59 protein-coding genes (1 of these 59 running past the window's edge) are annotated in these 56,168 nt (G+C 62.1%); 34 read left to right on the top strand and 25 right to left on the bottom strand.

Annotated features, from left to right (window positions below; genetic code table 11):
* Window positions 1-152: 152 nt before the first annotated feature.
* Complete coding sequence (locus tag KBZ19_RS02490; protein ID WP_255099651.1) at window positions 153-734, top strand: hypothetical protein; 582 nt, start codon at window positions 153-155, stop codon at window positions 732-734.
* 58 nt (window positions 735-792) lie between these two features.
* Here KBZ19_RS02490 and KBZ19_RS02485 read toward each other — a convergent pair whose 3' ends face one another.
* A complete protein-coding gene (locus KBZ19_RS02485) occupies window positions 793-1,251 on the bottom strand; it encodes a hypothetical protein (RefSeq protein ID WP_255099650.1) in 459 nt (152 codons plus the stop codon).
* Between the two features lie 525 nt (window positions 1,252-1,776).
* On the opposite strand from KBZ19_RS02485, the gene KBZ19_RS02480 reads away from it, so the two are divergent.
* Entirely contained in the window at window positions 1,777-2,253 is a 477-nt protein-coding gene (locus tag KBZ19_RS02480; protein WP_255099649.1) for a hypothetical protein, read from the top strand.
* Window positions 2,250-2,702: a hypothetical protein gene (locus tag KBZ19_RS02475; RefSeq protein ID WP_255099648.1), complete on the top strand. Its 453-nt coding sequence runs from the start codon at window positions 2,250-2,252 to the stop codon at window positions 2,700-2,702. Before KBZ19_RS02480 ends, KBZ19_RS02475 begins: the two co-directional genes overlap by 4 nt.
* On the opposite strand, the gene KBZ19_RS15090 is transcribed toward KBZ19_RS02475, so the two are convergent.
* The 5 genes from KBZ19_RS15090 to KBZ19_RS02450 all read right to left on the bottom strand — a co-directional run bounded on the left by KBZ19_RS15090 (window position 2,608) and on the right by KBZ19_RS02450 (window position 7,251).
* Window positions 2,608-4,305, bottom strand: a complete 1,698-nt coding sequence (locus KBZ19_RS15090; protein ID WP_255099647.1) for a mechanosensitive ion channel family protein — start codon at window positions 4,303-4,305, stop codon at window positions 2,608-2,610. The two genes, KBZ19_RS02475 and KBZ19_RS15090, sit on opposite strands and share 95 nt — an antisense overlap.
* A 61-nt stretch (window positions 4,306-4,366) precedes the next feature.
* Window positions 4,367-5,146, bottom strand: coding sequence for a sulfite exporter TauE/SafE family protein (locus KBZ19_RS02465; RefSeq protein ID WP_255099646.1), 780 nt, complete (start codon window positions 5,144-5,146; stop codon window positions 4,367-4,369).
* 7 nt (window positions 5,147-5,153) lie between these two features.
* A complete protein-coding gene (locus KBZ19_RS02460; RefSeq protein ID WP_255099645.1) occupies window positions 5,154-5,837 on the bottom strand; it encodes a Coq4 family protein in 684 nt (227 codons plus the stop codon).
* Window positions 5,838-5,879: 42 nt separating this feature from the next.
* A complete protein-coding gene (locus KBZ19_RS02455; protein ID WP_255099644.1) occupies window positions 5,880-6,350 on the bottom strand; it encodes a hypothetical protein in 471 nt (156 codons plus the stop codon).
* Window positions 6,351-6,483: 133 nt separating this feature from the next.
* Window positions 6,484-7,251 carry a sulfite exporter TauE/SafE family protein gene (locus tag KBZ19_RS02450; protein ID WP_255099643.1) on the bottom strand — a complete coding sequence of 256 codons (768 nt, stop codon included), beginning with the start codon at window positions 7,249-7,251 and terminating at the stop codon, window positions 6,484-6,486.
* A 35-nt stretch (window positions 7,252-7,286) separates the two neighbouring features.
* Between KBZ19_RS02450 and KBZ19_RS02445 the strand changes: the two genes are divergently transcribed.
* The 5 genes from KBZ19_RS02445 (at window position 7,287) to KBZ19_RS02425 (ending at window position 13,936) form a co-directional block, all read left to right on the top strand.
* Window positions 7,287-9,005 (top strand): SulP family inorganic anion transporter, encoded by a 1,719-nt coding sequence (locus KBZ19_RS02445; RefSeq protein ID WP_255099642.1) that lies wholly within the window; start codon window positions 7,287-7,289, stop codon window positions 9,003-9,005.
* A gap of 1,758 nt (window positions 9,006-10,763) precedes the next feature.
* Window positions 10,764-11,066 (top strand): type II toxin-antitoxin system RelE/ParE family toxin, encoded by a 303-nt coding sequence (locus KBZ19_RS02440; RefSeq protein WP_255099641.1) that lies wholly within the window; start codon window positions 10,764-10,766, stop codon window positions 11,064-11,066.
* A complete protein-coding gene (locus tag KBZ19_RS02435) occupies window positions 11,066-11,374 on the top strand; it encodes an addiction module antidote protein (protein WP_255099640.1) in 309 nt (102 codons plus the stop codon). The genes KBZ19_RS02440 and KBZ19_RS02435 overlap by 1 nt, the downstream gene beginning before the upstream one ends.
* A gap of 418 nt (window positions 11,375-11,792) precedes the next feature.
* Window positions 11,793-12,284 (top strand): hypothetical protein, encoded by a 492-nt coding sequence (locus KBZ19_RS02430; RefSeq protein ID WP_255099639.1) that lies wholly within the window; start codon window positions 11,793-11,795, stop codon window positions 12,282-12,284.
* Window positions 12,285-12,520: 236 nt separating this feature from the next.
* Complete coding sequence (locus KBZ19_RS02425; protein WP_255099638.1) at window positions 12,521-13,936, top strand: alpha/beta fold hydrolase; 1,416 nt, start codon at window positions 12,521-12,523, stop codon at window positions 13,934-13,936.
* 12 nt (window positions 13,937-13,948) lie between these two features.
* Here the strand turns inward: KBZ19_RS02425 and KBZ19_RS02420 are convergent, their stop codons facing one another.
* Window positions 13,949-15,325: a hypothetical protein gene (locus KBZ19_RS02420; RefSeq protein WP_255099637.1), complete on the bottom strand. Its 1,377-nt coding sequence runs from the start codon at window positions 15,323-15,325 to the stop codon at window positions 13,949-13,951.
* 394 nt (window positions 15,326-15,719) lie between these two features.
* Here KBZ19_RS02420 and KBZ19_RS02415 point away from each other — a divergent pair, with 394 nt between their 5' ends.
* From KBZ19_RS02415 to KBZ19_RS02400, 4 genes are all read left to right on the top strand, one after another.
* Entirely contained in the window at window positions 15,720-16,298 is a 579-nt protein-coding gene (locus KBZ19_RS02415; RefSeq protein WP_255099636.1) for a class I SAM-dependent methyltransferase, read from the top strand.
* A gap of 148 nt (window positions 16,299-16,446) precedes the next feature.
* Complete coding sequence (locus KBZ19_RS02410; RefSeq protein ID WP_255099635.1) at window positions 16,447-17,568, top strand: MBL fold metallo-hydrolase; 1,122 nt, start codon at window positions 16,447-16,449, stop codon at window positions 17,566-17,568.
* Between the two features lie 269 nt (window positions 17,569-17,837).
* Window positions 17,838-18,503 (top strand): SAM-dependent methyltransferase, encoded by a 666-nt coding sequence (locus KBZ19_RS02405; RefSeq protein WP_255099634.1) that lies wholly within the window; start codon window positions 17,838-17,840, stop codon window positions 18,501-18,503.
* Between the two features lie 32 nt (window positions 18,504-18,535).
* Window positions 18,536-19,237, top strand: a complete 702-nt coding sequence (locus KBZ19_RS02400) for an SDR family oxidoreductase (protein ID WP_255099633.1) — start codon at window positions 18,536-18,538, stop codon at window positions 19,235-19,237.
* Between the two features lie 101 nt (window positions 19,238-19,338).
* Here KBZ19_RS02400 and KBZ19_RS02395 read toward each other — a convergent pair whose 3' ends face one another.
* The 4 genes from KBZ19_RS02395 to KBZ19_RS02380 form a co-directional block, all read right to left on the bottom strand.
* On the bottom strand, window positions 19,339-20,382 hold the full coding sequence (locus KBZ19_RS02395; RefSeq protein WP_255099632.1) for a hypothetical protein: 1,044 nt from the start codon (window positions 20,380-20,382) through the stop codon (window positions 19,339-19,341).
* Between the two features lie 5 nt (window positions 20,383-20,387).
* The gene (locus tag KBZ19_RS02390; protein ID WP_255099631.1) at window positions 20,388-20,948 is read right to left on the bottom strand and encodes a J domain-containing protein; all 561 of its coding nucleotides are present in this window, start codon (window positions 20,946-20,948) and stop codon (window positions 20,388-20,390) included.
* 108 nt (window positions 20,949-21,056) lie between these two features.
* Entirely contained in the window at window positions 21,057-21,797 is a 741-nt protein-coding gene (locus KBZ19_RS02385) for a YoaK family protein (RefSeq protein WP_255099630.1), read from the bottom strand.
* A gap of 52 nt (window positions 21,798-21,849) precedes the next feature.
* Entirely contained in the window at window positions 21,850-22,125 is a 276-nt protein-coding gene (locus KBZ19_RS02380; RefSeq protein ID WP_255099629.1) for a hypothetical protein, read from the bottom strand.
* A gap of 208 nt (window positions 22,126-22,333) precedes the next feature.
* Between KBZ19_RS02380 and KBZ19_RS02375 the strand changes: the two genes are divergently transcribed.
* From KBZ19_RS02375 to KBZ19_RS02365, 3 genes are all read left to right on the top strand, one after another.
* On the top strand, window positions 22,334-23,185 hold the full coding sequence (locus KBZ19_RS02375) for a dienelactone hydrolase family protein (protein WP_255099628.1): 852 nt from the start codon (window positions 22,334-22,336) through the stop codon (window positions 23,183-23,185).
* 524 nt (window positions 23,186-23,709) lie between these two features.
* The gene (locus KBZ19_RS02370) at window positions 23,710-24,261 is read left to right on the top strand and encodes a hypothetical protein (protein WP_255099627.1); all 552 of its coding nucleotides are present in this window, start codon (window positions 23,710-23,712) and stop codon (window positions 24,259-24,261) included.
* Window positions 24,262-24,299: 38 nt separating this feature from the next.
* The gene (locus KBZ19_RS02365; RefSeq protein ID WP_255099626.1) at window positions 24,300-25,220 is read left to right on the top strand and encodes a DUF1350 family protein; all 921 of its coding nucleotides are present in this window, start codon (window positions 24,300-24,302) and stop codon (window positions 25,218-25,220) included.
* A gap of 319 nt (window positions 25,221-25,539) precedes the next feature.
* Here the strand turns inward: KBZ19_RS02365 and KBZ19_RS02360 are convergent, their stop codons facing one another.
* Complete coding sequence (locus KBZ19_RS02360) at window positions 25,540-25,719, bottom strand: hypothetical protein (RefSeq protein WP_255099625.1); 180 nt, start codon at window positions 25,717-25,719, stop codon at window positions 25,540-25,542.
* Window positions 25,720-25,838: 119 nt separating this feature from the next.
* Between KBZ19_RS02360 and KBZ19_RS02355 the strand changes: the two genes are divergently transcribed.
* The 5 genes from KBZ19_RS02355 to KBZ19_RS15085 all read left to right on the top strand — a co-directional run bounded on the left by KBZ19_RS02355 (window position 25,839) and on the right by KBZ19_RS15085 (window position 31,071).
* On the top strand, window positions 25,839-26,030 hold the full coding sequence (locus tag KBZ19_RS02355; RefSeq protein ID WP_255099624.1) for a hypothetical protein: 192 nt from the start codon (window positions 25,839-25,841) through the stop codon (window positions 26,028-26,030).
* A gap of 380 nt (window positions 26,031-26,410) precedes the next feature.
* On the top strand, window positions 26,411-27,601 hold the full coding sequence (locus tag KBZ19_RS02350; protein WP_255099623.1) for an efflux RND transporter periplasmic adaptor subunit: 1,191 nt from the start codon (window positions 26,411-26,413) through the stop codon (window positions 27,599-27,601).
* Complete coding sequence (locus KBZ19_RS02345; protein WP_255099622.1) at window positions 27,601-28,878, top strand: ABC transporter permease; 1,278 nt, start codon at window positions 27,601-27,603, stop codon at window positions 28,876-28,878. The genes KBZ19_RS02350 and KBZ19_RS02345 overlap by 1 nt, the downstream gene beginning before the upstream one ends.
* Window positions 28,879-28,881: 3 nt before the next feature.
* Window positions 28,882-29,568, top strand: a complete 687-nt coding sequence (locus KBZ19_RS02340) for an ABC transporter ATP-binding protein (RefSeq protein WP_255099621.1) — start codon at window positions 28,882-28,884, stop codon at window positions 29,566-29,568.
* Between the two features lie 441 nt (window positions 29,569-30,009).
* Entirely contained in the window at window positions 30,010-31,071 is a 1,062-nt protein-coding gene (locus KBZ19_RS15085) for a helix-turn-helix domain-containing protein (protein ID WP_255099620.1), read from the top strand.
* 93 nt (window positions 31,072-31,164) lie between these two features.
* Here KBZ19_RS15085 and KBZ19_RS02330 read toward each other — a convergent pair whose 3' ends face one another.
* Entirely contained in the window at window positions 31,165-31,674 is a 510-nt protein-coding gene (locus KBZ19_RS02330) for a type IV pilin-like G/H family protein (RefSeq protein WP_255099619.1), read from the bottom strand.
* A 199-nt stretch (window positions 31,675-31,873) separates the two neighbouring features.
* On the opposite strand from KBZ19_RS02330, the gene KBZ19_RS02325 reads away from it, so the two are divergent.
* From KBZ19_RS02325 to KBZ19_RS02315, 3 genes are all read left to right on the top strand, one after another.
* Window positions 31,874-32,920, top strand: coding sequence for a formylglycine-generating enzyme family protein (locus tag KBZ19_RS02325; protein WP_094511077.1), 1,047 nt, complete (start codon window positions 31,874-31,876; stop codon window positions 32,918-32,920).
* A complete protein-coding gene (locus KBZ19_RS02320; protein WP_255099618.1) occupies window positions 32,913-35,513 on the top strand; it encodes an arylsulfatase in 2,601 nt (866 codons plus the stop codon). Before KBZ19_RS02325 ends, KBZ19_RS02320 begins: the two co-directional genes overlap by 8 nt.
* Before the next feature lie 148 nt (window positions 35,514-35,661).
* Window positions 35,662-37,104, top strand: a complete 1,443-nt coding sequence (locus KBZ19_RS02315) for a mechanosensitive ion channel domain-containing protein (RefSeq protein ID WP_255099617.1) — start codon at window positions 35,662-35,664, stop codon at window positions 37,102-37,104.
* Between the two features lie 144 nt (window positions 37,105-37,248).
* Here KBZ19_RS02315 and KBZ19_RS15080 read toward each other — a convergent pair whose 3' ends face one another.
* The 3 genes from KBZ19_RS15080 to KBZ19_RS02300 are packed head-to-tail and all read right to left on the bottom strand — an operon-like array spanning window position 37,249 to window position 38,060.
* Window positions 37,249-37,695 carry a CsbD family protein gene (locus tag KBZ19_RS15080; RefSeq protein WP_315856312.1) on the bottom strand — a complete coding sequence of 149 codons (447 nt, stop codon included), beginning with the start codon at window positions 37,693-37,695 and terminating at the stop codon, window positions 37,249-37,251.
* Window positions 37,652-37,816, bottom strand: coding sequence for a DUF1328 domain-containing protein (locus tag KBZ19_RS02305; protein WP_094510965.1), 165 nt, complete (start codon window positions 37,814-37,816; stop codon window positions 37,652-37,654). Before KBZ19_RS02305 ends, KBZ19_RS15080 begins: the two co-directional genes overlap by 44 nt.
* Window positions 37,817-37,826: 10 nt before the next feature.
* Window positions 37,827-38,060, bottom strand: a complete 234-nt coding sequence (locus KBZ19_RS02300) for a CsbD family protein (RefSeq protein ID WP_255099616.1) — start codon at window positions 38,058-38,060, stop codon at window positions 37,827-37,829.
* 770 nt (window positions 38,061-38,830) lie between these two features.
* Here KBZ19_RS02300 and KBZ19_RS02295 point away from each other — a divergent pair.
* A complete protein-coding gene (locus KBZ19_RS02295) occupies window positions 38,831-39,091 on the top strand; it encodes a hypothetical protein (RefSeq protein WP_094510963.1) in 261 nt (86 codons plus the stop codon).
* 34 nt (window positions 39,092-39,125) lie between these two features.
* On the opposite strand, the gene KBZ19_RS02290 is transcribed toward KBZ19_RS02295, so the two are convergent.
* Window positions 39,126-39,857 (bottom strand): response regulator transcription factor, encoded by a 732-nt coding sequence (locus KBZ19_RS02290; protein ID WP_255099615.1) that lies wholly within the window; start codon window positions 39,855-39,857, stop codon window positions 39,126-39,128.
* Window positions 39,858-40,137: 280 nt separating this feature from the next.
* Between KBZ19_RS02290 and KBZ19_RS02285 the strand changes: the two genes are divergently transcribed.
* The 5 genes from KBZ19_RS02285 to KBZ19_RS02265 all read left to right on the top strand — a co-directional run bounded on the left by KBZ19_RS02285 (window position 40,138) and on the right by KBZ19_RS02265 (window position 44,552).
* On the top strand, window positions 40,138-40,314 hold the full coding sequence (locus KBZ19_RS02285; protein ID WP_399220075.1) for a tyrosine-type recombinase/integrase: 177 nt from the start codon (window positions 40,138-40,140) through the stop codon (window positions 40,312-40,314).
* A 202-nt stretch (window positions 40,315-40,516) separates the two neighbouring features.
* Window positions 40,517-41,008: an N-acetyltransferase gene (locus tag KBZ19_RS02280; RefSeq protein WP_255099614.1), complete on the top strand. Its 492-nt coding sequence runs from the start codon at window positions 40,517-40,519 to the stop codon at window positions 41,006-41,008.
* Between the two features lie 60 nt (window positions 41,009-41,068).
* A complete protein-coding gene (locus KBZ19_RS02275) occupies window positions 41,069-41,422 on the top strand; it encodes a cupin domain-containing protein (RefSeq protein WP_399220093.1) in 354 nt (117 codons plus the stop codon).
* Window positions 41,423-41,639: 217 nt separating this feature from the next.
* Window positions 41,640-43,052: a DUF1254 domain-containing protein gene (locus tag KBZ19_RS02270; protein ID WP_255099612.1), complete on the top strand. Its 1,413-nt coding sequence runs from the start codon at window positions 41,640-41,642 to the stop codon at window positions 43,050-43,052.
* Between the two features lie 90 nt (window positions 43,053-43,142).
* Window positions 43,143-44,552, top strand: a complete 1,410-nt coding sequence (locus KBZ19_RS02265; RefSeq protein WP_255099611.1) for a DUF1254 domain-containing protein — start codon at window positions 43,143-43,145, stop codon at window positions 44,550-44,552.
* Window positions 44,553-44,853: 301 nt separating this feature from the next.
* Here KBZ19_RS02265 and KBZ19_RS02260 read toward each other — a convergent pair whose 3' ends face one another.
* Window positions 44,854-45,213, bottom strand: coding sequence for a hypothetical protein (locus KBZ19_RS02260; protein ID WP_255099610.1), 360 nt, complete (start codon window positions 45,211-45,213; stop codon window positions 44,854-44,856).
* A gap of 835 nt (window positions 45,214-46,048) precedes the next feature.
* Between KBZ19_RS02260 and KBZ19_RS02255 the strand changes: the two genes are divergently transcribed.
* The 4 genes from KBZ19_RS02255 (at window position 46,049) to KBZ19_RS02240 (ending at window position 49,120) form a co-directional block, all read left to right on the top strand.
* On the top strand, window positions 46,049-46,387 hold the full coding sequence (locus KBZ19_RS02255) for a hypothetical protein (RefSeq protein ID WP_255099609.1): 339 nt from the start codon (window positions 46,049-46,051) through the stop codon (window positions 46,385-46,387).
* A 208-nt stretch (window positions 46,388-46,595) separates the two neighbouring features.
* Complete coding sequence (locus tag KBZ19_RS02250; RefSeq protein ID WP_255099608.1) at window positions 46,596-46,934, top strand: addiction module antidote protein; 339 nt, start codon at window positions 46,596-46,598, stop codon at window positions 46,932-46,934.
* A gap of 33 nt (window positions 46,935-46,967) precedes the next feature.
* Complete coding sequence (locus KBZ19_RS02245; RefSeq protein WP_255099607.1) at window positions 46,968-47,480, top strand: hypothetical protein; 513 nt, start codon at window positions 46,968-46,970, stop codon at window positions 47,478-47,480.
* A 242-nt stretch (window positions 47,481-47,722) separates the two neighbouring features.
* Complete coding sequence (locus KBZ19_RS02240; RefSeq protein ID WP_255099606.1) at window positions 47,723-49,120, top strand: DUF1254 domain-containing protein; 1,398 nt, start codon at window positions 47,723-47,725, stop codon at window positions 49,118-49,120.
* A gap of 153 nt (window positions 49,121-49,273) precedes the next feature.
* On the opposite strand, the gene KBZ19_RS02235 is transcribed toward KBZ19_RS02240, so the two are convergent.
* Window positions 49,274-50,179 carry a DMT family transporter gene (locus KBZ19_RS02235; protein ID WP_255099605.1) on the bottom strand — a complete coding sequence of 302 codons (906 nt, stop codon included), beginning with the start codon at window positions 50,177-50,179 and terminating at the stop codon, window positions 49,274-49,276.
* Window positions 50,180-50,321: 142 nt separating this feature from the next.
* On the opposite strand from KBZ19_RS02235, the gene KBZ19_RS02230 reads away from it, so the two are divergent.
* Window positions 50,322-50,798 (top strand): DM13 domain-containing protein, encoded by a 477-nt coding sequence (locus tag KBZ19_RS02230; protein WP_255099604.1) that lies wholly within the window; start codon window positions 50,322-50,324, stop codon window positions 50,796-50,798.
* Between the two features lie 263 nt (window positions 50,799-51,061).
* On the opposite strand, the gene KBZ19_RS02225 is transcribed toward KBZ19_RS02230, so the two are convergent.
* From KBZ19_RS02225 to KBZ19_RS02200, 6 genes are all read right to left on the bottom strand, one after another.
* Window positions 51,062-51,682 carry a dihydrofolate reductase family protein gene (locus KBZ19_RS02225; RefSeq protein WP_255099603.1) on the bottom strand — a complete coding sequence of 207 codons (621 nt, stop codon included), beginning with the start codon at window positions 51,680-51,682 and terminating at the stop codon, window positions 51,062-51,064.
* 1,066 nt (window positions 51,683-52,748) lie between these two features.
* A complete protein-coding gene (locus KBZ19_RS02220) occupies window positions 52,749-53,723 on the bottom strand; it encodes a hypothetical protein (RefSeq protein ID WP_255099601.1) in 975 nt (324 codons plus the stop codon).
* 299 nt (window positions 53,724-54,022) lie between these two features.
* The gene (locus KBZ19_RS02215) at window positions 54,023-54,409 is read right to left on the bottom strand and encodes a YidH family protein (RefSeq protein WP_255099600.1); all 387 of its coding nucleotides are present in this window, start codon (window positions 54,407-54,409) and stop codon (window positions 54,023-54,025) included.
* A 28-nt stretch (window positions 54,410-54,437) separates the two neighbouring features.
* Window positions 54,438-54,824, bottom strand: coding sequence for a DUF1622 domain-containing protein (locus KBZ19_RS02210; protein WP_255099599.1), 387 nt, complete (start codon window positions 54,822-54,824; stop codon window positions 54,438-54,440).
* Window positions 54,825-55,703, bottom strand: a complete 879-nt coding sequence (locus KBZ19_RS02205; protein ID WP_255099598.1) for a bile acid:sodium symporter family protein — start codon at window positions 55,701-55,703, stop codon at window positions 54,825-54,827. It lies immediately after the preceding gene.
* A 99-nt stretch (window positions 55,704-55,802) separates the two neighbouring features.
* Window positions 55,803-56,168 carry the 3' portion of a pentapeptide repeat-containing protein gene (locus KBZ19_RS02200; RefSeq protein WP_094511072.1) on the bottom strand. The gene runs 339 nt beyond the window's last position, so 366 of the gene's 705 nt are visible here — the last part of the coding sequence; its start codon lies beyond the right edge, outside the window — the gene reads right to left on this strand; it ends in the stop codon at window positions 55,803-55,805.

Below are 56,168 nucleotides of genomic sequence, written 5' to 3'. Positions count from 1 at the left end.
GGCTGTCTGATCACTGCCGAAGAGTTGGCTCTGGGCCGTCTGTTTGGCCAGTGGCCTGCTGAATCTTCAGGTTTTCTCAGTCTTCGGCTTGTCTTTCTGAGGCATAAGTCGGGTATGGTGAAACAGTCATTGCTGATGTGATTGCTATGCAGGTGAAAGCGCTTCGTGGCTTTGCTGCATCCCTGCTGAGTGTTGCTGCTTTAGCGGTCGCGTCGCCAGCACTGGCAGATACTGTTGATGCCCGCTGCGACGTTTTCCCTGCAGGAGAAGATAAGGCCACCTCTTCTGGGCTGTGCACATTCTCCCAACGGCAAGGCTTCGTTTCTATTCGGCTCAAGGGCGGCCAGACCATTGAGCTCAAGCCCAACGAGAGCATGCCCAATGCGTACTTTGATGAGCGTGGTGAGCCTGCCAAGCGTGAGATCCTCGATGGAAAGCGCGGCCAGGTGTACCGGTTGGAGAAGCAATCCATCTTTGTCTTCTGGGATACGGCCCCCTACACGAAAGGTGCGGCAGGCGGTGCTTCCAGTTCCGGTGGCGGGTCATCCACGGGCAATCCCCCTGAGATCGTTCCCCTGTTGCTTGGCATTCATCAGGTGAAGTTTGAGGGTGGTTGCCGCGTCAACTTCAACAAGGCCGGCAAGCGTTTCAGCAAGACCTCAACCTGTGATGCCGCGCAGGTTGAAGTGGCGGAGGATGCGATCCGCCGCTTTTACCGTGAACAGGGTCTCTGATTGGCTTCGGCGCTGGCGCATGGATAGGCGCTCCAACTGCGAGGCATGAAGCCTTCGTCTATTGACGGCGAATCGGGCCGGTGGTGCGTGCGTCGGAATTGAACCAGCTGCTCTCATGCTGGAGGCGGGGATCACCTTGAATCGTGTAGGTGATCCTGCCTGACGTGAAGACCAAGGCGCCATCGCTGAGCTTGCTCTTCACAGCGCTGCCGTTCACCATGACCTTGTTCTTGCCGTCGATACGGATCTTGGAAACGGTACGACCGTCAATGTTTCTCGCGACCCACTGGCCCGCATAGGGAGACACCACGCTGCTGGCGGCACCAAAGCCAGCTTTTGTATTCTTTTCCCTGCTCTTGTTGATGTCGCAGCCTTTCAGCTCCGTGGCCTGGGTGCACCCGGATTTCTCCAGTTGCTTGCCGTAGGCCGGATCAATGGCATGGGCGGCGAGCGGCAGGGCCATTCCAAATGAGGCCGCTGCGGCCGCTGCGGTGACGATCTGCTTGAGGGTATTCATGCTGAAAGGTGCTTCAAACTGCAGCAATTCACAACAATTCGTTTCAGAAAGTTGCGTTCTGCTCGGCGAATCGCTTGTGGCTAGCTCACGTTAATTTTAGCACGTGATCTTTGGTTTGTATCTCTGCGGCGGCTTGCCAGCTGTGGCTTGGCCATTGCTTCATTGCAGGCATCGCTGAATCATGTTGTGCCCTTGGCCATGATTGTTGCCTTGGTGATGCGTCTGAATCCACATGAATCAAGAGATCGTCTGTTTTCATCGCCATCCGGATGCACCTTGTGAAGGCCTGTGGCCACTCTTTTGCTTGCGGCGATCCTTTTCCGTGAGGCCTCCCCGCTCACTGCAATGTGAACACCCCAGCACCGTTGGCTCGCCGGGTCCCAGGCGGCTCGCAGCTGTGTCTCCCAGCCGATGCACCCATGGGATTCTCCGTGTGAAGTTCCTGGTGGTGTCCCCTGGTGCTGTTTGCCCCATCGACAGCATCACCCTCGGCTGCAGCCTCTCCAGCAGCCTCTCCTGCCACAGTTGCCACGCCCCCTGCTGAATCCTGTGTCGCCGCATCTGTTCCGGCTAGTGCTGACACCGGCTGTCTGGGCCTGGGGACGGTGGCGATTGCCGCGGGCGCTGTTGCTGCTGACGGCGGGCCTCGGTACGTCTGCTGCGCTGGCGATTCCGCCACCGCCGGATTCCTTTGATGGCGAGACGATTCGCTGCCAGGTGGCGGGCAGCGCCGCCACGGTGCTGATCTGCCGGGATGCAGAACTCACGGCCCTCGACCGGCAGCTTCGTCAGGCGTTCCGTGCTGCGCTTGCGGATCCTGCGCTTCAGGAAAGCGGGCGCGCGGCCCTGCTGCGCGAGCAGGAGCAATGGGTGGTCGCCATGGACCAATGCTGGCGCGCAGGGGAGCAGCTGCGGGCCTGTGTGAAGGCCAGCCAGAGCCAACGGCTGCGCCAGTTGCAGGCTCGGCCCGCGACGCGGCAGCCAGCGCCCGTTCAACCTTGAACGGCATCAACACCACGCCACCGCCGCGCGCCACCCTGCTGGTCTGCGCCTGCACTGCTGCTGCCACCGCGGTTCTCCACGCTGCCCGCAGTGGCGGCGCGCGGAGCATGGATCTACCGGTGCTGGCCCTGCTGGTTGCTCCGTATCTGCTGTTGGCGGTGTTGGCGGCCTGTGTGCGGCGACGCAACGGTGAGGCATGGATGCTGCTGATCGCCAGCGTGGTGCTTGGCGTTGGTGGTGTCGCTCTGCTGGCCTTGAGCGCGCCCCACTCCATTTCGACGCCTGAACCTGGACTGGCGCAGGCTGTGGTCACGATCGGCGTGCCCCTGCTCCAGCTGGTTGCCGCGCTCGCCCTCAGCCTGGCCCTGCTTGTGCGCCGCCTTCGAGCCGCTGCACCAGGCGTGAGAGCAGGGCGCGGCGGGCCTCCCCCTGTCGGCCCGCTTCGGTGATCAGCAGGGCGGTGACCTGCAGGCCATCGGCGGTCATGGCATCGACGCCCAGCAGCTGGGGGGGCTGCAGCAGCGTGGCGCTCCAGGCGGGATCGGCCGCGAAGGCGGCCAGCTCGGCGCTGATGGCGGGCAGGGCCACGGCCAGATCGGTGCCATGGGGCAGCAGCAGCGACAGCTCGGCGCCTGAGCGCAGCTTGGTGTGATTCACGCTCTGCTCACAGCCGCTGTTCGGTACCACCACCACCCGCTGGTCGCGGCAGCGCAGCTCGGTGCTCAGCACCCCCACATCGATCACCTCGCCGAGGCGTCCGCCGATCTCCACGGTGTCGCCGATGGCGTAGCGGTCGTCGAAGAGCAGCACCAGCCCGGCCACGAAATCGCGCAGCAAGCCCTGGAACACCAGGGCGAGGGCACCGAGCACGGCTCCACTGGCCAGCAGGGCATTGCTGGAGAGATCGCGCAGCACGGGAATGCCCATCACCGTCCAGGCGCTGAACACCAGCACGCAGGCCAGATCCGCCAGCCGCCTGAGCACGCGCAACAGGCTGCGGTAGCGCTGCTCGCGGCGCGCCTGGAAGGCCGCCGGCACGAACACGTTGCTGGCCCACTGGCTCAGCAGCAACCCCACCAGCGCCCGCAGCAGGGCAGCCGCCAGCAGCATCGCCAGGGCTTTGAACAGCACCACCAGCGGCTGAAACAGCACATCGATCGCCGGTGCCACCTGGCCGGGGGAGGCCAGCAGCAGCACGGCGCCGATCGCTACGCCCAGCACCAGCACCGCCGCCAGCAACAGCCGACTGAGGCTCTGGGCCAGATGGAAGCGGGCAGCGGCGAGCCGGCTGGCGTGCTCGACGCGATGGCGCTGCAGCCGCGGCAACTGGCGTTGCAGGCGACGCCACAGCCACACGGCCAGCACCAGCACCACCGTTAGGCCGGCGACCACCCACGCCGCCATGCTCATCCGCTCGGAGATCTGCTGCTTCCCGTAGATCTGGCGGGCACGGCGCAGCCGCCGCTCCAGCCGGCTGCGCCAGCGCTCCGCCAGCACCGCCTCGCTGGTGCCGTTGAGCTGGGCGTCGGCAGCGGTGACGGTGAGCAGCGGGAACGGCGTGGCGCGGCCAGGCACCACGGCGGCCAGCTGGTTCAGCCCCCCGGCCTGCCGTTGCACCACCACGCGCAAGGCCTGCGGGGCGCCCTGCAGCCCCAGGTGATCCGGGTCGCACACGGCTTCGATGGCGTCCACACCGCCGCGCTCCAGCAGCAGCTCGCCGATCCGCTCCCCCGGCGTGCAGGGCTGGGCGGGCCGGTAGAGCAGATCCAGGTTGCCTTCGACCACCTTCGCCCGCTCGGCGGCGTCGGGGCCGGCCTGATCAGGGCCCGCCACCCGCAACGACGCCACGTTGATCACCGGCACGCCAAGGATGCGCACCTGGGAGAGACGAAAGCTGCCCGCCACCGGCTGGCTGTCCGCCGGCGCGGCGGGGCTGGGTGTTTCCGCCGCCAGGCCCGGCTGGGCCAGGGCCAGCAGCAGCACCAGCACGGCCAGGGCTTTGCCAAGGGCAGCAGAGAAGCCAGCGGTGCGGCTGGTTGTGGAGTGCCCCACGCTGACTGGCCCAGGAACGGCCAGTCTGGGCATCAGGGCGCACGGCAGCTCGCCGCCACCCTCACGTTCTGACGAAATACACCACCGCCACCGCCACTCCGACCACCACGACGATGGCCCGCAGGGTGGCCGGCGGGACGCGGCCCGCCACCTTGCCGCCCAGGGCACCGCCGACGATGGCGCCCACCGCCATCACCGCCGCCAGGCCCCAGGCCACCTGACCGGAGAAGAGGAAGAAGGCGGCGGCGGTGAGGTTGGCGGCGAACGACACGGCCTGCTTGAGGCCGTTGAGGCGGGTGAGGGTGTCATCGAGGCTGAGGGCCAGCACCGCCAGCACGATCACGCTCAGCCCGCCGCCGAAGAAGCCGCCGTAGACGGCCGCCAGGAACACCGGCCCCACGGCCCATCGCTCCGAGGGCTTGCGGCCGTGCCGCTCGGAGCGGCGCTGCAACCAGCGGCGCACGGGCTCCTGCACCGCCAGCAACGCCGAGGCGAACAGGATCAGGAACGGCACCAGCTGCGTGAACAACCGCTCGCCGGTTTTCAGCAGCAGCCAGCCGCCCAGCAGGCCACCGAGGGCGGCGGCCGGCAGCAGCAAGAGCAGGCGCTGGCGCTGGCCCTGGAGTTCGCGGCGCTGGGCCCTGGTTGCCCCCAGGTAGCCCGGCACCAGGGCCACGGTGTTGGTCACGTTGGCCATCACCGCCGGCAGGCCGATGGCGGTGAGGGCGGGAAAGCTCAGCAGTGAGCCGCCGCCGGCCAGGGCATTGATCGCCCCGGCGGCGACGGCTGCCAGGCCCGCCCAGAAGGCCTGAATCTCGAAGGGCAGAGGTGCGTTCACCATCCCAGCGTCAGGGCGGGGTCAGCCCGTAGGGCTCACCGTCCGCTGGCAGGGTGACCCCCAGCCGCTGGCGCCAGGCCGCCACCGGCAGCTCCCAGCCCTCCTCCCAGCGGGCGGTGGCGAAGGCAGAGGCGGTGAAGCCGATGGTGACGCCGTGGCTGATGGCTCGGCTCAGGTTGGCGTAGTCGTCGAGCCAGAAGCGGAAGCCGGCGATCTGGGCGGCATGGGTGAGGCTCACGTAGGCGGGGAAGCCGATCTGGGTGGCGGTGATCGCCAGCACCCCGTTCTCGCCCGCCGGTGAGGTGCCGAAGCCACTCACCACATGGTGCAGGTCGTGGGTGGTGGCGATCCGCTGGGTGAGCCAGCGGCCTTCGGTGTCGATCGGGCGTGGGCGGAAGAAGGAGGGGTCGTAATTGAGGCGCCGGATCAGGGCGGCGTAGGTGTGGCCGAGGCTCCCCGGTGGCAAGGCCGAGAGCCGATCCAGGTCGGGTTGGAGGGGGGGATAGCGGCTGTCCAGCAACTCCGCCCCACCCGGCAGGGCCCGGAAGCGGGCGAGGCAGGCGTCCATCTGGGGCGTGTCCAGGAAGCTGTCCACCAGGTCGGCGATCCTGGCGAGATCCCCCTGACTGCGCCCCACCGCGATCAGCTGACGGGCCTGCCCCAGGGCCTGCAGGGACTGCTGGAAGCGGGTCATGGCCGTCGTGGAGGCGGTGAAGGGAACTTAGGTCCGCCGAGTTCAGCCGCTGGTGCAGGTGGCGTTCCAGCGCTCCTGCAGGGTCTTGGTCTGGACCTCGTCACCGTTCCGTTCGGCTGAGCGCAGGCCCGTCTGGATCTGAGTGCAGGTGGTCTGGCGCGCCAGTCGCTCCCTTTGCACTTTGAGGTCCTGGATCTGGGCCTCCAGCCGCTGGCGTTCCTGTGCCCGTTGCTCCGACGCTGCCTGGCTGGCCTGATCGGCTGCCGCCGAGGCGGCGTTCCCGGCCTGCTCCGCATCCAGCGCCTTGAGTTGCAAGGCAAAGTTCGTTTCCTGCTGACGCAGGCGGGCGGCCTCGTCGCTGCGTTCCTTCAGCTCAGCAGTCAGCTGACTCTGCTGGTCAAGGCTCTCGCGTTGGTCGGAGATCTGGGCGCGTTGGTTGATCACCACGACGGAGGCCACCGCGATCGCCACCACGATGCTTCCTGCAAGCCAGAGCTGAGTATCACGGCGCATGGCAGGCAATCTTCGGTACACCTTCAACGTATGAATCGGTAGCGGCTGTGGCAAAGCCTGGGGCTGATCCGCGGCGTTGCTGCGGCTGGTTCAGGCGCAGATGCAGCAGATCACCTCACCTGGCCCCTTTCGCTTATCCCACCAGCAACTTCAACCCCACCAATGCGATCAAGGCGGCCATCCAGCACTCCAGCACGCGCAGGGACAGCAGACGGCTGCCGAGCCGGGAGCCCAGCCAGCCGGCGATCGCCACGGTGAGCAGCAGGGGCGTGATCCCCGCGGGCAGGTGCCGCTGGCTCACCAGCACACCGCCGAGGGCGGCCAGTGAGTTGCACAGGATGAAGGTGATGGAGGTGGCGGCTACTTCCGGTGCCGAGGCCCAGCCTTTGATCAGCATCAGGGGGGAAAGGATCACACCACCGCCCGTTCCACTCAGGCCACCAACCAGGCCGATCACGGCACCACTGCCGAGCGCGCTGCCGAAGGCAGGTGGTGTGGGGACACGGCCTGGACTGCTGCCGCTCGCCTTGAAGATCAACCGCAGCGAGGAGGCCAGCAGGATCGCTCCGACCAGCAGCTCAAAGGGCCTGGCGTTCAGATGCAGAAAGCCGCCGAAGGCCGCCAGCGGCACCGAGCCGGCCACAAACGGCCACACCCGCCGCCAACGCAGGTGCCCGGCCTGGGCAAATTGCAGCGTGCCGATCGTGGCGACGGCCACGTTGAGCAGCAGCGCCGTGGCCTTGAGATCCTGCGCCGGCAGCGCCGCCACCACCAGCGCCGCCACGTAGCCGCTGGCTCCTGCTTGGCCGACGGCGGAATAGAGAAAGGCAATCACCCCCACGAGCGCGGTGAGCCCAACAGCGCCGGGTTCCATGGCGCCCGTTCCGGCGTTGAAGGCCATTGTGGAGGAAGGCGATGGTGGAGCAGGCCAAGGGAATGTCCGTCTCGCTGTTGCCTGGCCTGAAGCGTCTACGTGCCTACCAACCGTCGTGGCTGCGGGGTGACGTGCTGGCGGGTGTGACCGTGGCCGCCTACCTGGTGCCGCAGTGCATGGCCTACGGGGAGCTGGCCGGCGTGGCGCCGATCGCAGGGCTCTGGGCGATCCTGCCGCCGATGCTGCTGTATGCGCTGATCGGCTCCTCGCCGCAGCTGTCGGTGGGGCCCGAATCCACCACGGCGGTGATGACGGCCGCCGCCATCGCCCCGATCGCCGCCGGCGATCCGCTGGCTTATGCCAGCTTCGCCAGCCTGCTGGCCCTGTTGGTGGGCCTGGTGTGCGTGCTGGGGGGCTGGGCGCGGCTGGGCTTTCTGGCTGATCTGCTCTCGAAGCCAATCCTGGTGGGCTACATGGCTGGGGTGGCGGTGATCATGATCAGCGGCCAGATCGGCAAGATCAGCGGCCTGGAGCTTGAGGCCAAGTCGCTGGCTGGGGAGCTGCTGGAGCTGGCGGGCCGCAGCAGTGAGATCCATCTGCCCACATTGATGCTGGCGATCGGGGTGCTGGTTTTCCTGCTGCTGATCCAGCGGCGGTTCCCCTCGGCGCCCGGACCCTTGCTGGCGGTGCTGCTGGCGGTGGCGGTGGTGTGGTTGTTTCACCTGGATCAGGCGGGAGTGGCGGTGATCGGCGCGATCCCGGCCGGCCTGCCCAGCTTTGCGTTGCCCTTCACGGAGCTGAGCCACCTGGCGCCGCCCGGTGGCCTGGCGCTCGACAAGATCCGGTATCTACTCACGGCGGCGGTGGGCATCGCCCTAGTGGGCTACTCCGACAACGTGCTCACCGCCCGCGCCTTCGCTGCCCGGGGCGGCTACCGCATCGATGCGAACCAGGAGCTGCTGGCGCTGGGGGCCGTGAATCTGGGCAATGGGCTGATGCAGGGCTTTCCGGTAAGCAGCAGCGGCAGCCGCACGGCGATCAGCGAATCGCTGGGCAGCCGTTCGCAGCTGTTTTCGCTGGTGGCGTTCGTGGTGGTGCTGGTGGTGCTGCTGTTCCTGCGGCCGCTGCTGGCGTTGTTCCCGCAGGCGGCGTTGGGGTCGATCGTGATCTATGCCGCCCTGCGCCTGATCGACATCGGCGAGCTCAAGCGGATGCGCCATTTCAAGCGCAGCGAATTCCAGTTGGCACTGATCACCTGCGCTGGTGTGCTGTTCACCGACATCCTGATGGGCGTGGGTCTGGCAGTGGCGCTGTCGGTGATCGATCTGTTCGCGCGCCTGGTGCGCCCTCACGACGCGGTGCTGGGCCAGGTGCCCCAGCTGGGCGGCCTGCACGACGTGGACGACTGGGAGGGGGCCAGCACCATCCCCGGGCTGGTGCTGTACCGCTACGACGCCCCCCTCTGCTTCGCCAATGCGGAAGACTTCCGCCGCCGCGCCCTGGCCGCTGTGGCGGCCGAGGCCACGCCGGTGCGCTGGTTCGTACTGAACGCCGAGGCGATCGTGGAGATCGACATCACCGCCGCCGATGTGCTCCAGGACGTCCAGCGCGAACTCACGGCCAACGGCATCGTCTTCGCCATGGCCCGCACCAAGCAGGACCTCTACCAACAGCTCAGCAGAACCGGCTTCGTCGATCGGGTTGGCCCTGAGCGCTTTTACCCCACGCTGCCTGAGGCGATTGCGGCGTTTCGGGGGGAGGTGGGGGCGCGTGTTGGGTGAGGGGAGCCAGTCGCAGCGAGCGCTTAGTTGTTTACCGCTTTATGCGGCTTGAGAGTGATTGCGGCTTTTGCTGTTGTGGGGATGGGTAACAGCCTCTTCGTTGAGTCTCTCTCCGTGGCTGAGAGCATTTCAGGCCGGACAGTGGTTTGCGGACCTGCAAACAGTGGGATGAGCATCCGCTCGGGCTGCAGCCTCGCTGCAGCAGCTAGGGTTTCTCAGGATTGGGTGAGATGCCGGGCGTGTTTGACAGAAAAGTCACGATGGCAGAATGTGGTTTGCAGAACTTTCGAAGAACAAGTTAGGCGAAACCCAAGGTGGGATGCATAGAGCCAGGATGAGCCGCTATTGTGTGGACAAATCATCAGCTTTATTCAATGAGCACAGAATTGAGGCACATAGATGCGTGTGTTGATTTTGGAAGTAATCGGTGCGGCAGATTACTTAACTGGCAGAACCATGGAGATCCATTTTGGCACTATGGCATTGGAATTTCTGATTCACACGTCTTCGATACTGGCCAAGGATTGCAAGTTTTTGAGCGGACCAGCTGTCGGAATGTGATTGGAGTAGATGGTATTCATTATTCGCCTACAATCACAATTGGCCGATTGAAGCACGCCATAGTTGTATTCGAAGATTGGAAGTACTCGCTTCTTGGTTGGAACTGTGAGCATCTCGCTCGCCTTGTTGCAACCAATCGACCGAGATGCTACCAGAGCAAGTTGGCCTGGTGGATGGCAGGGTTAGATCCAAATGGCGATCACAAGATTGCCAAAAGAGTCTTGGAGGATTATCTTCGCCTAAATGCGCCTGAGTTGCTATGAGGGTTCATGCTGTGCATGCTTATGCCCGCAAGAACCCGTGAGCTCCATCGCTACTAACTCATCATCTCTCTACCATAAAGCGGATTGTTACGTGCTTGTGGTATTGACGATGCACGCAATAGGCTTAGTGCTTAGCCATGCCCGCTTGAAAGAAGTCTTAGCATATCCCGTTTCTCGTTCATGTATTGGCCGATATTGATTGCCTTGCCTGGGCAACCCTGGTCTTGATGTCTCGCCGGGCTCGAGCATCCCTTTCCCTATGAACTTGCCGCCCTACGCCTTTGTCATCTAGATTAGGATGACAAATAAAGTTCGACCTATGCGCTTCTCGGAACAGCTTGTTGTAGGCGATCGAGTCATGCTTACGAAGGAAGGGGCCAAGGCTCATAGGAATCATCAACAAACAGTTGCCGTTGGAGGTGGCGCAGCCGCAGTTGCTGTTGCGCTTCCGGCAGCCCTGCCAGGCGGAATCGCTGCTGGGATTGGGATTGTGTCAGCTGGTACCGGAATTGGAGTAGGAGTAGGTGCTCAGGCAGCGGCAGGGGCCGGCGTAGGAAAAGCAGTCGAAAGCTTCTTTCATTACCCAGAAGCCAGCGAAATTTGAAAGATTGTAGAGAAGAAAGAGCGCTGGTGGGGGGCAGTCTGGGGTTTACTATCTTGTTGAGTGGGATGACAACGGGAAACGCTCTTGTCATCTGTCTAAGCACCTACGAAAGATGCTCCCTGAGCAACACTTGTAGTCGTCATGCTGCCGATTCGCCTAACAAGGCAATTCACCTGACCCGAACCAACCTGTCCATTTAGCATGTGGGGATGCTTGAGGCAATATCTCTCGCGGGCAGGTGATTGCCAGCGTTCGAAGGATCGCGACTTCGTTTCGAGGATGGCGTTCCGGGCCCTTGCAGGGCCGTAGCCACGGGGCTACACTGTCGAAGTGCTTGAAGTCCGCCGTACAGAGGAGTTCGCTCGATGGCTTAGGGGTCTTCGTGATCTGAGGGCCAAGGCGAAGGTTCAGGCCAGGGTTGAGCGCCTCATTGGCGGCAATCCTGGTGATGTCCGGCCTGTAGGGGCAGGCGTGTCGGAGTTGCGGATCGACCATGGCCCTGGTTACAGAATCTACTACCAGCAGAAAGGATCGTTTTTGCTCATTCTTCTTGCCTGTGGTGACAAAAGTACCCAAGCAATGGATATCGAATCAGCTATTGCCCTCGCTCACACCTTCAAAGAGGATGAATGATGCAGACCACAACAGCCCCATATGATGTTGCAGAGTTCCTCGAAACCCCTGAGGAGATGGCTGCCTATCTTGAGGCTTGCATTGAGGAGTCGGAGGCTGATGCTGCCTTCATCGCCAAGGCACTTGGGGATATTGCTCGTGCCAAAGGAATGACACAGATTGCGCGAGAGACTGGTCTCTCCCGTGAAAGTCTGTACAAGGCACTTTCTGGAGATCGAAGCCCTAGTTTTGATACTATCCTCAAGGTGGTTGCTGCTTTAGGCCTCAAGTTCAGCGCGAGTGTTAAGCAGGAAGCAGAGGTTGTATGAATGCTGCTTGAGAAGCGGAAGTCCGCAGAGGTGGGCAGTTGAGAGGCGACTCTTCGAACACACCCCTCGAGTGGACAGGCCACCACAAACTCTCTGCTCACGCCTCCATACACTTCCTGCCTGCCACTCATGGGCAGCGTTCGATTCAGGGCTACTGCCTCCGATTATAAAGGAAAGCAGACTTTCAGCTACCCGTCTTCCTTTAGCTCTTTCAGGATCAACCCACGCGTGTATATGTGGAGCGTGTTACGCAAATCACGCCCTCGCAGTTTGGACTGAACGCCTAGGTACGTGCTTGAAGTGGACATTTCGCTCTACTGACCCCCGCAACCCGTGAGCCCCCCGCCCAGCAGAATCTGACCCCATGAGGCCACTCCTGCTCCCCGTGCTGCTCTCCTCTTTCGCCCTTGCGGGCTGCATGGCGCCTGAGACAGACGAGCAGGTGATTCGCCGCCAGTACGGCATTCCAGCGGCGGCCAGGGTCTTGGCGGCTCAGGTCTCGCCGGAGGAGGCGGGCTGGTTCGGGCGCGAAGGGCTCAAGGTCACGATGGTATTTGGGCTCAGCGAGGGCGACTTCGAAGCGTTGACGCGCCGGCTGAAGGCCAGCAGCCAGTGGCAGCCCCTGCCGATTCCTGAGACGACCTTGGCGCACCTCGCCGGTATTCGTAGGGCCCGAGCGGCGGGGGGCGTGGGCAACTCCACTGATCAGCAGCTGCTGGCGCAGTTCCGTCAGACGATGCCTCCCCATCCGCCCAACGGGTGGTACCAGATCAGAACCGCAGGCACCAACATCCTGCACGCGCCCAAGACCGTGCGAGACACGCTCGACACGGACGTGAACGACTTCATGCTCGCCGTGCTTGATCCTCAGCAGCACACAGTGATGGTGAGAGTGAGCACCAACTACTGACTCACAACGGTTCTTTGCTTGAATTCAGCAGAACGTTGGTCCTGATGCAGCTTCGTCCTTCCCGCCTTCCGGCACGCACCGTTCGCCTGGCGCAGAGGACGCTGGCTCGGTTTGGCCCCTTCACGCTCCTTGCCGTGGCGTGTGTGGCCGCTGGGAGTGGTGGGGTGAGCCATGCGGCTGCCGATCGGGCCCGGTTTGGCGCGGCATGGACCCGTGTCGACTGCACAACCTTTGCTGTGCCTGCCGCGATCGCCCCCCGCTCGGATTGTGGCTACGTGACCGTGCCGGAGCAGCACGCGCAACCCCAGGGCCGCACGATCCAGCTCGGTGTGGTTCGCACCCGCAGCAGCGGCGGTGCCCCTGCTGCTGATCCCCTGGTGGTGGAGCAGGGCGGCCCGGGGGATTCCACGATTGGCGACATTGTTAATGGTGCCCTACCGAAGTTTCCGGAACTCCCGGCGTTGTTGAAGGGCCGTGATCTGATCTTCGTGGAGGAGCGTGGCACGCGGTTTGCCAAACCGTTCCTCTTCTGCCCGGAGCACCATGCGCACAACATTGCGGTGGCGAAGGGGGAGATCCCCTATACCGATGCCAGCTGGATCCAGGCCTGCAATCAGCGCCTCAAGGCACAGGGCATCAACCCCAGTGCCTTCAACACCCGCGAAAATGCCGCCGATATCTATGCGGTGGTGGAGACGCTGGGCTATCCGCAGTTCAACTACTACGGCGTTTCCTATGGCACCTTGCTGGGGCAGTATGTGATCGCCCAGGCGGATCAGCACAAGGCCAAGCTCCGCAGCGTGATCCTTGATGGCGTGGTGCGGCCTGATGTGGATTTCAATCTGGCCTCCAGCCACACGTTCAGCTACGCCCTGCGCAACGTGTTCCAGGCCTGCGCCCAGGATCCCGCCTGCAACGCCGCCTATCCCAAGCTTGAGCAGACGTTTCTCGCCATCGTTGATGAGCTCAACCGCAAGCCTCTGCCCCTCACGCTGACCATCCCCTCCAGCAAGCAGCCATTCGTCACCAAGCTCGATGGCAATGCCTTCGTGACGGCCATGGTTCCCTATCTGGCGCGCCCCTATTCCGGTGAGTCCACCCGCGGCAGTTCCTTGCCCCGGTTCATTCAGGCGGCCAGCCGGGGCAACTTCGCCTGGGTGGCTGAGGCGCTCTCCGATCTGGAGCCCCCTGGCGCGAAGGAGATGTATCACACCGTTCTTTGCGCGCGGGCGCGATCGATTCAGGTGGATCCGGCCCAGGTGCTGCCGCCCGCCTATCCACAGCTGCTTCCCCTCGGCCTCCGCGAAGCCGAAGCTGTGAACCGGGCCTGCGAGGTGCTGCAGGTGGAGCAGAAGCCGCCCTTCGTCTACAGAAACCGCCAGATCCCCACCCTCGTGCTCAACGGCAGCTACGACCCCGTCACGCCTGCTCCCTACGGCGAAGCTGTGGCGAAGAATCTCACCACCGCCACTGTGGTCACCTTCCCGGGTGTGGGTCATGGGGCGTTGTTCGCGCCGGGGGGCACGCCGGCCGCAGCCTGCGTCACCCAGATCGCCGCAGATTTTCTGGCACGCCCCGCCACCACTCCCGACAGCCGCTGTGTCGATCAGGTGAAGCCTGCGTTTGTTGTGGAGTTGGGGCACCGTCCCTGAATGGGGCTCCCATCAGACCTGCGCCCGGAGCTGGAGATCCAGAGGCGACGGGGTCTTGAAGGCCGTCATCAGCTCCCAATAGCGGCGCGCGTCAGCGTGGCGGTGGGCGCCGGCGAGGGCGGTGAGGTAGGCGAGGCGGAACAGATCGTCCTGGGCGTCGCTTCCGCCGACGGCGGTCACCGCCGGCATCACGGGATCGAGCAGCGCCGCGGTGGTGGCGTCGTCACCGACGCCGTGGGCAATGCTGGCCTCGACCACCGCCTGTCCGACCGGTTGCCAGACCCGCGTCGACTCGCCGTCACCGCGATCGGTGCGGGCCTGCACTGACTCCCGCAGCCTCGCCAGAGCATCGCCGCGCCCGGCGCGGGCCAGGGCGTAGCCGTGATGGGCGCTGAGGAACGGGAAAACACACTCGTGAACGCGGGCCTCCACGTGGTCGGCCACATCGGCCCAGGTCGCGTCGGGCACGGCCGCGCCGGCCATCTCGGCGCGCCACAGGTAGGAGATGGCGTCGATCTGCTCGCCGGGGCTGTCAGGGGTGAGGCCCCAGATGTGGTCGCGGAACACGGCGTCGGCGCCGTCACGGTCGAGCTGGTCGAGATGCGCCACCGCGAGGTGCCAGGCGTTGTGGCAGTAGATGAGCCTGCTGCTGGTTTGCCAGACGGGGAGGAAGCCGGCCAGGCGGTCGATGGCGCCGGGCGGGTCGCCGTGGGTGATGAACACATGGGCGAGCGTGTGTTGAGCCCATGGGGTGTGAGCGTCAAGGGCGAGGGCCTGCTCAGCCAGCTCAGCTGCGGCCTCGGCGTTGCCGGCGAGTTCGGTGGCGAAGGACCACACGGCTAGGAAGTCCGGGTCGTCGCGATTGGGTTCGGCGATGCGCTCGATCTGGTCGAGGAACCGTGGCCCCATGTGCTGCTGGCCGAGCAAGTAGTAAAGGAACTCGAGGGCCTTGACCGCCAGCAGATCGGTGGGCCAGCGTGTGACCAGCGCCTCAAGCAGCTCGACCGCGAGCAGGAAATCGCCGTTGTCCCATCGCCGCAGCGCCGCAAGGGTGGCGGCCTCCCGTTCGTTCAGCGCGGATTCGAGCGTTGCCAGCCGAGCGAGGTGGCCGGCGGCCAGCGCGGAGGCCTCAGTGGTCTGGCCGTAGAGACCGACCATCGCTGCGCCGAGCTGCAGGCTGGCCACGTCGGCGAACGTGGCGGCGGCGTCGAGCACGCTCTCGGCACCGAGGTCAAGACCGCAGAGGCGGTCGGTGAAGGTGTCGATGGCGGTGATGGCGCCTTCGTCGTCGGTGCTGACGTCGAGCCCGCGTCGTGTCGTGCCCATGCGTCCAACCGTCCCGAACTGGTCGATCGCTAGCCAGGCCGATCCTAGGCGGCTGCTGAACAACAAACCGAGCCGCTGGAGATGTGTCCAACGGCACTCAGCGGCAGCGCGGCCAGCAGGAACGGACCGGCCCTCTGCTCGCTTCCGTCTCTACCGAGGACCCAATCCCCAAGGTCGGCAGGCCATCCATACCCTCTCAGCAGCGACACGCTCAGCTGCAGGCAGGAACAACCTGGTGGGTAATCACAGCGAAGACCATCACAATCGCCGATGTGTTCACCTTCCTGGGTGTCGGCCATGGGGCGCTGTTCGCGCCTGAAGGGAGGCCTGCCACACCCGACAGCCGCAGTCTCACCGAGCCCAAGCGTGCGTTTGTTGTGGAGTAGGGGCAGCGTTCGTCCTGATCGCCGTTGGCTGAGGATGGACGGGGCCAGGCCATTGTCAGCGGAGGCGGTGGGTGCAGGTTGATCGATCCAATGGCTGGGAAGCCGTAGCGGCCCGTTTTGTGGCCGAGCGCTCCTCGATTGGTGCCGCCACCGTGCGCAGCTGGTGCCGGGCCTTGCCGGCAGGTGCTTCGGTTCTTGATCTGGGCTGCGGTTGTGGCGTGCCGATTTCTGCTGCCCTGCTGGCCGAAGGCTGCAACGTGTCAGCCGTGGATGCCTCTCCCACCATGGTGGCTGCGTTTCGGCAGCGCTTTCCCCAGGCGAGGGTGGCGTGCGAGCCCGTGGAAGATTCCAGTTTCTTCAACAACACATTCCACGGAGTTGTGGCCGTTGGCCTGTTGTTTCTGCTGCCAGCTGATGGGCAGCGCTCACTGATCCGTCGCGTCTCTGCTGCTCTGCGGCCTGGTGGCCGCTTTCTGTTCACCGCTCCTGTGCAGGCGGTGGCCTGGACAGACACGATGATGGGCGGTCACTGCGTCTCCCTCGGGGATGAGGCGTACCGTCGCGCCCTTGCCGCCGCTGGCCTGCAGGTTGTTGGTGAGTTTGTGGATGAAGGAGAGAACCACCACTACGACGTCTGCCGCATCAGCTGATCGCCAGGGTTGCTCCTGCGCCACCCCTTGTACCGCTGAAGACTCTCTTTCTCCTTCACCCTGGCGCGGTTTCTGGGGAGCACGTCAGGCGGCTACCCACCAGCAGTTCCCTGCTGTCGCTTCTGTGCTTATGGTCCAACAGTCTTCGATGACCGCCTTGATTGGGCTTTCCTTTCCCCTGGCGGCCGCCGCCGGCGGTGCGCCGCTGCTGCTGCGGCAGCTGTTTGATGCCGAGACGGGCACCTTCACCTATCTGCTGGCGGAGGTGGCCTCCCGGCAGGGGGTGCTGATCGATTCGGTGTATGAGCAGCACCCCCGCGATCTTTCGTTGATCCGCGAACTGGGGATCGATCTGGTCGCCAGCCTCGACACCCACGTGCACGCCGACCACGTGACCGGCAGCTGGCGGCTGCAGCGGGCCACCGGCTGCGCTATCGCCCTGGCCGCCGTCGCCGGGGCTGAGAACGTGACCCTGCCCCTGCGCCACGGTGATTTGGTGAGCTTCGGCGGCCGCCACCTGGAGGTGCGCGCCACCCCCGGCCACACCGATGGCTGCCTCAGCTTCGTGCTCGATGACCACAGCCTGGCCTTCACCGGCGATGCCCTGCTGGTGCGCGGCTGCGGCCGCTGCGACTTTCAGCAGGGAGATGCCTCCACCCTCTACCACTCGATCACCGAGCAACTCCTCTCCCTGCCCGACCACTGCCTGCTCTATCCGGCCCACGATTACAGCGGCCGGGCGGTGAGTTCGGTGGCCGAGGAGAAGGCCTACAACGCCCGGCTCGGTGGTGAGGCCGACGAGCGTGACTTCGTGGGCTACATGGAGAACCTGCACCTCCCCCACCCCAACCGAATCGCCGTGGCCCTGCCGGCCAACCTCCGCTGCGGCAGGCCCGCGGACGGTGGCCTGGAGGAAGCGGAGGACTGGGCACCGATTGAGCGCAGCTATGCCGGCCTGCCGGAGCTCACGGCCGGCTGGGTGGCCGAACACCGCCAGACCTTGACGCTGGTGGATGTGCGTTCCGAAGCGGAGGTGCAGGGCCCGGACGGTCGCATCCCAGGCAGCCTGCTGATTCCCCTGCCCGACTTGCAGACGCGAGCTGACGAGATTCCCGCGGATCGCCCCACGGTGCTGCTCTGCCACTCCGGCAGCCGCTCCGCCCTGGCCACTCAACAGCTGCTGAAGAATGGGCTCACACGCGTGGCCAACCTGCACGGCGGCCTGCGGGCCTGGAAGGCGCAGGGGTTGCCGTTGGAGCATCCCGCTTGAATCACAGCGTGGCGCTCTGTTGTAGCCGTGAACTCAAGTGGTTCACGGACCCGTTAACCACGGCTGGCGTTGGGGTTCCTGCTTAGAGTGCTGTTGCGGGGTAAGGATTTAAGCGACTGAATTGCAGTGAACTCAGTTGCCTTCTCAGGAAAGGGCCTGCCGTCGGGGGGCGGAACCGCCTAAGCACAAGTTAGCCATTCACCAAAGTAGTCATGTTCACGCTAGATCAGGTTGTTCCCTGGGGTCGTTCGTTCAAGGAGTACTCTGCCATGTTCTCACTGGCCGGGTCTGATATGGCAGGCCGAATCCTTGGCTGTGGAGATGGACCAGCAAGCTTCAATGCAGAAGCCACCAAAAGAGGAACACAGGTTATTTCATGCGATCCTATCTATGCATTCAGCAAGGAAGATATCGAAGCTCGAATTGCAGCAACCTATGAGCAAGTGATTGATCAGACCAGGCAGAACCAGAATGAGTTCGTTTGGGAGGTGATCACATCGGTCGAGGAGCTCGGCAAGGCCCGCATGGCCACAATGCAAGCTTTCTTGGATGACTATCCAGCTGGCCTAGTTGAGGAACGATACTTGAACTCGGAATTGCCAACTCTTCCTTTTCCTGACGCTTCATTCGACTTGGCTCTCTGCTCGCATCTTCTCTTCTTGTATAGCCAACAGTTGGATGAAGGGTTTCACCATTCTTCGCTGCTGGAGCTATGCCGAGTTGCCAAAGAGGTCAGGGTGTTTCCGCTTCTTGCATTCGGTGGTGCAATGTCGCCCCATCTTGAAGGGAGTATCGAGATGCTGCGTTCAGCTGGTCACCAAGTGACGATTCAGCGGGTGAGCTACGAGTTCCAGCGAGGCGCATGCGAAATGCTGAAGATTCAACGTACGGATGGCTACCATCAAGATTCCGCGGACGGGTGCAATGGTGATTGATGAGTTAAAAGGGCTACTGCCCGCTGCCGATCATGAGCGTTAGCCCAAAGACAATGAAGTTCTTTCTCGTTGTTGGAGCCAGTCGTGGAATCGGTGCGTCAGTGACTCAGCATCTGATTGAACAAGGCCACTCAGTGGTTGGAGTTTCTCGCACGAAGCCTCCTTTTGGAGAGTGGATTCAAGCAGATGTATCTACCCACGACGGAATCAGCATGGTCTGCGAAGCCATCGGTGATCGCCCGCTGGATGGATTTCTTTATCTGGGCGGCGTGTGGGAAGAGGGCGCTTTCGCAGATGCCTTTTCTTTCGAGAACAGTTCTGATGCGGAAACGCGACTTGTCCTCAGTGTCAATTTAATTGCCCCAATCGAACTATCCCGAGGCATTGCGAAGAACTTGGCTCTGACCGAGAGTCCGAGAGCAATCTTCATTGGTGCCTTATCGGGACTTGATCATTCCGCGACGCCTGAAGTGGCCAACACGGCGTCGAAGTTCGGTCTTCGTGGAGCGGTACAGGCGCTGCGTCTTGTTTATCGACGGAAGAAGATCGGATTTACTGTGATTAATCCCGGCAACGTGGCGACACTGGAAGTACAGAAGGATATTGAAGAAGGAAGATTTCCAGAGCAGGCGCCTATCCCCTTAGACGATCTCTGCAAGACGATTGACTGGATTCTGTCTCTATCCGCGCTGACCGAAGTAGGTGATGTGAATCTAATCCAAAAAGAAGGCTAACAATGCGATCCGCTGAACACCTATCCGCGTCACGATCTATGCTTGGTCGCTTCGCTCCCAGCATGGATTGCGCCACGGGCAGGTGCCAGTGATGGCGGACGTTAGCCCCGGTGATACCGCACCTTCTGCCCCTCCCGCTCACTCTCAAACCGCTGCAGTCGGTGGGTCAGTGCCCGTAGCCGTTTCATGTCGCGCGAGTTCACCGGATCGAACAGATCCCCCCGCGCGGCTTCGATGAACACCAGCACGTCTTTAGGGCTGCAGGCGCCGCTCTTCCAGCCATGGAATTCCCGGTGCAGGTCGGGCACCAGCACCAGGATGTTCTCCGGCAGGTCGGCCAGGTCAGGTCGGCTGCGGCGGTCGAACAGATGGTGCCCGTCTAGGTCGATCTTCTTGTGCACCGCCGCCTTCTTGCCGGTGATCTCGCAGCGATGGCCGGCGGCCGACTTGGCGCGCTTGATTGCCCGGTCCACCCCTTCGGTGAGGTAGCGGATCTCGGAGTTGAAGCAGGTCTCCACCACCTCGCCCACGGCTTCGATCCAGGCCTGGCGCGTTTTGGTGATGCGGCTGTTGACCCGCATGTCGCGGGCCACGCGGGCGATGCCCCGCTGACTGATCAGCACCTGCCGCTCCTCGCTCTCCAGGAAATCCTTGTTGAGCTCTAAGGCTTCCTCGCCCTCCTCCGTGCCTGCGGTGCGCAGCCGGTTCCAGGAGTTGTTCAGCCCCAGGTAGTTGGTCTGCAGGATGCCTACGGTGGTTTTGCGGCTCACGAAGGCCAGATCGCCACGGATCTCCAGGGTGCCGCCGGCTTCGATGAACTCCTGGGTGATCCGCCGCGACACCAGCAGCTGTTTGCGTTTCTGCTTCAGCTTGAACAGCCGCTCGCGGAACCAACCCAGCACCCCCGTTTTCTCGTTGGCTTCGATGTAACGGGCCAGCGCCTCCACGCCCTCCTCGCTGAAACGCCGGGGGCGCTTGCCGTTGGCTCCGGCCACCGCAGGACCGCTGTACTCGAAATGGTCGCCCTCCACCAGCTCCCATTCGTCGTCGGCGTTGGCATCGAAGGTCTCCACGATCTTGTAGAGGCTGTCGATGCGTTTACCGAGAATCTTCGCCGTTTCTCGATCGGTCAGCAGGTCGCGCATCGTTTCTAGGGCATCAGGGCAAGGATCGAGTCCTTCATCGTCTGCAGGCGTTCCGCCACGCGGGGATCGCCGCCGTGGTCGGGGTGGTGCAGCTGGATCAGGCGGCGGAACGCCTCGCGCACCTCATCGGCTTTGGCGGTCTTCGGGTCGAGGCCGAACACCACCCAGGGCCGGAAGTGCTGCAGCACGTCGATGCCGTTGATCACGGTGGGTCCGTCCTCCAGGTTCCGCTCGTTGGCCGGAATGCCGATGAAGCGCCGGTAGAGCACCAGCCAGTCGTCCTTGGTTTTCAGCGCCACCTCCTCCCCCGTCATCGAGAGCTGGAAGTTCTTGTCCTTGCGCAGTTGGGTGACGGTCTTGCAGTGGAAGTGGGCCAGCACCTTGTTCTTGAGCTCGGTGGCGGTGGGGGGCTTGGGCTTCGGTGGCGGCGGATCTTTGAACGCTCCCCCGTTGACCGTCTGTGCGAAGGCCAGCAGATCGGCTTCGTCCAGCTCCGGCTTGCCCAGGAGCGTCTGGATCAACGCTTTCACCTCGGCCAGCGTCAGCGTCTTGCTTCGGGCGGCCACAGGCCAGTGCTGGAAAGGGGTTTCATGCTGGCCAGTGGCTTCCGGGGTTGCCTGGTGGCTTAGGAAACTGTCGTGTTTCGTTGGCCCGGCCCACGGGGGTGGTGTCACTCAGGCGGTGCGGCGCAGGTCGTCGATCACCGGGATCAAGGCCAGCGCCACCACCACCAGAGCCAGGGGAACCGTGGCGGCGAAGCCGATGGCACGAAAGCCGGCCGCGCCCACCACGCCTCCGCTGAAGAAGCCGGAGAAGAGCAGCAGCAGCAGCAGGCGCTCACGGTCTACCACCACAGGCGGCTGAACAGCGTGTGGGGGCCGATTCACCAGCAGCAGCTTGCCCACTTCGATGCCGATATCCGTCACCAGCCCGGTGACATGGGTGGTGCGGATCTCTGCATGCGAAATCTTGGTGATCACCGCATTCTGCAAGCCCATGATGAAGCAGAGCAACACCACAGTGAGTGGCACGAACAGCTCATGCATCTCATTCAGGCGAGCGCCAATCGTGCCGAACAGCAGCAGCAACAGCGCCTCCAGCAGCAGCGGCAGTGCATAGGCGCTGCGCAGATTGTGCTGCCGCGCCGCATTCACCAGGATGGCTGTTGTTGCGGCACCGATGAGGAACGCAGCCAGGGCGACGCCGCCTGTGCTCAACACAAACCAGTCGCCACCAATGGCCGCCTCCGCCATCGACGACACGATCCCGGTCATGTGGGACGTGTATTGCTGCACGGCAAGAAACCCACCGGCATTGGTGGCGCCGGCCACGAACGCCAGGCCGATGCCCAGGTGGGTATTGCTGCGCCTTGTGCGAACCGTGGCCGTGAGCCCGCGCACATAGTTGACTGGCATGCCTCACAGATTCGTGTGGCCTCGGCTCCCTGGCTGAACGGAACGGCGTGGGTCAGTTGACCGCTTTGTTCACCATCTTGTTGTCGTTGGCAACGAGTTCCTTGGTGTTGCGGTCCACGGTCTTACCGGCGGCCTTGGCTTTCGCCTCGCTTTGCTTCCCCTTCTGGCCCCCTTCTCCAGTGATGGAGCCGATCGTGTCCTGGGCCTTGTCGTCGCCCTGCTGAGAGACGGTCTCCACCTGGCTCGTTGCTACGCCACGCTCACCTGAGACCGGTGAGGATGACGACGCCAGGGCCATAGCGGGTGACTGGAACAGCAGGGTTGTCATCAGAATCACAGCCGAAATCAATGAGGCGATGAATCTTTTCATGTCTGTTCTCCTATGTGTTTTGTGCATCGGCACCACCCACCTCTAGCCACGATCACAGCGGCGCACCACCTGCAACGTTGCGTCTGGTTTTATTCGTTGCAGCCGTAATCAGCAGAACGCAGCAGAATGAACACATCCGTGCCACACCTACAACGCCATGCCCTCGATGCCTTCGGATTCAGCCGGCCCGCAGGGCCTGCGCCGCCGTGATCTGCTGCTCGGTACCCTGGCGGCTGGCTTCGCGGTAGCGGTGCGGCCGATCGCGGCGTCCACGATCACCACAGCTGCAGAGGGCCTCACCGCCGGCTTCGTGTCGATTCCGGTGCAGGGCCGCTCCATCCCGGCCTACCGGGCCCGGCCAGCCGCAGGCACGAATCTGCCGGTGGTGCTGGTGGTGCAGGAGATTTTCGGGGTGCATGCCTATATCCAGGACGTGTGCCGCCGCCTGGCGCGTCTGGGCTATCTGGCCATTGCCCCCAGCCTGTTCGAGCGCCAGGGGGATGTCACCAAGCTGCCGGATATCGCCGCGATCCTGCCGGTGGTGGCCACCGTGCCGGATGCCCAGGTGATGGCCGACCTCGATGCCAGCGTGGCCTGGGCAGCCAGCAGCGGCGGCGGCAACATCAGCAAGCTCGGCATCACCGGCTTCTGTTGGGGTGGCCGCATCACCTGGCTCTACGCCGCCCACAACCCGAAGCTCGCCGCTGGCGTGGCCTGGTATGGCCGCCTGGAGGGAACCCGCACGCCGGAGCAGCCCTTCTACCCCCTGGATGTGGCGGCCAAGCTCAAGCCGCCGGTGCTGGGTCTGTACGGCGGCAAGGATGACGGCATCCCGCTCGAGTCGGTGGAGCGCATGCAAGCCGCCCTCAAGGCTGCCGGCAGCCGCAGCGAGATCGTGGTGTTTCCCGACGCTCCCCATGGCTTCCATGCCGATTTCCGCCCCACTTACCGAGCGGCAGACGCAGCGGATGGCTGGAAGCGGCTGCTGAGCTGGTTCAAGGCCAACGGTGTGGCCTGATGGACAGCGGAGAGGGTGCTGCTGGGTTGGTTCGTCAGTGGAAGAGGAAGGCACTGGGATCGATGCCGCTCATCTGAGCTACCACCCAAGCCTGACCCCAATGACTGCTCCACCTCTCCTGAACACTCACAAGGATGGACAGGCCGCTCTTTAGCTTGCGCCAATGCTAAATGCCCTGCCCTGGCGTTTCCGTGGCAGGGACACGGCTCCTCATACGCTTGTCATTGCAGGTGAGTTGATTGCTCAGTTGGTGCGGCAGTGCCCTGCGCTGCTCATCAAGCTGGATGTTGATTGTGATTACGGCGTATGGAGAGATCCCGACTTTCCAGGTAGACGGATCAAGGCAGGCCAATGTGTCGCGCAATACACAACTGCTTTTCCTGGCATCGCCGACACATCAACGTCACGATGAGTGACGGAGCATTGACCAAAAGGGATGATCGTCATTAACTAAATCTTGATATTTACTTCAAGATTTCAAAATGACTGTTCTATCAACTTTTGAGCTTCTTCTTAAGCCTCAGTTGCCCAAGGACTTGACAGTAAAGATTCCAGCGTTGGGGAAAGTCACCCGAGTCATTCTTCAGGGATATTTTCTTGCCGTATCCAACTTGAGCGACAAAGGAGTCGGGCTCTCGGTTGCATTTGTGACGATCACGCCAGGGCTTGTTCCAAGCAAGATTCTGGCTAGATTTGATGTTATCGGTCAAAACGGTCCTGCATCGTTGACGCAAGATCCCCCACCTGCGAATCAGCCCAGCCCCAATAATGGGGATGTAGTAAGAACAAAGTTTAGCATTTTCCTAAACCCACATGACACGGGGCTGCTGATTGTTCAGCCAGATGCATCCAAGCCTGATGTTCTAAAGGCTGTTGATTTTGAGCTCAGAGGCTATGTGGAGCTCTCGCTGAGTGCCTCAAACATGCAGCAGTCGTCTGATGTCCTGGTGACTGCTGAGCACCGAGGAACTTTCTTTGATGGCTCTAACCTAGATAACACAGCAGCTCTCGGCGAATTATCCTATGCACTTCCTTTGGCAAATGGTGGCTCACTGATAAGCCTCACGCGTAGCTAATCGATAAAAAGTGATGCCAGCATGCATAGCCATTACCCATGAAGTTTCACCCTCTCCATTTTGGCTGGGCCGCTCTTCCGGCTCAGCCCCATGCGATCGTGGTTTTCTTGGGCGGGGCATTCTTCGGCTCCTTCCCTACTGTGTTTTACCGCGCCTATCTTCGGGATATCTACGAAGCTGGCTACGGAATTGTTGCTCTTCCATTCCGGTTTTCCCTTCGCCATTGGGATGTTTCCCTGTCCCTCGCCAGTTACCAGTCTGAGCTTAGAGCGGAAGTGGCAGCTCTACTTATGGCAGATGGCCTGCAGAATGAACCAGTCTGTTCGGTTGACTACCTCTGGATTGCCCATAGTCTTGGCTGTAAGTATGTGGCACTGCTTGAGCTTCTTAGTGACAGCGAAGAGATCTCCAAGTCGGACAATATCATTTCGGCATTGAAGCTGGAAGTTCCAGAGCAGGCTGACGAACTCTTGAATAAGCTAAGCCAGCTTGATGCCCACATTATTTCTCTACGCGATCAGCAGCAGATCCTAGTTGATCCTGTTATTGCTGATCTAGAGGCAGCAATCCCTTTGCCTTTCCTGAGGAGTATCTTCGATTCTGTATTGAAGGTCCATCCATCTCAAGCAATGACTATAGAGCTTATCAAATCATCGGCTTTGTTCTCCATTACGTCCGTTCTTTCTTTGGCCAGTCGCACTGCAGAGTTAACCTTGAGTCAACTTGCCAAGATTAGCAAGATCCAGAGTGATAGAATGAGGCCTCCAATCCAATTAATTCCGATAAAGCTCAGTAGATCTGCGCCCTTGTTCGGTCGTCATTTATCTATCTTGGGATACAAGAGAACGGATCAGGGAATTCGAGATGAAACTCTCTCTATTCTTGAAAAGTCTCGAGTAGCTTCAGCTTCCCGCGCATGTTCTGAATCAAGAGACTGTGGAGCTCTCACGGGAGGTTGAGGGGGCGGATAGTGCCACGGCCGCAGCAGATCTCATGAAATGATCTCCAGCTGTTGCTGGTCGCGGTCATTGAGCAAGGCATCGCTCGCATTCCACAGAAATCGTCCATGCCCAAAACCGGGCTCGCCTCCACCGTGCGTTCCTCGACAAGCATCTAGGTTAAAGAGCCGGGCGTACCTGTGGCAAGGCAGCGAAATCTGTTCTTGACCATGATTCTGCCTTGTCTAGAGCCATTTGTAAGTGCCAGTCGTGCCGAGGCGTTTGTAAAGGCAGGATCAAGAGTTCACTTGCGAACGTTCGCTGCCCATGCCTGAACGTCTCACTCTCCGAACTTCCTGTCGAGCCATTGCGTTGCCACAAACACGCCGATGAACATCGGCAGATAGGCGACCCACATGTTGGGGAGATCAAGCTCCGCGTTGTTGATCACAACGAGCCCTGCATAGCTGATGAGCCCATAGATCAGAGCTCTGCGAACAGGGCCGGCAATCTTTTTCACGCGTGCTGCAACAGCTGACGTATCCTATGGCAGCTGTGGTTGCCACGCTGGCAGCGTCAGCCAGGTGCGGCAACGCTCACCAGCCTCGGTAAGTTGATGCTGGCGGCGAACCTCGGTCCATGTTCCGCGATCTGTTGCTGGCGATCGGCATCCCAACGGCTCTGCTGCTTCTGTTCACCGTGCTTCTGCAACGCGGCACGCCGCTGCCCACCTGGCTGCAACGGCTAACCGACCGCTCTGATTGGATCTGGACTGTGGGCGTGGGTCTGTTGATCACGCTCTCGTTCCTGCGCTGGCTGCTGCAACGCTGAGGGACGCGGCGTTTTCACTCGTTCATGCACCGCTAGCGCATCACCCACCAGCAGCGCAGCTCACACCCGGTCACACATACGCCCGCTGGGGTCATCCCACAGTGATCGGGGTGAACGATGGTTGAGGAGAACCCGCCAGGATCCCCGCGACACCCCTCGGACTGCTGCAGACCGTCATTCGCCGCAGCGAAGCACGGCACCCGCCCGCCCCTGCTGAGCCTGAGCCTTCCCGGCCCCAGGCTTCGCACGTTCCGCCGCGGCGGACCCTGATCGTCGTGGGAACGGGAATCGCCCTCTGTGTGGCCGCGGTCGGTTGGCTGCTGATGCAGCAGCGTCAGACGCAGGCCAGACAAGTCGCACTGGCACAGCAGACAGCGCCCGTGGAACGCAGCGATCTGGTGTTGAAGGTCACGGCCGCTGGCTCGATCCGACCCACCACACCGGTGAACATCAGCCCGAAGCAGCCGGGTCGGGTCACCTTCCTGGCCGTGGATCAGGGCGATCGGGTGAGCGCTGGTCAGATCCTGGCGCGTATGGACAACAGCAACCTTCGCGGCACCTGGCTGCGGGCGAAGGGAGTGGTGGCGGCTGCAGAGGCGAACCTGAACAGGCTGCAAGCCGGCAACAGACCTCAGGAGATTGAGGCGGCCAGACGCAATCTGCAGGCGGCGCTGGCCGATCAGATCGCGATCAGCTCCAGCTATCGCAGCAACCAGCAGCTGTATGGCTCCGGCGCGATTGCGACCGTGACCTTCGACGCCAGCCGCTCAGCGTTTCTTGCCGGTGAGGCACGGGTGGGGGCATTGCGGGCGCAGCTGAACCTGGTGCAGGCCGGCGCCCGCCGTGAAGACATCGCAGCCGCCCAAGCACAGCTGCTGCAGGCACAGGGAGATCTTGTTTCGGTGCAGGCGCAGCTGGAGGACACCGTGATCCGTGCGCCCTTCACCGGGGTGATCACCCAGAAGTACGCAGATGTGGGGGCGTTTGTGACGCCCACCACCTCTGCCAGTGCCACCAGCTCGGCCACCTCTTCATCGATCCTGGCGCTGGCCAGTGAGCTGGAGGCGGTGGCCAATGTGGCGGAGATGGATGTGGGGGAAATCCAGCCAGGCCAGCAGGTGGAGCTGCAGGTGGATGCGTTTCCCGGTGAGCTGTTTCGCGGCACGGTCAGGTTGGTGGCGCCAGAAGCGGTTGTGGAGGCCAACGTCACCAGCTTTCAGGTGCGGATTGCCCTGAGTCCGGAAGCCGCCAGCAAGCTGCGCTCAGGAATGAACCTCACCGCCAATGTGCTGGTGGGCAATCGAGCCAACGCCCTGTTGATCCCTACCCCGTCGATCGTGAGCGAGAGCGGTGGCTCTGGGGTGATGGTGTTGGGGGGCGACAAGCAGCCTGTGTTCCGTCCGGTGACCGTGGGCGCCACGTTGGGCGCCAGAACGGAGGTGCTCAAGGGCCTCAAGGAAGGCGATCGGGTGTATGTGTCGGCGCCGGGCCAACGCCAGCCCAACAGTCGCCCGGTGTCGAGCGTGTCGCCACTGCAGCAGCCGCGTGGCCCGGGAAGGTTGCCGCGCTGATGGCATCCACTGGTCGGCAACGGCGGCAGGGCCGGCAGCGCGGCGATCTGGGCGAGAGCCTCGCCATGGCCTGGTCTTCGCTGCTGGCCAATCGGATGCGCTCCGCCCTCACGATGCTGGGGGTGATCATCGGCATCGGTGCCGTGATCAGCATGGTGACGATCGGCCGTGGCGCCCAGCAGCAAACAGAAGCCCAGTTGAAATCACTGGGCTCGAACCTGATCTTTGTACAGAGCGGTGTGGCCACGGGCCGAGGGCCGGTTTCCCCTGGGGCAGGCTCCGCCACCACCTTGATCTGGGACGATGCCAGGGCGATCGCTGAATCGTGCGGGGCCGTTGTCGCTGTTGCCCCCAACCTTTCCCAACGCAGTCAGGTGGTGCTGGCTGAGCGCAACACAAACACCACCATCCTGGGCAGTACGCCTGATTATGTTGTCGTCCGTGATTTTCTGCCGCTCACCGGTCGCTTCTTCAACACGGCTGAACTTGATCAATCGGCCAGGGTGGCTGTGCTTGGCCAGACGGTGGTGGACAGCCTTGGCCTGACGGCGGCCTCTGCCCCCAACAGCATGATCCGCATCCGTGGGGAAACATTCACGGTGATCGGAACGCTGGAATTCAAGGGCAGCACCGGCTTCCGCGATCAGGATGATCAGGTGCTGATCCCACTCACCACGATGGCCTCGCGCATCGTGGGGGTCAATACCACGGCTGGAGTATCCGTAGACAGCATTGCCGTATCGGCGCGATCGGCGGAAAGCATGGCGGATGCTGAGTATCAGATCACCAACCTGCTGCGTCTTCGGCACCGGATCGTGCCGCCTCTGGTGGACGACTTCTCCATCCGTAACCAGGCAGACCTGGTGAATGCCTCAAACGCCGTGGCCAATGTGTTCACCGGATTGCTGGGTGGATCAGCAGCCATCTCCCTGCTGGTGGGTGGCATCGGCATCATGAACATCATGCTGGTGTCCGTCACCGAACGCACCAGGGAGATCGGCATTCGCCGCGCCATCGGGGCGCGCTGCAGCGACATCCTGCGTCAATTCCTGATCGAGTCGACCGTGTTGTCGTTGGTGGGCGGAGTGCTGGGTGTTCTGCTGGGTGTGGTGGCCTCACTGGCCATCAATGCGGCGTTTGGCTGGAGCAGTGGCATTGCCCTGGATGCGGTGGGATGGTCGCTGGCCTTCTGCCTGGTGATTGGTGTGTTCTTTGGGGCCTATCCCGCCAACAAGGCGGCCCAGCTGGATCCGATCACAGCCCTGCGGAGCGATTGAGCCATGATGCAACTTCGAAGCATCTCCAAGGCCTATCAACTGGGTGAGGAGGAGCTGACGATCCTTCACGACATCAACCTCACAGTGCTGCGCGGTGACTACACAGCGATTGTGGGCACCTCCGGTTCAGGCAAGTCGACACTGATGAACATCCTCGGTTGCCTGGAGCAACCGAGCACGGGGGAGTACTACTTCGACGCTCGTGCGATCAGCAAACTCAGCGACAACGACCGCACGGATCTCCGCAACCTGCAGATCGGCTTCGTGTTCCAGCAATTCAATCTTCTTCCTCGCCTCAGCGCCCTGCAGAATGTGATGCTGCCGATGGTCTATGCAGGGTATTCACCCCTGGAGCGACGTGAGCGTGCGGAAACACTGCTGGAGCGCGTGGGGCTGGCTGATCGCCTGGCCAACCGGCCCAATCAACTCTCCGGCGGCCAGCAGCAGCGAGTGGCGATCGCCCGCGCGCTTGTGAACCAGCCGCAGGTGCTTCTGGCCGATGAACCAACCGGCGCACTCGATTCACGCACGGGCGGGGAGGTGATCGAATTGATCTCAGGGCTGCATGCCGGCGGCCTCACGATCGTGCTGGTGACGCACGACGCCTCCGTGGCCCAGAACAGTGAACGCATCATCCAGATTCAGGATGGCCGCATCACTGCAGACCAGCAAACGCGCAACGCTGCGTAGAGAGTGGCCAGTGGCCGCCAAGGCGCACGACCACGTACTGATCTCAGCCAGGGTGACAGCACATCGGTGGAGACAACCTTCATGGACGACAGAACAACGAACTTCAGCACGCCGTTCGGCGTTGAGGCCAACGCCCTGCATTTCTTTGGTCCGCACCGATGCCGCCACGCTGGATTCTGGAAGTCTTCAGTTCCGCCAGCTCGCCTTGAACGTGAGCTTTGCCGCCATTTGGTGCCAGCCGCTGGCTCGGTCCCCACCACCTCCACCGCACGCCTCGTCTCACTCTGCAGTTGGCAGCCCCGGCACTTCGTGCGGGAGGGCCATGGGCAAGCGGGGCGCTGACCTTCACGCCAGCTGAGCCTTCATCCGCCTCAACGCTTGGCCAGAGGCATCACCTGTTGCTCCTTGTACGATCCCTGCTGGTTGCTCCTGACGTGCGCTGTGCAAAGCGGGCACTCCGGCATTCACACACCTCTGACGGTGCTGGAGTCGCAGGCTGTGGCCCTCGACGACCCGGCCGCCCTGCTGGAACGTGTGGCGCAGACCATGCCACTTCTGGGCTTCCTGGAAGGTCCACAGTGCTCAGGCTTCTACCACCGCAGTGGAGTGATGCAGCTGGGAGAGGCAACGGTCTCCTGCAGCCGCCACGCACCGATTGAAATCGGCTTCGGCGACTGTGCCTTCTCCACCCTGATCCTGCCGTTGTCTGGCAATGCTCAGGTGCGCACGGATGGGCAGCGGCTCTCGCTCCAGGGTGGGCCGATGGCGGCTTACCTGCCTGGAGCCGCCTTCACCGCCAGCACCGACACCTTCGAGGAGGTGATGATCTGCCTGGACCGCCGGCGACTGGCTGAGACCGCCTCTGCCCTGGTGGGACAGCTTGGCAACACCAGCAGCTTTGTGCCTCAGTTCCAGAACACGCTGCTGGTGGATGGCAGCGGCATCTCCCCGCAGGCGGATCTCCTCAACCACCTGCACCTGGCCTTGCGCCTGGTGGAGGCCCCATTGCTTCAGTCGGTGGGTGGCATCAAGGCGGCGCAGCTGGAAGATCTGGTGTACCGATTGGTTGCCGCCATCCTGTGTCCAGCCGCCGCCCAAGGGACTGAGCAACCTCTCCCCCACGCCAGCGGAGATCAGATCTTTGCAGAACTGCTGGAGTGGATCGAAGCCCATCTGCACACCGCGATCACGCCCACCGAACTCAGCCGCCGTAGTTGCTATTCCGTGCGCAATCTCCAGTATCTGTTTCAAGAGAGATTTGGCTGCAGCCCCATGCAATGGGTGAAGCAGCGGCGGTTGCATGCCGTGCACCGCGAGCTGCTCCACAACCAGTCGGCAGACACGGTGGCCACCATTGCCCGCCGCTATGGCTTCATTCACCTCTCCTCCTTTGCAGCCAGCTTCAAACGCACCTTTGGTGTGTCGCCGTCGTCCGTTCTGCGCCATTCCCGTAGCGCCGCCTATCCTCCTGTTGACGCAGACATGATGATCCCCAAGCCGTAAGTCTTATGAGGCTGGCCCTTGCGGTGTTGATTGCATCCTCACCGCATGTCTGCACACCGAATGTCCGCTCACCGCAGGCCAGCACGTTTGGCGTTACTCGTTGACCACCGAAGCCTGCACTTCAATGGAGCCGTCGCCGCATTGCACAAGCCTGCCGCTGGGATTCGGCATTAAGGTGCCCAGCACGAGCTGTGGATCCGCCGGACGGATCTGGCCTGGTTGAAGGTTTCTGCAGATGATCGTGGTGATCATGGGATTCTGATTGGGTGTGAGAAAAGCTGCTCCCACATAGGCATTCAGCTGTCCCACTGTTGAACCCTGGGCGGGTATCACATAGCTATAGGCGGCTTCCGTGGTGGTGCGCACGGCATAGTCGAAGCTGGCGGGAAGCGTGATGCCGAAATCCTGCTGGATAGAGGAAACGGTGGCCCGGAAGGCTCCGTTCTTCTGGAAGTAAGTGCGCTGCCCTTCCGTCATCCTGGCGGCCGCATTGAGTGCGGCGTTCTGGTCGGGATTGGGCTGTGCCTGCGCCTCTGCTGCTTGTGGGGCTGCTATGCAGCCCATGGCCACGCACGTGATCATCAACAGGCGATTCATGGTCATGATTGGCATGGCCTTCCTTGTATCAGAGCAAAGGCAGTGAGCTACACAGCCTGAGGGATGACTGCGTTTCTGCGGCAGGATTGCCGTTTGGCGTCCATGCTCAGATCGGTGCGGCGCCTCAGGGTGGAATCCATGTGAACAATGTGATCATTCACACCCTGATTTGATCCCTCGCTACGGAACAATGCTCCCTGAGCGCATGGCCACTGAAGCGAACCTCTCGTTGTCCTATCTCCGTGCCGATGCCTCGTTTTCGGAGGGTTTGCTGGTCGTGGTTGTGCTGGTGCTCAGCCTGGCCCTGCTCCTGTTGCGGGCTTTGCCCGCCCAGGCCGCCATCAGCTGCCCGGCCGGGATGCAGCCCATCGCCGGCGGCCGCTTCCTGATCGGGGCCGCCGGGCTCCTGCCAGAGGAATCCGAGGCCGCGGTGCAGGTCCGCCCCTTCTGCCTGGGCCGCACTGAAGTGAGCAACCACGACTTCGCCGCCTTTGTGGCCGCCACCGGCTACCGCACGCAGGCCGAAGGTCCGCTGCCCGCGGAGCAGTTCCCGGCTCTATCTGCAGCGGAGCGCGCCCCTGGTTCGGTGGTGTTCAAGCCGCCTTCCATGCACGCCCAGCTTCAGGAATGGAGTGGCTGGGAGTGGGTTCCGGGCGCCGACTGGCGCCATCCCCAGGGCCCCGGCAGTTCCATCGACACCCTTGGCGATCACCCCGTCGTGCAGGTGTCGGTGGCAGATGCGGAGGCTTATGCCGCCTGGGCTGGTGCGGCGCTTCCATCGGAAGCTCAGTGGGAGTTCGCTGCTCGCGGCGGCCTCAAGGATCGTGTCTTCAGCTGGGGGAACACCTGGCGTCCTGGCCAGGCCAACACCTGGCAGGGGGAGTTTCCCCTCTCCAATTCCGGCGAGGATGGCTATCTGGGTACTGCTCCGGTGGCCAGCTTCCCCGCGAATGGCTACGGCCTGTACGACATGATCGGCAACGTCTGGGAATGGACCAGCGACTGGTACCAACCAGACCATGCCGCCGTCGACGGCGGCCTCGACCCCCGTGTGGTCGATGAAGCCGCCAGCCTCGATCCGCGCGAGCCTGGTGTGGCCAAGCATGTGATCAAGGGCGGCTCGTTCCTCTGCGCCCCCAACTTCTGCAGCCGTTTCCGCCCGGCGGCCAGGGAGGCCGAAAGCCCTGACACCGGCACCTCCCATATCGGCTTCCGTCTTGTTTCCCCGCCGCTTCCCGTCTCCCATGGATAAGGGCCTGTTCGCTGTGCTGCTGCAGATGTCCCGTCGGCTGGGCCGCTTCCTCAGAGCGGATGGCCTGGCCGGTGCGGCGCGCCGGCTGTTTCTGGTGGCAGCGGCTCTGTTGCTGGCCGGCTGGCAACTGGGTGGCATGCCCGCCCTGGCCCAGCGCATCTCCGGCACGCCGGGAGCCCCCAATGCCACCACCACCATCTCCGGCACGCAGCTTCCGGCGCCGGCTCCGCCCTTCGGCGGCGTGATCAAGCACGGCGCCCAGCAATCGAAGCCCTGGTGGGCGCCGCGGATCACGCCGCCCCAGAGCGCCCCGAACGTGCTGCTGATCCTCACGGACGACGCCGGATTCGGCGTGCCCAGCACCTTCGGCGGGGTGATTCCCACGCCGGCGATGGACCGCATCGCCAAGGCGGGCCTGCGGTACAACCGCATGTTCTCCACGGCCCTGTGCTCCCCCACCCGCGCGGCTCTGATCACCGGCCGCAACCACCACTCGGCAGGGTTTGGGGTGATCTCGGAGCAGTCCACCGGCTTCCCCGGCTACAACAGCATCATCGAGCGCGACAAGGCCACGATCGGCCGCCTGCTCAAGGACAACGGCTATTCCACCGCCTGGTTCGGCAAGGACCACAACGTGCCCGCCTTCCAGGCCAGCCAGAGCGGCCCGTTTGATCAATGGCCCACGGGAATGGGCTTCGAATACTTCTACGGCTTCGTGGGTGGGGATGCCAACCAGTGGCAGCCCAACCTGTTCCGCAATACCACCCAGATCTATCCCTTCGAGGGCGCGGAGCCCGGCAGCTGGAACCTGGTGACAGAGATGGCCGATGACGCCATCGACTACATGGCGCGGATGCACCAGATCAATCCCAGCAAGCCGCTGTTCATCAAGTACGCCCCAGGGGCCACCCATGCGCCCCACCACCCCACCAAGGAGTGGGTCGACAGAATTCACGCCATGCATCTCTTTGATGATGGCTACGAGAAACTGAGGGAGCGCATCTTCGCGAATCAGAAGAAACTTGGCGTGATCCCTCAGGACGCCAAGCTCGATCCCTGGCCCGCCGATGTGATCACCCCCTGGGACCAGCTGAGCCCGGACGCCCAGAAACTGTTCATCCGCCAGGTGGAGGTGTTCGCCGCCTACGCCGCCTACAGCGACTATGAAATCGGCCGGGTGATCCAGCAGTTCGACGATCTCGGCAAGCTCGACAACACGCTGATCATCTACATCAACGGCGATAACGGCACCAGTGCCGAAGGCGGGCCGCTCGGCACCCCCAACGAGGTGGCCTTCTTCAACGGCCTCAACAAGCTGCCCGTCGATGTGCAGATGAAGTTCTACGACGTGTGGGGCACCGATCTCACCTACAACCACATGTCAGCAGGCTGGAGCTGGGCGTTTGACACCCCGTTCAGCTGGTTCAAGCAGAACGCTTCCCGTCTCGGTGGGGTGAACCAGAACATGGTGGTGTCGTGGCCGGCGCGTATCAAGGACAAAGGGGCCCTGCGCGAGCAATTCGTGCATGTGATCGACGTGGTGCCGACGATCCTTGAGGCGGCTGGGTTGAACGCGCCCGAGGTGGTGGATGGCATCCCCCAGAAGCCGATCGAGGGTACGAGCTTCGTTTACACCTTCGACGCGAAGAATGCCAAGGCGCCCTCCAGGCACGAGCGGCAATACTTCGAGATGTTCGGCCAGTGGGCGCTGTATGACAAGGGCTGGCTGCTGAGTACCAAGGTGAACCGCGCTCCCTGGGACGCCTTCGGCCCGGCCAACCCGGATCCGCTCAACAACCAGACGCTGGAGCTCTACAACCTCAACAACGATTTCAGCCAGACCACCGACCTTGCGGCCCAGAACCCCGGCAAGGTGAAGGAGATGAAGGAGGCCTTCATCAGCGAGGCTCGCAAGTATCAGGTGTTCCCGCTCGATGCTTCGGTGGCGGGGCGCATCGTGGCGCCACGGCCGAACATCACCGCTGGGCGCAACGAGTTCGTGTACACCCATCCAATGGTGGGGCTGCCCCAGGGGGATTCGCCTGTGCTGCTCAACACCTCCTACACCGTCAGCGCCGACATCGAGGTGCCGGCCGGCGGCGCCGAGGGCATGCTGCTCACCTCCGGCGGCCGCTTCGGTGGCTACGGCTTCTACCTCAAGAACGGCAAGCCGGTGTGGGTGTGGAACATGGTGGATCTGGAGCGGCTGAAGTGGGAGGGCACTGATCCGCTCTCCCCCGGCAAGCACAAGGTTGAGTTCGATTTTGTCTACGACGGCAAGGGGGCCGGCACGCTGGCCTTCAACGACTTCAGCGGCGTCGGTCGCCCCGGTACCGGCACCCTCAAGGTGGACGGCAAGGTGGTGGCCACCAGAACCATGCCCAAAACCCTGCCGATGATCCTGCAGTGGGATGAAAGCTTTGACGTGGGCTCCGACACCCTCACCGGTGTCAACGACGCCGACTACCAGCCGCCGTTCCGCTTCACCGGCACCCTCGACAAGCTCACCATCAAGCTGGATCGGCCCAAGCTGTCGCCGCAGGAGATCAAAAGCCTGGAGGCGGCGATGCGCGCCAAGGCCGTGAGTGAGTGAGCGTCTCCGCCGATCTCACGGGTGAGAGCACGAGCCATGGCATGGCTCTCGCAGCACGGAACGGCGCTCGCCTCACGGAAAGGCTCCTGTGTGAGCCGCAGCCATCCGCTTGGCCTGGCTGAATGGTCAGGTCGGCGGGAAACAAGCGGTGACGTTCGAACGCCTGGAGAAGCTGTTCACATCGCCGTTGCTGCCGCTGGGGCGCCAGAGCTTCTCCCTGCTCTGGATTCTGCAGGTGCTGCTGTTGCTGCTGGCCGTGAGCCTGGCGGCGCGGGAGCTGAAGCGGCTGCTGGCCGGTCGCGTGCTGCTCTGGTTCTCCCTGCCGGAGGGGCGTCGCGAGGCGGTGGCCACGCTGGTTTCTCTGGGGCTGGCCGCCCTGGGGTATGTGGTGGTGGCCCAAGGGATGGGGCTCGACATCGGCGCCCTTGCTGTGGTGTTCGGCGCTCTGGGGGTGGGGATCGGCTTCGGCCTGCAGGAGCTCACCCGCAATCTCACCAGTGGCCTCACCCTGCTGATGGAGGGGAAGCTGAAGGTGGGCGACCAGATTGAATTCGGCGACACCACCGGCTTCATCCGCGAGATCTCGATCCGCTCCACCGTGATCCGCACCTTCCAGGGCGCCGAGATCGTGGTGCCCAATTCGTCCATCACCAACGCGCCGGTGAAGAACCTCAGTTATCAGAGCCCCGACGGGCGAGTGGATGTGGCGGTCACGGTGGCCCATGGCAGCGACCCGCTGGCCGTGACCGAGGTGCTGCTGGATGCCGCCCTCGCCGAGCCCACGGTGTTGACCGATCCGCCGCCGAAGGTGCTGCTGCACGGCCTCCAGGGCCAGGGGATGGCGTTCGAGCTCTGGGCCTGGACCTCGGCGATCCAAGCCGGCCTCAGCCTGCGCAGTTCGCTCAACTACGCGATCGAGCAGGGGCTGCGCGAACGGCACATCGAACTGGCCGGAGCCCGTCAGCAGGTTCAGCTGCTGTCCTCCAGGCGCGCGGTGGAAGAGGACGGAGCAGGCCCTGACTGGAGCCCCTTGCGGGCGTCCCTGCCCGACCATCCCTGCTTCAGCAGCATGGATGATCGACGCCTGCGGGAACTCGTGGGCAGCGGCGCCCGCCGCTCGCTGCCCGCCGGCACGGTGCTGGTCCACCAGGGTGACGAGGGCCGCTCCTTCCACCTGGTGCTGAGTGGCGCGGTGGATGCGATCCATGAAACGGACCGGGTGAGCCGCAAGCTGTTCACCTTCACCGCAGGGGAGTTCTTCGGTGAACTGCCGCTGCTGCTCCAGGTGCCCTATCCCACGTCGATGGTGACGTCCCAGGACACGACGCTGTTCGTGGTTCCCAGCGGCAGCTTCCGCGCCCTGCTGGCCTCCAGGCCCGACTTCGCCGACACGGTCGCCCAGGAGGTGGCCCGTCGCAGCGACGTGCTGCGCAGCTATCAAGACTGCCTGCGCCAGCGCGGACTGCTCGACGACGCTGATGTTCACCAACCCCTGCAGTGGTTCCGTGAGCGCCTGCGCCGCGTGCTCGCCGTTCGCAGCCCGATCGCCACGGCTGAGACGCAGAAAGTGGCCACCCGCGCAAGCCCTTGACGGGTCTGGCCACAGACCCGAAAGGCGCAGCGATGATCGCCTTGCCCACCGGGCACGTGACCAACAGCCTCCGGTATCAGCAGGTCGGCCTGGCCCTCAAAGGCGTGATGCGGCGTGATGCCAGGCCGACGCGCTGATCCTGGGTCAGCCCCTTGCGGCCTTGTCCTTGATGTCTTCGACAGTATTGCGAACCTTGGCTTCGGCCTGTTTCGCCTTGCCGGCCAGACGATCACCCTTGTTGCCAATGACGTTGCCGATGGATTCCTGGGTCTTGCCCTCGAATTCCTTGGCACCCGCTTTGATGCGGCCGGTGGTGGCGGCCAGCGGCAAGGTGGAGGTGCTGCTGACGAAGACATCTGAGGCATGGGCGGGAGCGCTCATGGCAGGCGTGGCGATCAACACCAAAAGGCTGAAGGCCAGCCCAAGGCAGGCGGCAACCAGTTGGCGCAGTGAACGAGCTTGGTGATTCATGGTGACGATGACGATGGGAAAAGCAGGTGATGCGATCAGGTGGATGTGATCTGAACCGCGTTGTTCTCGCGGGTATTCACAGCACGTTGCGCCGGCCGGTGAAGAAGGAGAGCAGGGCAAGCACGAGGAAGACAAGGAACAGGATCTGGGCGATGCCTGCAGCTGATCCGGCGATACCACCGAAGCCGAGAACGGCGGCGATGATTGCAATGACTAGGAAAGTGATGGCATAGTTCAGCATGATGCGGCCTTCAGGGTGTGTTTACCAGTTGGGCAAGTTCTTCCTGGGTCTTGCCAAGCTTCTTCTGGAGATGACCAAGCAACTCCTCTTCTTGGCCCTCGGCGTAATCCACATCGTCGTCGGTGAGTTCGGCAAACTTCTGCCGGAGCTTTCCTTTGAGCTCATGCCATTCACCTTTGAACTGGAGCTTGTTCATGAGCAGGTCCGCGAGGGTTGGGGTTGGAGGAGCGATGCAAGTGATCATGGAGCGGGCGGATTGCTGCCGGAGCAATTGATTTGGCTTGTCATGTCAATGCATCTCTCCCTTCACTATGGGAAACATGCAGGTTGTTGGCTGCTGTAGATGTGCCTCATATCCACGGCGCCATCAACATCCAACGATGAAAGCTGGCTCGGCTGTATAGATTTGTCCTTGAAAGTTCCGCTGTGTATCCTTAGCTCAACGGGCTTGCTTCGTCGCCGTGGATTCCATTGAAGATTAAGCGAGGCGTCTGTGGCGCATCGCTCGTGGCTTTCCACTGAGCCGATGTCCGTGAATCTGCCCTGATCCATGGGACTGCAAGGGATCTGGACGAGTGCAGGGGGAATGGGCAAGCCCAGGTGATTCTGCCTTTGGCAGGTGGATCCTCCGGTCATGCGATGGCCAAGGCGCTCTCCACTCATCCAGTCAGTTCTGACCTGCGTGATGGGGGCATGCGTCTCGCGCGCTGCCCAGTGCGCTGTCCAGCGCCAGGAGCCAGGTCTTCTAACTCCCGCTAGGATGATGGCAAAGACGCCGTTCAGACGGACCCGGCGTTTGAGGCAGTCTCTGAAGTAGTCGGATTCTGATCAGATTGATTCGATGGGTTTGTTGAATCACCTGCACACCGCTATGTCGGCAGTAGTGATCACCTCAAGTGTTGCTTAGCGCATCACACGCGGAAATACCAGCAACGTTCCATGACTTCCATCCCTCCTTATTCCAGCCAAGAAGCAACGAATCCAACCCTTACCACAAGCGAGCGACTTCGGATCATGCAACGTCAACCACGCCGCATCTCCATCACCATCAGCTATCAGGTGTTTCAAACACTCCTGAACCGTTCGGAAGAGGAAGGGCGTTCCATGTCCAACCTCTGTGCCTTCCTGCTGGAGGAAGTGCTCCACCAGCAGAAGCCCGCTGCCGCCCCTGCCGAGGCCCCTGTTGTGCAGCCTGGCGTGCTGAACAGAAGCCACATGCGCTTCAGCCCTTACACGCCTGAGGCCGCGCCCACACACAACGGCAGCTTTCTCTGAACCTCGCTCCTTCAGCAGTGGAGCGGCCTGAGCCTCAGGCCATCGCTTGGCGCTGTTGATGGGGAAGATCCAGGCAATAGCCCACGCCATAGATCGTCTTGAGAAACTGGGGTCGGCGGGGATCCGGCTCGATCTTGGTTCTGAGGTGGCGGATATGGGTGCGGATGCACTCGATGTCATCGCCAGGGGAGTAGCCCCACACCTCCTTGAGCATCACCCCCCACGACACAGCCTGGCCGTGGCGCTGCAACAGGCAGTGCAGCAGCTCAAACTCCTTGCGGGTAAGGCAAACAACCTGATCGAACCAGAGTGCCTCCAGCTGTTCAGGACAGAGTCTGAGCGGCCCGTAGGACAGGATCTCCGGGGTGACCAAGGCCAGCGGCGTTTCCAGCTGGTGGCGCAGCAGGGATCGGATGCGCACGAACACCTCCTCCACCTCAAAGGGCTTGAGGACGTAGTCGTCGGCGCCGCAGTTGAAAGCCTTGAGCCTGTCTTCCTTGCTGGCCAGCGCCGTGAGCACCATCACCGGCACCCGCGCGGTGCGCCGATCGCGCCGCAGGCGCTGCAGCACCGAGAGGCCATCCAGCTTGGGCAGCAGCAGGTCGAGCACGATCAGATGGGGCTGGTGCTGCAAGGCCATGGCCTGGCCGTGATGTCCATTATCGGCGTGGAGAACGCGCCAACCCACCTGCTCCAGCAACGGGGCCAGCACCTCAAGAACGTGAGGCTCGTGATCGATGATTTGGATCAGGGGCTGAACACGCAACAGGGAACATCAGCAAGACTTGTCATATGGTGCTGAATTTCAGCATCATGTGAACGGAATGTCCTGATAAAGAAATACTGAAGCTTCTGATTTTCTTATGTATGCAGCGTGGGCGATTAGGGCGGTAAATGCCTGCGGGGATCATCCGTGCCACCCGTTTGGCCAGTCGAAGAAGGCGAAGGCGTAGGAAGTGGGTGTGCATGAGTGAACACTCTGGCCAGCGCCGAGGTGAAGGCCTTCCTCACCCACATTGGGTGCTGGAGGGGCTTGTGCTGGCCGGGTGCCGCATCCCCACGCGCTGGGGAGGACGAATCCCAACGCTCCGGTGGAGTGGGGCCAGGACATCCGCACGATCCAGGAATTGCTGGGGCATAAGGATGTGCAGATAACCATGATCTACACGCATGTGCTGAACCGCGGGCCCCTGGGCGTCACCAGTGCTGCCGACCTTCTGTAACGCGTCGAACTGTCTTAGACGGGTCCGCCAAAAACCTGGGCCCCCTGACTGGAAACGCCTGGGAGCATTGATCTGCCCTGGGTTTGTGTCTCTTTGTCTTCAATCCCTACCTCGCTTAGGCTTCACTGGGTAGGCGCAGCGCGTCTTTCACTGGGTACGCCCAATCAGTGTTAGGCGGCAAGACCACAACAGAGACAATCAAGTGATCATCGGCCCCATTCAAGCGCATGAGAGAGAGGTATTGCTTGGACTAGCCGTGAGCACCGGACTATTCACTGCCGAGGATGCGGAAGCCCTTTTGGGTGGAGTTCTGGATTCCCTTGCTGCTGGGGAGCTGCCCGAGGGGCATACTGCTGTGGCTTGTCGCGAGTTTCAAGACGGCCCAGTCATTGGGTGGTCGTACTATGCTCCAGACGCCTATTCCGAGGGGGTGTGGAACGTGTGGTGGATTGGCGTAAGACCCGGTCATCATGGCGGCGGTGTCGGCCAAGCCATTCTTTCTAACATCGAGCGAGATGCGGCAGCATTGGGTGCGCGCGTGATTGTTATTGAGACTAGTGACCAGGAAGCGTTGGCGCGAGCTCGAAACTTTTACCTGAAGCACGGGTATGAAGTGCGAGGACGTATCCCCGATTTCTATGCTGAAGGGGACTCGAAGGTGATTTTTTCACGATCTCTCGCCGGTGCAGCTTAACAATGGCTGGCTCGCCGTTCTTGCTAAAACCCACCCACCAAACACCATTCCATCGAGTCCATAATGAGCCCGAAGCGCTTGTTCAAGGTCACAGATTTTCTACAACCAGCGGACGGTGAGCCCATTCGCTCAGTCATCACCGAGTCGGCTGACGCAGCGGTCTTTGCTTGGCATGTCAAGCCCGGCCAGTCTATCTCGGCTCATGTGCATCCTGATGGCCAAGATACCTGGACCATCCTTTCAGGTTGCGGCGAGTACCGCCTTGGTGCTAAGGGGGAGTCGATTGCCATCGCCCAGGGAGATGTGCTGGTAGCCCATCGCCGAGAAGTCCACGGTGTTCTTAACACCGGGCAAGAACCACTTGTCTTTGTTTCGGTCGTCTCTCCTTCAGCATCGGGCTTCGAGCCGGTGTAGTTCATCAAGGGCGAGATACCTAGCACCAAGATCCAGCGGCCGAAACCAGAGACGCCTTGTCAGCGCATTTGGCTCCTGCCCGCCACTGATCTTGAGCGTTGGCTGGGCCGTAGCTGAACGAGCAGTTAAAGTTGCTCACTGACTCAACTCCGTGAAGCTCAACCTCTTTCGGAAGTCGCTGATCGCCTCCCTGGCCAGTATCAGCTTCTTCAGTGGCGTGCAAGCCAAGCAGCCTGCAGCAGCTGATGTCCGACAGACAAGGTTTGGGGCTCTTCAACTGGAGAACGGCTACCCCAGCAAGGCCACCGCTGCCAGGCTCTACGACGAGCTCGACTTCCAGCGCGCCACCCAGGCCTATCTCTGGGCCCTGCCGGCCGTCGGTTTCAAGGCGCTCTACGACGCCCAGGCCAAAACCTTCGGCGCCCGCAACGGCGATGTGGTGCTCTACCAGACCCTTAAGGACAAGGCGGGGATGCTCACCCCCAACATCACCACCCTCTACGCCTTCAGCTTCTGGGACCTGGCCAAGCAGGGCCCATTGGTGATCGAGGTGCCCGCCGGGCTCACCGCCGGCGGGGTGCTGGACATCTGGCAGCAGCCGATCACCGACATGGGCCAGACGGGACCCGACAAGGGCGCCGGTGGCAAGTTTCTGATCCTTCCCCCCGGCAGTCCCGAGCCGGTGGCCCCGGGCTACCTCATCGTCCGCTCCCCAAGCAATCAGATCTGGTTCGCCACCCGAGGCCTTGATCCCGACAAGGCTGTGGCCGAAGCCACCGTGCGCCGCCACCGGCTCTACGGCTGGAGCCAGCGGGATAACCCGCCCACGAACGCCTATGTGCCGGTGGCTGGTCGCCCCTGGCAGTCGGCCCAGCCCGCCGACCTGAACTACTGGCGCCTGCTGAGCGAGCTCTATGCCAACGAGCCGGTGGCCCCCCGCGACCGCATGCTGTTCGGGATGCTCGCTCCTCTGGGGATCACCCCTGGCCAGCCCTTCCAACCGGATGCCCGCCAGGCCAAGGTGCTCACGGAGGCCGCCCAGGTGGGCGATCTGATGGCCCGCACCATCGCCTACGACAAGCGAATCCCCGGCGCAACGGTGTACCCCGGCAAGCAATGGGAGTACGCCGTGTTGTTCGACCTTGATCAGGAAACCCCGGACAAACGGCGCGTGCAGATCGACGAGCGCAGTTCCTGGTTCTATGAGGCGATCGGCATGTCAGCAGGCATGCAGGGGCGGATCGTGGGCTTTGGCCAGGTGTACCTGGAGGCCTCCAAAGACAAGGGAGGACGTTGGCTTGATGGCGGCCGCACCTACCGGATGCGCGTGCCGGCTGGCGCGCCGGTGAAGCAGTTCTGGTCGATCACCCTTTACGACAACCTCAGCCGTGGCCCGCTGATCACCGACCAGGGTGCCGCCGACCTCAGCTCCCGCAAGCCGGATCTAGTCACCAACGCCGATGGCTCGGTGGATGTGTCCTTTGGCCCGGTGCGGCCGGCCGGCGCCGCCAACTGGATCAAGACCACCCCGGGCAAGGGCTGGTTCGCCTACTTCCGCTTCTACGGCCCCACCGAGGCCTACTTCAGCAAGGCCTGGCAGCTGAACGACATCGAAGCGCTCAAGCCTTGAAGGCCACCCTTCGCCTGACGACTGCCGTTCATAACCACAGCGTTCCCAACCCAAGCCATGGTCCCGACCCCCAGCCGATCTGCGGTCGCCTTGATCGCCTCCCTGATCGCCGCTCTGCCGCTGACTCCCCCTGGGGCCCTGGCGGCGACACCGGTTGCGGCACCAGTCCCCAGCTCCCGGGGCCAGGCCCGAGCCCCCAGCCCCGCCGAAGCCCGCGCCATCGCCAAGGAGGCCTGGCTCTACGCCTATGCCCCCCTGCAGGGCTATCAGACCCTCTGGAACCAGACCCAGAACAAGGCGTTCCCGGGCTACGTGGGTGGCTTCGACCGCTTCCGCCACTACAGCCGCTCCGCCACCCCGGCCGACAAGGACATCGTCACCCCCAACAACGACACGCCCTACTCCTGGGCCTGGCTGGATCTGCGCAGCGAGCCGATCGTGCTGTCGCTGCCCGCGGTGCCGGCACCCCGCTACTACGTGAACCAGTGGTTCGATCTCTACACCCACAACTTCGCCTACACCGGTGTGCGTTCCACCGGCCGCGGGGCCGGCACCTATCTGTTCGCCGGACCCCGCTGGAAGGGCACGGTGCCGAAGGGCATCAACAAGGTGTTCCGGGCGGAAACCGACTTCGTCGGCACCCTCACCCGCACCCAGTTGAACGGGCCTGATGACATCCCAGCCCTGAAGACGATCCAGGCCCAATACGTGCTCACACCCCTGTCGCGATTCACAGGCCAACCGGCGCCACCAGCAGCCCCTGCGGTGGCCTGGCCCGCCTGGAATGCCAGCAAAGCCGAGGGGATCGGCTTCATCACCTACCTCAACGCCCTGTTGCCGTTCATGCCCGCCGTGCCATCGGAGCGAGCCATGCGGGCCCGGTTCGCCCGCATCGGCATCGGCCCCGGGCTGCCCTTTGATCCCACGCGGCTGGATCCGAAGCTCCGCACCGCCCTGGAGGAAGGGGTGGCCGAGGCCAGCCAGGAGCTCAAGGCCAAGGCGCAACAACAGACCAGCTCCCAGGGATTCTTCGGCAGCAGACAGCAACTGGGGTCTGATTACCTCACGTTCCGCTCGATGGGAGCGATGCTGGGGATCTATGGCAACAGCAGTGAAGAGGCCTTCTATGCCACCCAGCAGACCGGGCCCGACGGCCAGGTGCTTGATGGGCGCAAGCGATGGGTGCTGCGATTCGAACCGGGCCAGCTGCCACCGGTGACGGAGTTCTGGTCGGTGACGCTGTACAAGCTGCCGGAACGCCTGCTTGTGGAGAATCCCATTCAACGCTATTCGATCGGTGATCGCACATCAGGCCTGAAGCTGGGAACCGACGGATCCCTGGAGATCTATATCCAGAGTGAGAATCCAGGAACGGACAAAGTCTCGAATTGGCTGCCTGCGCCAGCCGGACCCTTTTTCTTCGTGGCGCGTTTGTATGGTCCTAAGGATCCAGTCTTGAAGGGAACATGGAAGCTGCCACGCTTGACAGAAGTCAAGTGAAGCAAAGTCCATGAGCCATTGCCTCAACTCTCTGCCACTCTGGGAAGGCAAGCCAACAATCCACTTCAGCAGACGGGAGCACGAATGAGTTGCACCCAAGAGCGGCTGAATCCTTTGACTTAGACCCGCTGCTGAGTGGAGGCGTTCAAGCCGGCTTTCGCAATAGGGTTGTCGAGGCTTGGGAAGTTGAAGGGCCTGGACCTTCAACGGTATCGGTGAGGGTGATCGCCTAAGTCTTAAGTCCCACAGCTTTGGTGTCTCAGCGATCGCTCCAGTGCTATAGTTAAACACGTTACATCGGCTAGAATGCGCTCTTCCAGGCGACTAAGGGAATGAGCAACAACACCCCATTCAAAGAGGCGATCGCCCAGCTGCAGTAGATGAACCACTTCCCTGTTGAGCGAGCCATCCAGCGATAGCGAACCAACAGCCAAACGAAGATCCACTTCAATAAGCAACCTCCGACAGCCATAAAACCAAGATAGGTTGCCGCACGATCGCTGATATCACCGGGATAGAGCTCAGGATTGGCAATAAAGAAACTGCAAATGGCAATCATGCCAGTGGTTAGAACCAGAATGAACAGGCTCAGTAGGCTGAGGCAGATAACCAGAATGGTTTTAATCAGAGGTGATCGCACGAATGAAGAATCGTGAGACATGGTTGGCTAAAGAGCGAAGGCAGAATCCATTTGCTAAACATGTGGACTTAGACGCGCTATGGTGATCACGGAAAACTATATCTGTGTGGTGATAGATGGTGTTCCAATAGGCGATCGCCAACGAGCGCAAGCTAACACGTCGCTGCAACGGGCTGTTTGCAAGTGCTGGTGACGGGGCAAAGGTTACTTGCAACTGTTGGGCTGTGCTGTCAGACAGTTCAAGAGTGGCGAAGAAGCAGTGTGAAGCTCCTGGCTTCAATCGCATTGGGCTCCTTCTGCAAACCCAGGCTGCTGATCATGCAGCTGAAGAATCTTCATCAGTCAGATCATTGGAATGGCCTCCCTGGCCAGCCAAGTCGTTATCGATTCCCTGATGCGAGCTCCGACGCCGACAATCCCTCTCCTGCGCTGGTTGATGACAAGCAACCCAAGCATGTGGCGGATATCCTGGCTGACCTTGGTCAGGTGAGGATTCACTCCAACCTGTACCACAGGCGCTTAACAAGCCGCTGAACAGGAATTCTGGATTCCGAACTAGTCCATATGGCCACTCTCTGTGTATTCCTGTTCTGCACTGATTCGCCTGCCAGAGCCATCACCAGCACTGCAGGAACTCTCGGCTTGCCAGGCTGAGACCAGCCCACCTCAACGAAAGCCTAGAAGAAGTTCTCCTGCAAACAGTTAAAATCAGACATTGATGATTCGGCATTCCGGTAGTCACTGCCATGGCCCAGGACAACCGAGCTGCACAGAATCATGCAGAGGGTCTTCAGGGAGGACAAGATCGCTGGTCCTCCCCGCCACGAGTCTCACGGTCAGCAGCCTGGGCGACCGGGTGGGGGCGCGGACTCTCAGCACCGCCGGGATGCTCAGCATCAGCACCGGCCTGGTCGGCCTGTCCTGGCTAGGTCCTGACGCCTCCACCACCGCCATCGTGTGGCCCCTGGTGCTGCTGGGCGTGGGCGGCGTGCCCTTTCATCCGCCCAGCAACAGCGCCACCCTCAACACCATTCCACCCGAGCACCTCCGTGTGGCCAACGGGTTCCTCTCGATGGCGCGCGCCAGAGCGGACAGCTCCTGGACGCCTTTCTGGGGGGGCAACAGTTGTGGCCTATCGACTGGCGGCAACCATGGGACTGCTCGGCGCGGTGGTGTCTGTGATGCGCGGGGCTGAGTTTCCCGGGACCGCACCGATGGGACCCAAGCCTGTCGCAACGGTCAACGACAGCTGTCGGCGCTGAGGGCCCACGCCTGCGGTGCCAACCTCCGCGGCGCCGCGTTGCTCACCAAGCTCCGGCTTAACCTGAACACCGTTTTCAGCCGCGCGGAGCACCGGGCCCTTGGCCTGGAGGCCATGCTGCCCCTGGGAGGTTGTGCCCCAGATGAAGACCGCAGCCACTGCCTGGAATCTGGCCAATCATCTCAGCATTTGTGAAGACATGGCTGCCTATTGCAAAGCCTCTCTAGGTGATAGTGCTCGTGCTAAAGGCATCACACAGATGGCAAGGGAAGCTGGACTGGGTCGCGAAAGTCTCTATACGGCGCTCTCCTCTAGCGGTAATCCCGAACGTGGAACCGCCTTGAAGGTTGGTTCGGCACTCGGGCTTCAACTGCATGCCAGTCCTGCTGTTGAAGCAGAGACGGCTGTTAAACAATGCCACTCACCCGGCCCGCCTCCACATCACTCTTTGCCGACGCCCGAGATCACTCCGGCCAGGTGAAGACAATCGTTCTACCGATGGAGCATTAGCGCCATGAAAGTGATCCTTCTGGGAAACGCTGGAGCAGGAAAGAGTACCTTGTCGAGGCTGTTGCTTGCGAAGCGACCAGCCGCTCGACTATCGCTGGATGAGGTGGCGTTCCTTGGCGGCGCTGAACGACGGCCACTTCAAGATAGTATCGAAGATGTAAGATGTTGGATCTTCCGGCATTCCAGCTGGATCATCGAAGGCTGCTACGCGGACATTATTGAGCCTGTATTGGTCTACTGCGATGAACTGATCTTCCTGAATCCTGGGGTAGATGTATGTGTGGCCAACTGCCGCTCGAGACCTTGGGAGCCGGAGAAGTTTCGTTCCCGAATTGAGCAAGATGAGAACTTGGACAACCTGATCCAATGGGTTCGTTCCTATGAGAAGCGTTCTGATGAGTACGGCCTTCCCAGGCATCGAGCCCTCTACGACTCTTTTGATGGCAAGAAATCTGAGTTTACGCAGCTATGCCAGTATGAAACGGTATGGCAAGACCATTCATCCAGGCAGCTGTAGCAGGGTGGCTACCTGGATCCTCACAGTTCTTGCGGTTTGGTGATGGCCGCCGTTTGGCCGCATCCTTTGCCAGAAGATGTTGAGATAGGCTTCTGGCATTCCCTTTCCCAGTGCACGGAGTCGTCGAGATGAGGTCATCAAGCCAACACTTTCTGGGACTTGCCGTTGCCGCTCTTGTTGCGAATGCGGCCACGACTGCATCGGCTCAGACCTTCCAGATGACCACGCCAATACCACCTGGAGTGGCCACTCCGGACCGGTCGGAGACGTCGATCGGCCCGTTGAACCTCATCGATGGTTTCCCGCAGCCAGATACCATCGAGAAGATCTACGACAACCTGGATCGCTCCCGCGCTTTGCAGGCCTACCTGCTGGCCATTCCGATTGTGAATCAGGCCGGTATGCGTGAATCGTTGCGCAAGTTTGGCCCCGAGAACACCACCAACGTGATCTGGGAGAACCTGGTGGATCCCAGAACAATAGAACTCACGGCCAACGACAACACGGTATACAGCTTTATCTGGCTCGACACGAAGAAAGGACCCTTGGTGGTCGAAGTGCCTCCCAAGGTGCTGGGTGCTGTCAATGACTTCTGGTATCGCTGGGTGGCCGACATCGGCATCACGGGGGCCGACAAGGGCGCGGGCGGCAAGTACCTGTTCCTGCCACCGGGGTATCAGGGCGCCATCCCGCAAGGTTATGTCGTGGTCAAACCCAAAACCTTCGGCAACTGGCTGTTCTTCCGCTCCTTTCTGGTGGATGGTTCCACCAAGCTAGGGGTGGAGTCGGTGAAAGCGAACCTGAAGATCTACCAACTCTCCGATGCTGCCAACCCTCCGGCGGTCAAGTTTGCCAATGCCTCAGGCGTGCCAGCCAATTTCGTCGCCCCTGGCGACTACTCCTTCTGGGCGCTGCTCAACCAGGTGATTCAGGAGGAACCTCCCACCGGCGCCGACCTCACCACGTTGGGACTGTTCGCCTCGATCGGCATTGTCAAAGGCAAGCCGTTCAACCCCAACGAGCGCTGGAAAGCCATCCTCGCCGACGCCGCCAACATCGGTGCCGTGACGGCACGAACCCTGGCTCTCAAGATTCGTGAGCCGGAAGCCTATTTCTATCCCAACAGTTCCTGGCGGTTGCCCTTCTTCGGTGGATACAGGTTCGAAGTTTCCCCAGGTGTGGCCAACCTTGATGGTGCGATCTTCTATTACTACTTCGCCACCGGTGTGACTCCGGCCATGGAAGAAAAGATTGTCGGCAAGGGCTCCCAGTATCCCTGGGCCGCGTTGGATTCCAAGGGCGAACGCTTCGATGGCGGCAAAACCTATCGTTTGCGCCTGCCGCCCAACACTCCCGTGGCCGATTTCTGGTCTGTGATCGTGTACGACACACAGACCCGTTCCATGCTGCAGACAGACCAGAAAGCACCGAGCGTCAGCAGCCAGGACAAGGGCATCAAAACCAATGCCGACGGTTCTGTCGATGTCTGGTTTGGCCCAAAGCCCCCTGTTGGATTCGAGAAGAACTGGGTGCAGACGATTCCTGGCAAGGGCTGGTTCACGCTTCTGCGCCTCTATGGTCCGTTGGAGCCCTGGTTCAACAAAACCTGGCGGCCAGGTCCGATCGAATTGCAGAAGTGATTCAGCGATCAACGTCATCGCCCCCTCGTGATCACCATTGGCTCGGGCTGCTTGAATGGCAGTTAGGGAGTGTGAACCCTCCCGAACGACACTGCTGTGGAATGTGTCGTGTCTGTCCTTCATGCAGGCCACAGGCTCGGAATGAATCGACAGCTACTGTTGAACGACCTGATCGGATCGAATGGAGCGGTGGCTGGTGATGATCCCTGCCAGCAGGAAGATCACTCCTGACACTGTGGCCAAGTCGAGTGGTTCTCCCAACAGCGCTGACGCGCTGACGATGGCCACCACGATCGTCAGTGATCCCCAGATTGATACGGTCGCCACACTGTATTGCCGATAGGCCATTCCCAGAGCCACAGTGCTACCCAGGGACAGAGTGATGCCGTAGATCAAGATCACTCCGACGACCCAGCGCACGTTCAGCAGGTGGAAGTGCCCGAGACCGAAGAGCACCAGAGCGATGATGCCAAACAGCAGTGCTGACATCGTTGAGGGGATCCCGATCGTGACCACGGCAGGCCAATGCCGCGTGGCGATGCTGCGACCGGTCACGGCGGTGGAACCGAAGGCCAGCACTCCCACCAAAGCCCAGCCGTAACCGATCAGTTGATCACCCTGTCCCGCCGCCTTCATCATGGCCGCCCCTGGCAGCATCAGGCCGATGGCGATCAGGCTCAGACTGAGCCAGAAGCGGCGAGGCAGGCTTTCTGCAAGGAACTGGCGAGCCAGATGGGCTGAGACTGGCAACACGAGGGCGAATAACAGGGTCAGGCTGATCACCGACAGGGATTCGAGGGTGAAGTAGTAAGCGATCGGACCGATGAACAGACCCAGGCCAGCATCGATGATCAGCAACCATCGGTCCGTCGGGTTCAGTTGCGCAAGAGCAGGTCGGATGGCCCCAGGGTTCGGCATCAGGAAGGTCAGTCCGATCACCAGCTGAGCCACGAAGAAAACGTTGCAGAAGCTGATCGGGTTTTCCCCATGCACCGGGTGGGTGGTGCCATAGGTCTGCAGGGCTTTGAGAACTGTGGCATCCAGCCCTTTGAGCAGCACGTACAGGCTGAGTGGCAGAACGCGCCGCCAATCCAGATCCTTCAGTTCCAATCCGCTCGGAACGCTCATCGGTACATGAGGAGTCTGAGGTCCATGCCGCATCGGTTCATGGCCTTAGCTTCCCACTCGGTCTGCATTCGTCATGACGGCTCTGAAGACAACTCTGATCGGTGCCCTGGTCCTGGCACTGCTCGGCAGCTCCGCGGCTCCTGGGCAAGCCGAAACCTTGCAGGGCCCTGCCTCCATGGTGATCGCCCAGGCAACTCCCATGGCCATGCAGAGCTTCCGCATGGCCGAAGCTCCTGTTAATGGCAGCTTCACCATCATCAAGAAAGCCGGCAAGCAGTTGCTTGTGATAAGCAGCGACTTCAAGACCAAGGAGACAGCCCCCGACCTGAAAGTGGTCTTCAGCCCATCAGCAACCCCATTGGCAAGCACCAAGGCCCCCAGCTTTCCGCTCAAAGCCGGCAGCTACACAATCCTCGCCCCGCTTAAATCCGCCTCCGGCGCCCAGAGCTATGTGATCCCCTCCTCCATCGACCTCAGCCAGCAGGGGTCGCTGCTGATCTGGTGCGAGGCCTTCAACGCCACAATGGCCTGGGCACCCCTGAAGCCCTGAGCCATGCAGGCCCTCGACTGCCTCTGGCTGCTTCAATCGGCCCTGACCGTTGCCCTTGCTGGGCATGGGGCTCGCGGGCCTGACGCTGTTCTCTGTGGCCTGCCGTGCTGAGATCCACAACCACCTGGGCTGGAGCCGGTTGCATGTCAGTGCCAACGTGCTGGCCACCCTGATCGTTCTGGCCCAAGGGCTTCTTCTCGTGAGCTCAATCACAAAGCCATTCCCCTTTGCAATGTCACCAGATAACACCGCATCTTCATCATCTAGGCGGGGCTGGACACCTGGAGTTGCCGCGGCACCTCATAGTGGAGCTCAGCAAAGGCCTCGCCCAAGGCACGCGCCGAGGTGAGCCTCAGGGGTGGGAAGGCGATCTGCCGCGGTAGGAGCGGCGAGCCCTGCCCCAAGGTCACCGAGGCCACCTGAATGATCAGTTCATCAAGCAGGCCAGCATCCAAGAACTGCGCGGCCAACTCGCCGCCTCCGGCAACCCAGATGTTCTTCCCCGCAGCTGTGGCCACCATCTGTTCGTGGACGTGAGTGACAGTGCCAGATACGAAGCGCAGATCGGCATCCCGCACGGTGGGCAGCCTGCGGCTCGAGAAGACCCACGTGGGCTGTTGATAAGGCCAGGGCTTTTCTTCTGGTGTTCCCGCTTTGATGTGATGATCCAACAGCCACTCATAGGTGGATGAACCCATGGCGATCGCACCAACCTCAGCAAGGAAATCTTCGTAGCCTGTGCCTTCGGCTTCTCCGAACTGAAGCAGCCAGTCCAAGGAGTTGTCCTTGGCGGCGATGAAGCCATCCAGGCTGGAGGCGGAATAGTACTGAGTTTTCACTGACGGGCTGACGATGTTGATGATCAAGACAACAACCGTGGCCAAGCGAACCTGATCACAGCGGTTGTGTACTGTGGCAGCATGCATGCCCTCGTGGGCTGAGCGCAATGACCGGAGCACCACTTGTGCCGTAGATCAGCATCTTGATTGCGTCTTGAGCAACCAGGGGAAAGCCTTCGGGCGGCTTCATCATCTCTAGGCGATCAAAGACCCTGGTCAAGTTGACTGATTCTGGCATTGCCCGATTAGGTCGATAGTCCTGACGGGGAAGTCGCTGCCAACCTCACGCCAGATGAGATCACAGATTTCCTTGGCGTACTCACAGGCTGGGCTGGGGTTATGAGGATGGTATTCCTTACACCCACCAGCCCGAGGGGTTCGCCCACGCTGATATAACTCTGCCGACAGAACTCGATTCGATCGAAGGTGACGACATGAGCTGAGGTCAACGTCTTCCTTCAGTCCAAGAGGACTGATCAGCGTGCCCCCAGCCCATGTCGAAAGACACAGGGGGCTCAATCAGCCACGCCAAGTCGGAATTCCTCCCTCTAACAGGGTGCCACGCTGACGCCAGATGGCCTCAGGAGTGACAGAAATCCCGTGCTCAAAGGCTAGATGGGCCGCTTCCTCTGTGGTTGTCGTCCCAGACAGCGCATTGGCAAAGCTTTGATCTTGTTGCAATAGCGTCTTGAGTTGATGCAGGGCGTCTTCGTTCGGAGCAGTGGCAGAGGTGGTCGGTAGGTCACAGGTGGCCATTGGGCCCCTATCTCGAAGTAATTCCACCCTAGGAACGTTGACTCTGGGATGCATCACCTGATGTGGTGAGGTTTTGGACGAGCAGCTACGGCGGTCGGCTGACCTTGCAGCTTTCCTGACCATCAGTGGTAGCAAGGGGTGTGATGCCCAGTGACTCAGCTGCGCGTACCGGCTCAGCACACTCAGACCATGCCCGCCTCCAGTTTTCTGAGAGCTGGTGGGTAGGCAGGCCGTTCTCCACTGCTGGAGGATCTCCAGGGGCGTACGCCCCTGGTTGTGTTTCCCCACCAGGTTGTTCATGCCTGCAGCTGAGCAGGCAGCTGCAGAGTGGCCTCCTCTCCCAGCAGCTGCTCGATCAGAAGAAGAACTTCACACCGGCTTCGACGCCATTCTGATTGATGTTGAAGGCATTTTCGGGATCCTCTCCATTACGTCCCCCCAGGTGCAGATAGCGCCAGGAGATGTTGAGCTGGGTGGAGTTGCCGATGGCATAGCCCACCCCCAGCTGCGTGTTCCAGGAGTAATCATCGGCGTTGTTCAGCCCGAATCCGCCGATGTCGGCGCGGGCGAACAGCCTGAGGCGCGGGGAGAGAAACAGCATGGCCTGGGTGCCCAGCAGGGGCTGAGCCACAGTGCTCCCGAACGACTGTTGTGGTTGAAGGTTCAATCCCTCAAGCGTCCTGGATCCCTCCAGGCGCGGCCCTCTGAAGGTGAGGGTTCGGCCGGGACCGCTGCTCTGCACGGCCAGGTTGTACTGCATGTTCACGAACCGCACGCCCGCGTAGGGGATGACAGCGAAGCTGCCGGCGCGGGCCACGGCTGATTCCCGATCGCCGAAGCGATAGCGCAGGGCCAGGTCGTAGAGGCCTTGAATGTTGCTGATGCTGGCAGCGACGCTGCGTTGGCTGTCAGGGGTGAGGGTGAGGCTGCGGCGGCCGAGCGGGCCTTCGATCGAGCGTGTTGTGATGTCCTGCAGCCTGCCTTCTTCCCCGGCGACGGAGACATAGCTGATGTCGGTGAGGAGGCCGATGCGGCCGTACTCCACACTGCCGCGGATGGAGGCCACACCGGTGAGCGCCTTCAGCACCTGGCCGAGGTTGAGATCCAGTTCGGTGTCGAAGCCTTTGACGGTGGTGGACCCGGTGGTGCGCAGCGGCGCGAATCCATAGAGCTCCACACTGCCGGCCCACGGCGATGGTGCGCCTTCGCTGGCCGCCGGGTCAACGGAGCCTGGTTCAAGCTGGGCCGTCTCACTCAGACCCGTCTCACCCTGAGCTTCTTCACCTTGTGCTGGGTCGGCCTGAACGGATGCCCTCAGGATCGGCCCCATCAAGCTGGAGGCCGCCGTAGCCGGCTCAGCAGCGTTCGCCACAGAGGCCTCGAGGGCGCCACCCAGAGCAGCGATCAGCCACACAGCGCTGATCCGCTGGAGCGGAAGCGCTGAACGACCAGCGTGAGAGCGAGGCAGGCACCAGACCATCGGCTGAAGGGAAGGGAGTGACATCACTTGTTCGAGGCCGGTGTCAGAAGGCTTTGAACACGCCGAGCATCCCACAAGGGGCCGGGCCGGTATCGACGGGAGGCGCGATTCGAAGGGGCGGCACCTGTGGCCGTTGCGGCGGGTTGCGCTCATCGGCCACCCAATCCGCCGGCGATCAGCAGCACCAGAGCCACCAGGCCGATCAGGGTGAGGGCCAGGGCCGTCGCCGTGGCGATCGAGGCCTTTTCGATGTAAATGAAATCGTCATACTTCAAGCGCCGCACCACCCTGCGGTGCTGACGCGTGGCCGCTGCCATGGCCACGATCCCCGTGACCACAAACCCGATCGAGATCAAGCGCACGCTGAGATGGGCATGGGAGCTGCCCTCAAAGCGGCTGGCCTCGATCGCTCCGATGATCTTGTCGAGACCGAAGCCGAAGCTGATCAGCGACAGGCAGGTGCGGATCCAGGCCATCAGCGTGCGCTCCGCCGCCTCCCGGTTGCGTTCCTTGGCCAGTTCATTGGTGAGGTTCATGGGGTGTCAGATGGCGAGGATGGTGTGCTCAGGATCCAGGCGGGAGCGGCTGGTCTTGCTCCAGCCGCCGTTCAGCCTCCAGTTCCCTGGCGAGGAACACATTGAGGAAGGTGCGGATCACGGCCACCGTCGCCAGTTGGATCAGGTTGCTGTCCGTGGGAGCTGTGGTGGTGGCGACGATGTCGGCACCGAGCTGAAACTCCAGCGCCATCGATAGCCAGCTGCCGAAACAGAGGCGAACCGCGCTGGGGGGGCGGCGCCCGCGATGGGCCAGCACGGGCAGGAACGGCAGGGCCAGGCGAAAGGTGGCGATCATGCCGGCCACCACACAGAGCACCGACAGGGCTTCCAGGCTGAGGCGAACGACAGTCGCCAGACCCTGCAGCAGGGCCTCGGAGGATTCAAGCCAGGGCATCTACAGGGCGGCGAAGGGCACCGACTGCCTCTGGCGTTGCCAGCGCAGAAAGGGAATCGACAGCAGCACGGTGACCACGAGGTAGGCCAGCACCGCGAGTTTGAGGCCGGGAATGTCGCTGCCGTAGGTCGTCGCGAACAGCAGGGCCAGGCCCGGGTTCCGCATGGAGGTGACCAGGGCGATCGTGACGCGTTCCCGGGGCTCAGGGCCAGCGATCCCGTAGCCGATGGTCAGGGACGCCAGCACCATCACCGCCATGAAGGGCAGAGCCAGCAGGTTGGCGCCCACGAAGGCGACCAGCAGGGGCAACGACTTGACCAGCACCAGCACGATCAGCAGCAGCAACAGGCCATTGGCCAGCTTGTCGAGAGGACCGGACAGCCGCTCTGCCAAGCCAGGCCGCCAGCGCCTCAGCGTCAGACCCGCCAGCAGGGGCAGCACCTGGGTCTTGCCCACCTGCAGGGCTACCGTCCTCGCCGTGATGTCCCAGCCGGATACCCCGAAGGAGGACTGGTACAGGTCGGCGACCAGCGGAATCGACACGATCGCCGCCACGGCCACACAGGCCTGGAGCACAGCGGCCAGCTCACGGTCGCCGCCGACCTTGCCCGCCTTGCGCAGGGTGAGCGGAGCGCTTGGGGAGGCCGCCATCAGGGCGATGCCGATGCGGGCCGGTTGGGTCAGGGCCAAGCTCAGCGGCAGCTTCATCAGCAGCAGGGCGACCAGGGGCACCAGCACACAGGAGCCGATCAAGACCCGGATCACCAGGGCGGGTCTTCGGCTCAGGCGAACGATCGCCTCTCCAGTCAGACCCACTCCCAGAGCGAACATGATCGTGAACAGGGCGGCGCTGACGATCAACAGGGAGGGCTGGCCCATGGCATCAGATGGCAGGAGAAACAGATGGAGCTGGCTGGATGGAGAGAAATCGAGCCAGCTGGATGGAAACTGAGCGATTCAGAGGCAAGTGACTGAGGTTCAACCGCTCGGATCCAAGCTGGTTCCAGTGAGATCAGCCTCCTGGAACACAGCGCCGGTGAGGATGGCGCCGCGGAGATCGGCCTTGGTGAGGATGGCGCGGGTGAAGTTGGCCTGGCTGAGGTCCGCCCCGGCCAGATTGGCCTCGCTGAGATCGGCCTCCGTGAAGTTGGCCCCTTGCAGATCCGAACCCTGCAGATTCGCCTTGCGCAACACCGTTGCGCTGAAGTTGCCGCCTCGCCAACGGCTGAACGGAATCTTGATCCCCTCCAGATTGGTGGCCTGCAGATCGAAATCGTCCTGCCAGATGCCATCAGAGCACAGATCTTCAAGGGCGCGGATGCGTGCCAGGCTGAATCTGATGCC

The sequence above is a fragment of the Synechococcus sp. L2F genome (genome assembly GCF_024345695.1).
Lineage (GTDB): Bacteria > Cyanobacteriota > Cyanobacteriia > PCC-6307 > Cyanobiaceae > MW101C3.
This window is presented reverse-complemented; position numbering and strand designations above follow the sequence as displayed.

Excerpts from the sequence above, each read along its gene's own strand:
- KBZ19_RS02320 (WP_255099618.1), top strand. The coding sequence starts at position 32,913 with ATGGATAAGGGCCTGTTCGCTGTGCTGCTGCAGATGTCCCGTCGGCTG.
- KBZ19_RS02375 (WP_255099628.1), top strand. The coding sequence starts at position 22,334 with ATGCCTTCGGATTCAGCCGGCCCGCAGGGCCTGCGCCGCCGTGATCTG.
- KBZ19_RS02465 (WP_255099646.1), bottom strand. The coding sequence starts at position 5,146 with ATGGTGAACGCACCTCTGCCCTTCGAGATTCAGGCCTTCTGGGCGGGC.
- KBZ19_RS02215 (WP_255099600.1), bottom strand. The coding sequence starts at position 54,409 with ATGAACCTCACCAATGAACTGGCCAAGGAACGCAACCGGGAGGCGGCG.
- KBZ19_RS02365 (WP_255099626.1), top strand. The coding sequence starts at position 24,300 with ATGAAGTTTCACCCTCTCCATTTTGGCTGGGCCGCTCTTCCGGCTCAG.
- KBZ19_RS02245 (WP_255099607.1), top strand. The coding sequence starts at position 46,968 with ATGAAAGTGATCCTTCTGGGAAACGCTGGAGCAGGAAAGAGTACCTTG.
- KBZ19_RS02305 (WP_094510965.1), bottom strand. The coding sequence starts at position 37,816 with ATGCTGAACTATGCCATCACTTTCCTAGTCATTGCAATCATCGCCGCC.
- KBZ19_RS02450 (WP_255099643.1), bottom strand. The coding sequence starts at position 7,251 with ATGGCCTTCAACGCCGGAACGGGCGCCATGGAACCCGGCGCTGTTGGG.
- KBZ19_RS02395 (WP_255099632.1), bottom strand. The coding sequence starts at position 20,382 with ATGCGCGACCTGCTGACCGATCGAGAAACGGCGAAGATTCTCGGTAAA.
- KBZ19_RS02325 (WP_094511077.1), top strand. The coding sequence starts at position 31,874 with ATGGCCACTGAAGCGAACCTCTCGTTGTCCTATCTCCGTGCCGATGCC.
- KBZ19_RS02295 (WP_094510963.1), top strand. The coding sequence starts at position 38,831 with ATGCAACGTCAACCACGCCGCATCTCCATCACCATCAGCTATCAGGTG.
- KBZ19_RS02410 (WP_255099635.1), top strand. The coding sequence starts at position 16,447 with ATGACCGCCTTGATTGGGCTTTCCTTTCCCCTGGCGGCCGCCGCCGGC.
- KBZ19_RS02445 (WP_255099642.1), top strand. The coding sequence starts at position 7,287 with ATGTCCGTCTCGCTGTTGCCTGGCCTGAAGCGTCTACGTGCCTACCAA.
- KBZ19_RS02330 (WP_255099619.1), bottom strand. The coding sequence starts at position 31,674 with ATGACCATGAATCGCCTGTTGATGATCACGTGCGTGGCCATGGGCTGC.
- KBZ19_RS02380 (WP_255099629.1), bottom strand. The coding sequence starts at position 22,125 with ATGACAACCCTGCTGTTCCAGTCACCCGCTATGGCCCTGGCGTCGTCA.
- KBZ19_RS02210 (WP_255099599.1), bottom strand. The coding sequence starts at position 54,824 with ATGCCCTGGCTTGAATCCTCCGAGGCCCTGCTGCAGGGTCTGGCGACT.
- KBZ19_RS02385 (WP_255099630.1), bottom strand. The coding sequence starts at position 21,797 with ATGCCAGTCAACTATGTGCGCGGGCTCACGGCCACGGTTCGCACAAGG.
- KBZ19_RS02340 (WP_255099621.1), top strand. The coding sequence starts at position 28,882 with ATGATGCAACTTCGAAGCATCTCCAAGGCCTATCAACTGGGTGAGGAG.
- KBZ19_RS02435 (WP_255099640.1), top strand. The coding sequence starts at position 11,066 with ATGCAGACCACAACAGCCCCATATGATGTTGCAGAGTTCCTCGAAACC.
- KBZ19_RS02485 (WP_255099650.1), bottom strand. The coding sequence starts at position 1,251 with ATGAATACCCTCAAGCAGATCGTCACCGCAGCGGCCGCAGCGGCCTCA.
- KBZ19_RS02430 (WP_255099639.1), top strand. The coding sequence starts at position 11,793 with ATGGCGCCTGAGACAGACGAGCAGGTGATTCGCCGCCAGTACGGCATT.
- KBZ19_RS02455 (WP_255099644.1), bottom strand. The coding sequence starts at position 6,350 with ATGCGCCGTGATACTCAGCTCTGGCTTGCAGGAAGCATCGTGGTGGCG.
- KBZ19_RS02205 (WP_255099598.1), bottom strand. The coding sequence starts at position 55,703 with ATGGGCCAGCCCTCCCTGTTGATCGTCAGCGCCGCCCTGTTCACGATC.
- KBZ19_RS02400 (WP_255099633.1), top strand. The coding sequence starts at position 18,536 with ATGAGCGTTAGCCCAAAGACAATGAAGTTCTTTCTCGTTGTTGGAGCC.
- KBZ19_RS02300 (WP_255099616.1), bottom strand. The coding sequence starts at position 38,060 with ATGATCACTTGCATCGCTCCTCCAACCCCAACCCTCGCGGACCTGCTC.
- KBZ19_RS02405 (WP_255099634.1), top strand. The coding sequence starts at position 17,838 with ATGTTCTCACTGGCCGGGTCTGATATGGCAGGCCGAATCCTTGGCTGT.
- KBZ19_RS02260 (WP_255099610.1), bottom strand. The coding sequence starts at position 45,213 with ATGTCTCACGATTCTTCATTCGTGCGATCACCTCTGATTAAAACCATT.
- KBZ19_RS02230 (WP_255099604.1), top strand. The coding sequence starts at position 50,322 with ATGACGGCTCTGAAGACAACTCTGATCGGTGCCCTGGTCCTGGCACTG.
- KBZ19_RS02220 (WP_255099601.1), bottom strand. The coding sequence starts at position 53,723 with ATGGGGCCGATCCTGAGGGCATCCGTTCAGGCCGACCCAGCACAAGGT.
- KBZ19_RS02250 (WP_255099608.1), top strand. The coding sequence starts at position 46,596 with ATGAAGACCGCAGCCACTGCCTGGAATCTGGCCAATCATCTCAGCATT.
- KBZ19_RS02460 (WP_255099645.1), bottom strand. The coding sequence starts at position 5,837 with ATGACCCGCTTCCAGCAGTCCCTGCAGGCCCTGGGGCAGGCCCGTCAG.
- KBZ19_RS02355 (WP_255099624.1), top strand. The coding sequence starts at position 25,839 with ATGTTCCGCGATCTGTTGCTGGCGATCGGCATCCCAACGGCTCTGCTG.
- KBZ19_RS02345 (WP_255099622.1), top strand. The coding sequence starts at position 27,601 with ATGGCATCCACTGGTCGGCAACGGCGGCAGGGCCGGCAGCGCGGCGAT.